At 73.5% G+C, this 54,081-nt stretch carries 54 protein-coding genes (2 of these 54 running past the window's edge); 21 read left to right on the top strand and 33 right to left on the bottom strand.

The annotated features are described in order from the left end of the window. From rarD to ACLBXP_RS07280, 6 genes are all read right to left on the bottom strand, one after another. Positions 1-554, bottom strand: partial view of an EamA family transporter RarD gene (gene rarD, locus ACLBXP_RS07305; RefSeq protein ID WP_447666927.1) — the 5' portion only. 331 nt of this gene lie to the left of the window's left edge; 554 of the gene's 885 nt are visible here — the first part of the coding sequence; it begins with the start codon at positions 552-554; the stop codon falls past the left edge of the window. A gap of 173 nt (positions 555-727) precedes the next feature. Continuing rightward, positions 728-1,051 carry a hypothetical protein gene (locus tag ACLBXP_RS07300; protein WP_447666926.1) on the bottom strand — a complete coding sequence of 108 codons (324 nt, stop codon included), beginning with the start codon at positions 1,049-1,051 and terminating at the stop codon, positions 728-730. A gap of 128 nt (positions 1,052-1,179) precedes the next feature. Beyond that, positions 1,180-2,217, bottom strand: coding sequence for a PAS domain-containing protein (locus ACLBXP_RS07295; protein ID WP_447666925.1), 1,038 nt, complete (start codon positions 2,215-2,217; stop codon positions 1,180-1,182). A gap of 307 nt (positions 2,218-2,524) precedes the next feature. Beyond that, positions 2,525-3,676 (bottom strand): amino acid ABC transporter permease, encoded by a 1,152-nt coding sequence (locus ACLBXP_RS07290; RefSeq protein WP_447666924.1) that lies wholly within the window; start codon positions 3,674-3,676, stop codon positions 2,525-2,527. Next, on the bottom strand, positions 3,673-4,848 hold the full coding sequence (locus ACLBXP_RS07285; protein WP_447666923.1) for an amino acid ABC transporter permease: 1,176 nt from the start codon (positions 4,846-4,848) through the stop codon (positions 3,673-3,675). Before ACLBXP_RS07285 ends, ACLBXP_RS07290 begins: the two co-directional genes overlap by 4 nt. 14 nt (positions 4,849-4,862) lie before the next feature. Then, positions 4,863-5,921, bottom strand: a complete 1,059-nt coding sequence (locus ACLBXP_RS07280; protein ID WP_447666922.1) for an amino acid ABC transporter substrate-binding protein — start codon at positions 5,919-5,921, stop codon at positions 4,863-4,865. Between the two features lie 159 nt (positions 5,922-6,080). On the opposite strand from ACLBXP_RS07280, the gene ACLBXP_RS07275 reads away from it, so the two are divergent. After that, a complete protein-coding gene (locus tag ACLBXP_RS07275) occupies positions 6,081-6,857 on the top strand; it encodes a DUF1796 family putative cysteine peptidase (RefSeq protein ID WP_447666921.1) in 777 nt (258 codons plus the stop codon). A 100-nt stretch (positions 6,858-6,957) separates the two neighbouring features. Next, positions 6,958-8,154, top strand: a complete 1,197-nt coding sequence (gene metC, locus ACLBXP_RS07270) for a cystathionine beta-lyase (protein ID WP_447666920.1) — start codon at positions 6,958-6,960, stop codon at positions 8,152-8,154. A 27-nt stretch (positions 8,155-8,181) separates the two neighbouring features. On the opposite strand, the gene dcd is transcribed toward metC, so the two are convergent. From dcd to ACLBXP_RS07255, 3 genes are all read right to left on the bottom strand, one after another. Continuing rightward, positions 8,182-8,748: a dCTP deaminase gene (gene dcd, locus ACLBXP_RS07265; protein WP_447666919.1), complete on the bottom strand. Its 567-nt coding sequence runs from the start codon at positions 8,746-8,748 to the stop codon at positions 8,182-8,184. Then, positions 8,745-9,014, bottom strand: coding sequence for a hypothetical protein (locus ACLBXP_RS07260; RefSeq protein WP_447666918.1), 270 nt, complete (start codon positions 9,012-9,014; stop codon positions 8,745-8,747). The genes dcd and ACLBXP_RS07260 overlap by 4 nt, the downstream gene beginning before the upstream one ends. Before the next feature lie 154 nt (positions 9,015-9,168). Beyond that, on the bottom strand, positions 9,169-9,768 hold the full coding sequence (locus ACLBXP_RS07255) for a pyridoxamine 5'-phosphate oxidase family protein (RefSeq protein ID WP_447667114.1): 600 nt from the start codon (positions 9,766-9,768) through the stop codon (positions 9,169-9,171). A 275-nt stretch (positions 9,769-10,043) separates the two neighbouring features. Here ACLBXP_RS07255 and ACLBXP_RS07250 point away from each other — a divergent pair, with 275 nt between their 5' ends. Beyond that, the gene (locus tag ACLBXP_RS07250) at positions 10,044-10,187 is read left to right on the top strand and encodes a hypothetical protein (RefSeq protein ID WP_447666917.1); all 144 of its coding nucleotides are present in this window, start codon (positions 10,044-10,046) and stop codon (positions 10,185-10,187) included. 40 nt (positions 10,188-10,227) lie between these two features. Here the strand turns inward: ACLBXP_RS07250 and ACLBXP_RS07245 are convergent, their stop codons facing one another. Genes ACLBXP_RS07245 through ACLBXP_RS07230 form a run of 4 tightly spaced genes read right to left on the bottom strand, consistent with a single transcriptional unit; the run spans position 10,228 to position 13,382 of the window. Further along, on the bottom strand, positions 10,228-10,473 hold the full coding sequence (locus ACLBXP_RS07245) for a hypothetical protein (protein WP_447666916.1): 246 nt from the start codon (positions 10,471-10,473) through the stop codon (positions 10,228-10,230). A gap of 50 nt (positions 10,474-10,523) precedes the next feature. Further along, positions 10,524-10,871 carry a lipid-A-disaccharide synthase N-terminal domain-containing protein gene (locus tag ACLBXP_RS07240; RefSeq protein WP_447666915.1) on the bottom strand — a complete coding sequence of 116 codons (348 nt, stop codon included), beginning with the start codon at positions 10,869-10,871 and terminating at the stop codon, positions 10,524-10,526. Continuing rightward, positions 10,865-11,602 carry a glycosyltransferase family 2 protein gene (locus tag ACLBXP_RS07235; protein WP_447666914.1) on the bottom strand — a complete coding sequence of 246 codons (738 nt, stop codon included), beginning with the start codon at positions 11,600-11,602 and terminating at the stop codon, positions 10,865-10,867. Before ACLBXP_RS07235 ends, ACLBXP_RS07240 begins: the two co-directional genes overlap by 7 nt. A 55-nt stretch (positions 11,603-11,657) precedes the next feature. Next, complete coding sequence (locus ACLBXP_RS07230; RefSeq protein WP_447667113.1) at positions 11,658-13,382, bottom strand: ArnT family glycosyltransferase; 1,725 nt, start codon at positions 13,380-13,382, stop codon at positions 11,658-11,660. A gap of 543 nt (positions 13,383-13,925) precedes the next feature. On the opposite strand from ACLBXP_RS07230, the gene ACLBXP_RS07225 reads away from it, so the two are divergent. The 3 genes from ACLBXP_RS07225 to ACLBXP_RS07215 all read left to right on the top strand — a co-directional run bounded on the left by ACLBXP_RS07225 (position 13,926) and on the right by ACLBXP_RS07215 (position 16,724). Further along, complete coding sequence (locus ACLBXP_RS07225; protein WP_447666913.1) at positions 13,926-15,581, top strand: acyl-CoA synthetase; 1,656 nt, start codon at positions 13,926-13,928, stop codon at positions 15,579-15,581. Positions 15,582-15,713: 132 nt separating this feature from the next. Further along, positions 15,714-16,157, top strand: coding sequence for a DMT family transporter (locus tag ACLBXP_RS07220; RefSeq protein WP_447666912.1), 444 nt, complete (start codon positions 15,714-15,716; stop codon positions 16,155-16,157). 75 nt (positions 16,158-16,232) lie between these two features. Beyond that, positions 16,233-16,724: a DUF6894 family protein gene (locus tag ACLBXP_RS07215; RefSeq protein ID WP_447666911.1), complete on the top strand. Its 492-nt coding sequence runs from the start codon at positions 16,233-16,235 to the stop codon at positions 16,722-16,724. On the opposite strand, the gene ACLBXP_RS07210 is transcribed toward ACLBXP_RS07215, so the two are convergent. Continuing rightward, complete coding sequence (locus ACLBXP_RS07210) at positions 16,708-18,969, bottom strand: TonB-dependent siderophore receptor (RefSeq protein ID WP_447666910.1); 2,262 nt, start codon at positions 18,967-18,969, stop codon at positions 16,708-16,710. The genes ACLBXP_RS07215 and ACLBXP_RS07210 overlap by 17 nt on opposite strands. 655 nt (positions 18,970-19,624) lie before the next feature. On the opposite strand from ACLBXP_RS07210, the gene ACLBXP_RS07205 reads away from it, so the two are divergent. Further along, complete coding sequence (locus ACLBXP_RS07205) at positions 19,625-19,864, top strand: hypothetical protein (protein WP_447666909.1); 240 nt, start codon at positions 19,625-19,627, stop codon at positions 19,862-19,864. A gap of 459 nt (positions 19,865-20,323) precedes the next feature. Further along, positions 20,324-21,385 carry a DMT family transporter gene (locus ACLBXP_RS07200; protein ID WP_447666908.1) on the top strand — a complete coding sequence of 354 codons (1,062 nt, stop codon included), beginning with the start codon at positions 20,324-20,326 and terminating at the stop codon, positions 21,383-21,385. 143 nt (positions 21,386-21,528) lie between these two features. On the opposite strand, the gene ACLBXP_RS07195 is transcribed toward ACLBXP_RS07200, so the two are convergent. After that, positions 21,529-21,693, bottom strand: a complete 165-nt coding sequence (locus ACLBXP_RS07195) for a hypothetical protein (RefSeq protein WP_447666907.1) — start codon at positions 21,691-21,693, stop codon at positions 21,529-21,531. Between the two features lie 393 nt (positions 21,694-22,086). Here ACLBXP_RS07195 and motA point away from each other — a divergent pair, with 393 nt between their 5' ends. From motA to ACLBXP_RS07180, 3 genes are read left to right on the top strand one after another with little or no spacing between them, the layout of a single operon-like run. Then, complete coding sequence (motA, locus tag ACLBXP_RS07190) at positions 22,087-22,944, top strand: flagellar motor stator protein MotA (protein WP_447666906.1); 858 nt, start codon at positions 22,087-22,089, stop codon at positions 22,942-22,944. A gap of 40 nt (positions 22,945-22,984) precedes the next feature. Next, the gene (locus tag ACLBXP_RS07185; RefSeq protein ID WP_447667112.1) at positions 22,985-23,833 is read left to right on the top strand and encodes a flagellar motor protein MotB; all 849 of its coding nucleotides are present in this window, start codon (positions 22,985-22,987) and stop codon (positions 23,831-23,833) included. Between the two features lie 57 nt (positions 23,834-23,890). Further along, the gene (locus ACLBXP_RS07180; RefSeq protein ID WP_447666905.1) at positions 23,891-24,151 is read left to right on the top strand and encodes a SemiSWEET transporter; all 261 of its coding nucleotides are present in this window, start codon (positions 23,891-23,893) and stop codon (positions 24,149-24,151) included. A gap of 141 nt (positions 24,152-24,292) precedes the next feature. On the opposite strand, the gene ACLBXP_RS07175 is transcribed toward ACLBXP_RS07180, so the two are convergent. The 4 genes from ACLBXP_RS07175 to ACLBXP_RS07160 form a co-directional block, all read right to left on the bottom strand. Beyond that, positions 24,293-24,751, bottom strand: a complete 459-nt coding sequence (locus tag ACLBXP_RS07175; RefSeq protein ID WP_447666904.1) for a PaaI family thioesterase — start codon at positions 24,749-24,751, stop codon at positions 24,293-24,295. 170 nt (positions 24,752-24,921) lie between these two features. After that, positions 24,922-25,434: an SRPBCC domain-containing protein gene (locus ACLBXP_RS07170; RefSeq protein WP_447667111.1), complete on the bottom strand. Its 513-nt coding sequence runs from the start codon at positions 25,432-25,434 to the stop codon at positions 24,922-24,924. 34 nt (positions 25,435-25,468) lie between these two features. Beyond that, positions 25,469-25,834 carry an ArsR/SmtB family transcription factor gene (locus tag ACLBXP_RS07165; protein WP_447666903.1) on the bottom strand — a complete coding sequence of 122 codons (366 nt, stop codon included), beginning with the start codon at positions 25,832-25,834 and terminating at the stop codon, positions 25,469-25,471. Between the two features lie 92 nt (positions 25,835-25,926). After that, a complete protein-coding gene (locus tag ACLBXP_RS07160; RefSeq protein ID WP_447666902.1) occupies positions 25,927-26,484 on the bottom strand; it encodes a GlcG/HbpS family heme-binding protein in 558 nt (185 codons plus the stop codon). Positions 26,485-26,848: 364 nt separating this feature from the next. Here ACLBXP_RS07160 and ACLBXP_RS07155 point away from each other — a divergent pair, with 364 nt between their 5' ends. Beyond that, positions 26,849-27,550 carry a GAF domain-containing protein gene (locus ACLBXP_RS07155; protein ID WP_447666901.1) on the top strand — a complete coding sequence of 234 codons (702 nt, stop codon included), beginning with the start codon at positions 26,849-26,851 and terminating at the stop codon, positions 27,548-27,550. A 499-nt stretch (positions 27,551-28,049) separates the two neighbouring features. Here the strand turns inward: ACLBXP_RS07155 and ACLBXP_RS07150 are convergent, their stop codons facing one another. Continuing rightward, positions 28,050-28,637, bottom strand: a complete 588-nt coding sequence (locus ACLBXP_RS07150; protein WP_447666900.1) for a winged helix-turn-helix domain-containing protein — start codon at positions 28,635-28,637, stop codon at positions 28,050-28,052. Positions 28,638-28,884: 247 nt separating this feature from the next. Next, positions 28,885-30,060, bottom strand: a complete 1,176-nt coding sequence (locus tag ACLBXP_RS07145) for a replication protein RepA (RefSeq protein WP_447666899.1) — start codon at positions 30,058-30,060, stop codon at positions 28,885-28,887. A 918-nt stretch (positions 30,061-30,978) separates the two neighbouring features. On the opposite strand from ACLBXP_RS07145, the gene mazG reads away from it, so the two are divergent. Beyond that, a complete protein-coding gene (gene mazG / locus ACLBXP_RS07140) occupies positions 30,979-31,869 on the top strand; it encodes a nucleoside triphosphate pyrophosphohydrolase (protein ID WP_447666898.1) in 891 nt (296 codons plus the stop codon). A 9-nt stretch (positions 31,870-31,878) separates the two neighbouring features. Here the strand turns inward: mazG and ACLBXP_RS07135 are convergent, their stop codons facing one another. The 5 genes from ACLBXP_RS07135 to pabB form a co-directional block, all read right to left on the bottom strand. Beyond that, positions 31,879-32,115 carry a hypothetical protein gene (locus tag ACLBXP_RS07135; protein ID WP_447666897.1) on the bottom strand — a complete coding sequence of 79 codons (237 nt, stop codon included), beginning with the start codon at positions 32,113-32,115 and terminating at the stop codon, positions 31,879-31,881. A gap of 195 nt (positions 32,116-32,310) precedes the next feature. Then, on the bottom strand, positions 32,311-32,820 hold the full coding sequence (locus ACLBXP_RS07130; protein ID WP_447666896.1) for a DoxX family protein: 510 nt from the start codon (positions 32,818-32,820) through the stop codon (positions 32,311-32,313). Beyond that, positions 32,817-33,677 (bottom strand): aminotransferase class IV, encoded by an 861-nt coding sequence (locus ACLBXP_RS07125; protein ID WP_447666895.1) that lies wholly within the window; start codon positions 33,675-33,677, stop codon positions 32,817-32,819. The genes ACLBXP_RS07130 and ACLBXP_RS07125 overlap by 4 nt, the downstream gene beginning before the upstream one ends. Beyond that, on the bottom strand, positions 33,664-34,278 hold the full coding sequence (locus ACLBXP_RS07120; protein ID WP_447666894.1) for an anthranilate synthase component II: 615 nt from the start codon (positions 34,276-34,278) through the stop codon (positions 33,664-33,666). The genes ACLBXP_RS07125 and ACLBXP_RS07120 overlap by 14 nt, the downstream gene beginning before the upstream one ends. After that, positions 34,275-35,684, bottom strand: coding sequence for an aminodeoxychorismate synthase component I (gene pabB / locus ACLBXP_RS07115; protein WP_447667110.1), 1,410 nt, complete (start codon positions 35,682-35,684; stop codon positions 34,275-34,277). Before pabB ends, ACLBXP_RS07120 begins: the two co-directional genes overlap by 4 nt. A gap of 324 nt (positions 35,685-36,008) precedes the next feature. Here pabB and rimO point away from each other — a divergent pair, with 324 nt between their 5' ends. Further along, on the top strand, positions 36,009-37,376 hold the full coding sequence (rimO, locus tag ACLBXP_RS07110; protein WP_447666893.1) for a 30S ribosomal protein S12 methylthiotransferase RimO: 1,368 nt from the start codon (positions 36,009-36,011) through the stop codon (positions 37,374-37,376). A 63-nt stretch (positions 37,377-37,439) separates the two neighbouring features. Here rimO and ACLBXP_RS07105 read toward each other — a convergent pair whose 3' ends face one another. The 3 genes from ACLBXP_RS07105 to ACLBXP_RS07095 form a co-directional block, all read right to left on the bottom strand. Continuing rightward, positions 37,440-37,646: a hypothetical protein gene (locus ACLBXP_RS07105; RefSeq protein ID WP_447666892.1), complete on the bottom strand. Its 207-nt coding sequence runs from the start codon at positions 37,644-37,646 to the stop codon at positions 37,440-37,442. A gap of 92 nt (positions 37,647-37,738) precedes the next feature. Continuing rightward, positions 37,739-38,365 (bottom strand): bifunctional nicotinamidase/pyrazinamidase, encoded by a 627-nt coding sequence (gene pncA / locus ACLBXP_RS07100; RefSeq protein WP_447666891.1) that lies wholly within the window; start codon positions 38,363-38,365, stop codon positions 37,739-37,741. Positions 38,366-38,516: 151 nt separating this feature from the next. After that, positions 38,517-39,491 carry a quinone oxidoreductase family protein gene (locus ACLBXP_RS07095; RefSeq protein ID WP_447666890.1) on the bottom strand — a complete coding sequence of 325 codons (975 nt, stop codon included), beginning with the start codon at positions 39,489-39,491 and terminating at the stop codon, positions 38,517-38,519. Positions 39,492-39,636: 145 nt separating this feature from the next. Here ACLBXP_RS07095 and ACLBXP_RS07090 point away from each other — a divergent pair, with 145 nt between their 5' ends. Then, on the top strand, positions 39,637-40,845 hold the full coding sequence (locus ACLBXP_RS07090; protein WP_447666889.1) for an FAD-dependent monooxygenase: 1,209 nt from the start codon (positions 39,637-39,639) through the stop codon (positions 40,843-40,845). 16 nt (positions 40,846-40,861) lie between these two features. Here the strand turns inward: ACLBXP_RS07090 and ACLBXP_RS07085 are convergent, their stop codons facing one another. Beyond that, positions 40,862-42,073, bottom strand: a complete 1,212-nt coding sequence (locus ACLBXP_RS07085; protein ID WP_447666888.1) for a patatin-like phospholipase family protein — start codon at positions 42,071-42,073, stop codon at positions 40,862-40,864. A 236-nt stretch (positions 42,074-42,309) separates the two neighbouring features. On the opposite strand from ACLBXP_RS07085, the gene ACLBXP_RS07080 reads away from it, so the two are divergent. Both ACLBXP_RS07080 and hspQ read left to right on the top strand, forming a co-directional pair. Next, entirely contained in the window at positions 42,310-43,359 is a 1,050-nt protein-coding gene (locus tag ACLBXP_RS07080) for an HpcH/HpaI aldolase/citrate lyase family protein (protein ID WP_447666887.1), read from the top strand. A 58-nt stretch (positions 43,360-43,417) separates the two neighbouring features. Continuing rightward, positions 43,418-43,756: a heat shock protein HspQ gene (gene hspQ, locus ACLBXP_RS07075; protein WP_447666886.1), complete on the top strand. Its 339-nt coding sequence runs from the start codon at positions 43,418-43,420 to the stop codon at positions 43,754-43,756. A gap of 102 nt (positions 43,757-43,858) precedes the next feature. Here hspQ and ACLBXP_RS07070 read toward each other — a convergent pair whose 3' ends face one another. Continuing rightward, positions 43,859-44,662 carry an invasion associated locus B family protein gene (locus tag ACLBXP_RS07070; RefSeq protein ID WP_447666885.1) on the bottom strand — a complete coding sequence of 268 codons (804 nt, stop codon included), beginning with the start codon at positions 44,660-44,662 and terminating at the stop codon, positions 43,859-43,861. Positions 44,663-45,102: 440 nt separating this feature from the next. Here ACLBXP_RS07070 and ACLBXP_RS07065 point away from each other — a divergent pair, with 440 nt between their 5' ends. Both ACLBXP_RS07065 and ACLBXP_RS07060 read left to right on the top strand, forming a co-directional pair. Next, positions 45,103-46,386, top strand: a complete 1,284-nt coding sequence (locus tag ACLBXP_RS07065) for an AMP-binding protein (protein WP_447666884.1) — start codon at positions 45,103-45,105, stop codon at positions 46,384-46,386. A 179-nt stretch (positions 46,387-46,565) separates the two neighbouring features. Beyond that, complete coding sequence (locus ACLBXP_RS07060) at positions 46,566-46,898, top strand: hypothetical protein (RefSeq protein ID WP_447666883.1); 333 nt, start codon at positions 46,566-46,568, stop codon at positions 46,896-46,898. 122 nt (positions 46,899-47,020) lie between these two features. On the opposite strand, the gene mfd is transcribed toward ACLBXP_RS07060, so the two are convergent. Together mfd and ACLBXP_RS07050 are read right to left on the bottom strand one after the other, a co-directional pair. After that, positions 47,021-50,668, bottom strand: a complete 3,648-nt coding sequence (mfd, locus tag ACLBXP_RS07055; protein ID WP_447666882.1) for a transcription-repair coupling factor — start codon at positions 50,666-50,668, stop codon at positions 47,021-47,023. A 143-nt stretch (positions 50,669-50,811) separates the two neighbouring features. Continuing rightward, positions 50,812-51,108, bottom strand: a complete 297-nt coding sequence (locus tag ACLBXP_RS07050; protein WP_447666881.1) for an FAD assembly factor SdhE — start codon at positions 51,106-51,108, stop codon at positions 50,812-50,814. A 243-nt stretch (positions 51,109-51,351) separates the two neighbouring features. Here ACLBXP_RS07050 and recG point away from each other — a divergent pair, with 243 nt between their 5' ends. Then, positions 51,352-53,514, top strand: a complete 2,163-nt coding sequence (gene recG, locus ACLBXP_RS07045; RefSeq protein ID WP_447666880.1) for an ATP-dependent DNA helicase RecG — start codon at positions 51,352-51,354, stop codon at positions 53,512-53,514. Between the two features lie 261 nt (positions 53,515-53,775). Continuing rightward, positions 53,776-54,081 carry the 5' portion of a hypothetical protein gene (locus tag ACLBXP_RS07040; RefSeq protein ID WP_447666879.1) on the top strand. Its footprint extends 24 nt past the window's final position, so the window shows 306 of its 330 coding nt (coding positions 1-306); the start codon lies at positions 53,776-53,778; its stop codon lies off the right edge, out of view.

Genomic DNA, 54,081 nt, shown 5'->3' with positions numbered 1-54,081 from the left:
TAGAGGAGCGCCGGTGGCGTCAGCACCAGGGTCTCGGCCAGGAAGCCGATCACCGGGTCGATGCCCACCACCTTCCGGACGAGGCCGTAGAGGGAGAAGCTCGCGGCGAGCGCCAGCGCCACCCAGGGCAGGCTGCCGGCGAGCGCCACCGCGAGGGCGACGCCGAGCCCCGCGATTCCCACCGCGACGGCCTGCAACGGGCGCAGGCGCTCGCCCAGCACAACGGCCCCGAGCGCCACGCTGACGAGGGGGTTGATGTAGTAGCCGAGGCTCGCGTCGAGGAGGTGGCCGCTGTTCACCGCGCGCAGGTAGAGCAGCCAGTTCACGCCGATGAGCCCGGCGGAGGCGACGAGCAGCGCGTGGGCCGGGCGCAGGGGCAGCGGGCTGGCGAGCCGCCGCCGCCACAGGGCCACGAGGAGGAGCGCGAACAGGCTCGACCACAGGATGCGCTCGGCCAGGATGAAGGCCGGCGAGAAGGCCGCGAGCAGCCGGAAATGCACCGGGACGACGAGGCCCCAGCTCAGGTAGGCGCCGAGCGCGTAGACGAGCCCCATCCGAGCGTCCCCGCTTGCGAGGCCCCCGCCTCCGCCCGGGCCGGGCGGAGGCCCGCGGGGGCCGGCGCGGGTCATAGCCGCCCGGGGCGCGTCCGGTCAGCCCGTCTCGCGCAGGGCCGATCCGCGCGCGGGACCCCGCGGGGACCCTCGGTGCCGACCCGCAGGGCCGGCGCTCAGCGCTTCTGGGGCAGGATCGGGTCGCCGCGCATCAGGGCGTTCAGCCGCTCGGTGTCGAAGCCGTTCGGGATCTGCGCGCGCTTGGCGGCGGCCTTCTCAGCCTTGGAGTCGACCTTGGGGTCGGCCTTCCCGGGCCTGGCCTCCGGCCCGAGGCCGGGCGCCGGGGCGATCGAGCCGGTGGCGGAGGGCTCGGGCGCCGGGCGGGCGGGCCGCGGGCGCTCGGGGACGGCCTGCGTCAGGCGGTCCACGCTGACGAAGCCGATCACGAGGGTGCCGGCGCCGATGGTGGCGCCGAGGAGCAGGGGACGCAGGATACGCAACGGACGACCGATCCCGGATACGCGGACAGGCAGGAGGCCACGATACGGCCCGGTCCGTTAACGATCCGGGCAATGCGGACCGGAACCCGCGCGGCGGGCGCGTCGGCCGGGATCGGCCGGGATCGGGCTCAGCCGAGCTTCGCCACCGCGATGACGTTGCCCTCCACCAGGGAGAAGCCGATGCCGGCCTCGCGCAGGGCCGCGACGGCGACGTGGCGGCTGCGGGCGGCGGGCCCCTCGGCCCCCTCCTCCAGGCGCCGGATCGTCGAGACCGAGAGGCCGCTCGCCTGGGCGAAGTCGGCGAGCGTCCAGTCGAGCAGCGCGCGGCCCGCCCGCAGGTGGGCGCCCTCGATGGCCTGCTCCATGCCGCGCAGCACGTCGCCGGTGGCCTCCGGCACGTCCATCTCGGCCGGCACGATCACCAGGGTCCAGCTCTCGATGGCGCCGTCGGCGCCGCGCAGGGGCACGGCCGTGAAGCTGAAGGCGCGCCGGCCCCCGTCGGCCAGGACCAGCGTCGGGGTGACCCGGAAGGGCTTGCCCGCCCCGTAGAAGCCCGGCATGGCCTCGCGCCACTGCGCCTGCTCCTCGGGCGCGATCGGGGCGGCCCAGTCCGCCTGCAGGTCCTCGCGGCGCAGGCCCGTGAGCGCCAGGAATTCCGGGCCGTACTCGGTGAAGGGCCCGGTCCGCTCGGTGTAGACGAAGACCTGGGCCTGCTCGGCGAGCGCCCGGCGGCGCTGGCTCTCGGCGCGCTGCAGGCGGGCGAGCTGCTCGCGGTCGGAGACGTCGATGAGCACGCCCGAGGCGCCGGTGGGCCGGCCGTCCGGGCCGAAGAAGATCTCGCCGCGGCTGCGCAGGGTGCGCTGCGTGCCGTCCGGCCGGAGCAGCCGGAAGACCTGGTCGCGGATCAGGCCCGCCTGCACGATCTCGGCGGCGCTCGCCATGCTGGGCCGGTCCTCCGGGTGGACGAGGCCGAGGATCAGCTCGTAGTCCGGCCTGACGGTGCCGGCCTCGAGCCCGAGCAGCCGGTAGAGGCCCGGGGACCATTGCTGCTCGCCGGTCGCGAAGGTCCAGCCCCAGGTGCCGCTCAGGCCGAGCGTCTCGATCAGCCGCATGAACTCGCGGGACGAGAAGCGGAGGGTCTGCGCGGTGTCGGACGGGGACATCATGGGGCCGAGGCTTCATGAGGACTGGAACGCGCCCCGTGGAACGCCGGGCGTCTACGCATTCGTCGCCCGCCCCCGAAGGCGTGCCGCCGCCCCGGACAGAACGCACAAGGTTTTCGGACCCGTGCCGGCCGAGATTTCGCGGCGTCCCAGCCGCGAGGAGCCCGCCGAGTGCTGCGGACCGACGCGCGACTTCTACTCAAGGTTGGACGGTCAACAGAAGCTGAGCGACGAATGCAGCGCATTTTAACAAAAGGCAATTCCGCCCGATACCCCCTGCGGTCCGCCTCAGCACTCGCCGGGGCCTGCCTCAGGCGCGGTCGCCGGCGGCGAGGCGGCGCTCGATGAACCCGGCGTAGCGGGCCATGGCGAAGCAGCCCGCGAAGTAGACGAGCGCCGCGAAGGCGTAGGCCGTCACCGGCACGCCGGGCGCCGCCCAGCGCGGGTCCGCCCGGGCCGCCTCGAGCGCCCGGATGAAGTCCGACAGGCCGACGATCGAGACGAGGGTGGTGTCCTTGAACAGGCCGATCAGGGTGTTGACGATGGCGGGCACCACGAGCTTGAGGGCCTGGGGCAGCACGATCAGGCGGGTGATCTGGCCCCGGCTCATCCCCAGCGCCTCGGCGGCCCGCACCTGCCCCTCGGGCACCGCCTGGAGGCCGCCGCGCACCACCTCGGCCATGTAGGCGGAGGCGAACAGGGCGATGCCGACGAGGGGCCGCACCAGCCGGTCGACCGTGAGGTCGGCGGGCAGGACGAGGGGCAGCATCACGTTGGCCATGAACAGCACGGCGATGAGGGGCACGCCGCGCCAGAACTCGATGAAGGCGACGCAGAGGAGGCGCACCACGGGCAGGCGCGAGCGGCGCCCGAGCGCCAGCAGGATCCCGAGCGGCAGCGCGGCGACGATGCCGACGAGGGAGACCAGCACCGTGACGAGGAGGCCGCCCCAGAGGGTGGTGGGCACCGCGGCGAGCCCGAGGCCCGGCATCCCGGCGAGCAGCCCGTAGGCCGCGGCCGGGACCACCCCGAACGCGAACACCGCCCCGAGCCGGCGGGCCGGCGCGCCGGGCCACAGCATCCAGCCGAGCGCCAGGGCGGAGAGCGCGAAGAACAGGTTCGCCCGCCAGCGGCTCCCGGCCGGGTAGGAGCCGTAGGTCAGGTAGGCGATCTTGTCGCCGATGAAGGCCCAGCAGGCCCCGACCGGGCGCCCCGCCACCTCCGGCCGGCAGGCGGCGCCGAAATTGCCCGTCCAGACCGCGTCGATCACCAGGAAGCGGATGACGGGCGGCAGCGCGAGGGCGAGGAGGACCAGGATCACGAGGGTGGTGAGGGCGTTGCCGGGCCCGGAGAGGAAGTTCTCCCGGATCCAGGCGGCGGGCCCGGGCCTGCCCGGCGGGCCATTTTCGCGCGGCGGGCTATTCTTGGGCGGCGGGCCATTCTTGGGCGGCGGCGCGCTCATCGGCGCCAGGCCCCGAGCACGCGGGCATTGTAGAGGTTCATGGCGAGCGCCGTGGCGAGGCTCAGGGCGAGGTAGACGGCGAGCGTCAGGCTCACCGCCTCCACGGCCTGGTTCGTCTGGTTGAGGACCGTGCCCATCATCACGTGGACGAGGTCGGGGTAGCCGATCAGCACGGCGAGCGAGGAGTTCTTGGTGAGGTTGAGGAACTGGCTCGTCAGCGGCGGCACGATCACCCGCAGGGCCTGGGGCAGCACGACGAGGCGCAGCGCCTGCAGCCGCGTGAAGCCCAGGGCCGAAGCGGCCTGCCCCTGCCCCCGCGCCACCCCCGCGATGCCGCCTCGCACGATCTCGGCGATGAAGGCCGCCGTGTAGGTGGAGAGCCCGGCGAGCAGCGCCACGAACTCGGGCTGCAGCGCGAGCCCGCCCTCGATGTCGAAGGGCCCCGGGGCGGGGAATTCCAGGGGGACGGGGCGGCCGGCGAGCGCCAGCCCGCCCCAGGCGAGCGCCGGCAGCCCCAGGGCGAGGGCGAGGCCCGGCAGGAGCACGGGCGGCCCCTCCCCGCCCCGCCGGGCCCGCGCCCGGGCGGTCAGCGCGAGGGCGAGGCCCGCGAGCAGCCCGAGCCCGAGCGCTGCCGGCACCAGGGCGTGGACCCCCGAGAAGTCGGGCCGCGGCACGAACAGGCCGCGCTGGGTGAGGAGCGCGGACCCGAGCACCGCCGGGTCGCGGGGCGGCGGCAGGGCCGCCCGCACGGCGACGTACCAGACGAGGAGCTGCAGGAGCAGCGGCACGTTGCGGAACAGCTCCACGTAGGCGCGGGCGAGGCCGCGCAGGATCAGGTTCGGGGAGAAGCGCGCCGCCCCCACCGAGACCCCGATCAGGCTCGCGAGCCCGATGCCGAGCCCCGAGACCAGGAGCGTGTTGAGGAGCCCGACCAGGAAGGCGTCCGCGTAGGTCGCGCGGGCGGCCGAGTAGGGGATCAGGCTCTGGCTGATGTCGAAGCCCGCCGGCCGCCACAGGAAGCCGAAGCCCGCCACCAGCCCCTGGCGGGCGAGCTTCTCCGCGGCGTTCGTCGCGGCGCCGTAGACGAGGGCCGCGGCCCCGAAAAGGAGGGCAGCCTGGAGGGCGGCCTGGAGCACGAGCCCCCGCCAGGAGGCGCGCCGGGCCTCCCGCATCGGCCCCCTCTCCCTCATCGGATCGGCGGCCCGTACTGCAGGCCGCCCTTCGTCCAGAGCTCGTTGAGGCCGCGGGGGATGTTCAGCGGCGTGCCCGCCCCGAGGTTGCGGGCGTAGACCTCCCCGTAATTGCCCACGTGCCGGACGATCCGGTAGGCCCAGTCGTTCGTGAGCCCGAGCATCTCGCCGTAGCGGCCCTCGACCCCGAGGATGCGGCGCACGTCCGGGCTCGGGGTCTCCCGGCGCAGGGCCTCGACGTTCTCCTGGCGGATGCCGGCCTCCTCGGCGTCGACCATCGCGAAGTGGGTCCAGGCCACGATGTCGCGCCATTGCGGGTCGCCCTGGCGCACGCCCGGCGCGAAGGGCTCCTTCGAGATGGTCTCGGGCAGGACCTCGTAGGCCTCCGGCTGGGCGAGCTGCAGGCGCTCGCCGTAGAGGGAGGACTTGTCGGTGGAGTAGGCGTCGCAGCGCCCCGATTCGAAGGCGCGCCGGGTCTCCTCGGCGGTGGCGTAGGCCACGACCCGGTAGGTCAGGCCGTGGCTGCGGAACCAGTCGGCGAGGTTGAGCTCGGTGGTGGTGCCCTGCTGCAGGCAGATGCTCGCCCGGTCGAGCCCGGCGACGTGGCCGACGCCGCTGTCCCGGCGGACCAGGAAGCCCTGGCCGTCGTAGAAGTTGATGGCCGGGAAATCGAGCTTCGCCCCGGCGTCGCGGGCGAGCGTCCAGGTGGTGTTGCGCACGAGGACGTCGACCTCGCCCGATTGCAGCGCCGTGAACCGGGCGGGGGCGGCGAGCGGCACGAACCGAACCTTCTCGGGATCGTCGAAGACCGCCGCCGCGAGCGCCCGGCAGAAGTCGATGTCGAGCCCCTGCCAGCGCCCCTGCCCGTCCGGCATGCCGAAGCCCGCGACGCCGGGGCTCGACCCGCAGAGGAGGTGCCCGCGGGCCCGGATCTCGGCCAGCAGCCCGTCCGCGCGGGCCGGAAGGGCAAGGGCCGCCGCGAGGGCGAGGCCCGCCGCGAGGGCCGGTGCGGCGCGCCGGCGGGATCGCGAGGGGCGGATCGGCGGAGGAGTCATGCCCCTGCCATGCCGAGGATCCGGCGGCGCGGTCAAGGCGGGGAGGTCAAAGCGGGGCGGTCAAGGCGGGGCGGCCTGCGGCACCGGTCCGCCTTGTTCGGGCATCGCAACCTCTGGTACGGCCGCGCCGGGGGTGGTTGTCTTCGAACGGCGAGGCGCATGACGCACGCAACCCCCGCGAACGCCCCCCTCTCGAGCGGCCCCCGGGAGAGCGACCCCCGGGAGAGCGACCCCGGGGTCATCGTCGCGGGGCTCGGCACGCTCTGCCTGACGAGCCACACCCTCAAGCAGATGGGGCTCAAGGAATCGTCGATGCCGTTCGACTGGATCTTCTCGTCGCCCGGCATGGTGGCGCACGCGATCCGGGACGATTTCGGGGCGTTCCTCGACCGGCGGAACATGCAGGAGGTCCCCGTCGCGGCGCGGCCGGACCCCGGGCTCTATCGGGCCGAGAACCTGTTCTACAAGACGCAGTACGGCGTCCACTACATCTACAATCACCATAACCCCGAGTCGAACGACGCGGACTACGCCTACTTCGTGCGGTGCGTGGACCGCTTCCGGCGCGCGCTCGCGGGCGATCGGACAATCCTTTTCGTCATGCTGCGGCACTGCTTCAGCCGGCCGGACGACGCCGCGTTCGACGACTACGCGGCCATCTCGGAACTCGTGCGCCCCCACGCCCTGCTCTGCGTCGAGACCTACCGGTCCGAGGTGCTCGCCCCGCGCTACGAGGTCGCCGTCCGGGTGGGCAACCTGGAGATCGGGCGCCTCCGCTCCGTCTCGGCCTGCAACGGCCTGTTCTTCGATGAGCCCGGGGACTTCGAGGCCCTCGCCGGCCTGATCCGGGACCGCGCGGACGCGCTCCGGCCAAATGGGTCCCTGCAAAATGGGCCCCTGCCAAGTGCGTCCCTGCCAGGCGCATCAGCGGCTTGACCCCGCCGCCGCGGGCGGGCTTCGTGCGGCACACCACGCGCCTCACGGCCAGCCTCCCATGCGGACTCCCAGGTCGAAGCCCCCGATGCCGAAGCCCCCGATGTCGAAGACCCCCCGCGACCCTTCCGAGACGGCCGAACGGTTCGGGCCCGCCACCCGGCTGGTCCATGCGGGGCGGGACCCGGCCGCGCAGCACGGCTTCGTCAACACGCCGATCTACCGCGGCTCGACGGTGCTCTACCCCACCTACGACGCGATCAAGCACCGGCGGGGCCGCTACAACTACGGCACCTCCGCGACCCCCACCATGGACGCGCTCACCGAGGCCTGGACGGAGCTCTCGGGGGCGGCCGGCAGCGTCGCCACGCCGTCCGGCCTCTCGGCGCTGACGGTGGCCCTGATGGCCGCGGTCTCGGCGGGCGACCACCTCCTCGTCACCGATTCCGCCTACCGCCCCACCCGCCAGTTCTGCGACGGGGTGCTGGCCCGCTACGGCGTCGCGGTCGAGTACTACGACCCGCGCGTCGGGGCGGATATCGCCGGGCTGATGCGCGAGACCACGCGGGCCGTCCTCGTCGAGGCGCCGGGCTCGCAGAGCTTCGAGATGCAGGACGTGCCGGCCATCGCCGCGGCCGCCCACGCCCGGGACGCCGCGGTGATCATGGACAACACCTGGGCGACGCCGCTGCTGTTCCCGCCCCACGCGCGCGGCGTCGACATCGCGGTCGAGGCCGGCACCAAGTACCTCAGCGGCGGCTCGGACCTGCTCCTCGGCCTCGTCTCGGCGAACGCCCGGTACTACCCGGCGGTGCGCCGCACCTTCGACCACTTCGCCCCCTGCGCGGGCCCCGAGGACCTGTTCCTGGCGCTGCGCGGCCTGCGCACCATGGCCCTGCGCCTGCGCGAGCACGGCCGGGCGGGGCTCGAGATGGCGCGCTGGCTGCAGGCGCGGCCCGAGGTGCTGCGGGTGCTCCACCCCGGCCTGCCCGAGGACCCGGGCCACGCCATCTGGACCCGCGACTTCGCGGGCGCCTCGGGCCTGTTCGGGGTGATCCTGAAGCCGGTGCCGGAGGCGGCGGTCGCCGCGATGCTCGACGGGCTGGAGCTGTTCGGGATGGGCTTCTCCTGGGGCGGCTTCGAGAGCCTGGTGATCCCCTTCGACTGCGCCCCCTACCGCAGCGCCACCCGCTGGGCCCCGGGCGGCCCGGCCTTGCGCTTCCACATCGGCCTCGAGGAGGTGGACGACCTCAAGGCGGACCTCGAGGCCGGCTTCGCGCGGCTGCGGGCGGCGGGGTGATCGGCCGGCCCCCATCCGCGTCGCGCCTCAGGCGGGCGCGGGCCCCTGCATCCTGAACTGCCCCTCGTAGGCGTGCTCCGGCATGCCGAGGGTCTGCTCGAAGATGAGCTGGCAGATCCGCATGCCCGTCCGCAGGCGGATCGGCAGGGGGCCGTGGTTGATGATCTCGAGCTGGATCGACGGCGCCTTGAAGCCGCAATGGATGGTGGGGGCCGTCACGTGGACCGCGAGGCCCAGCCGGGCCAGGGAGCTCTTCCCCTCGACCCGGGCGGCGACGCGGCCGTGCTCGTGCAGCTGCACCCGCTCGCGCGTCCAGGCCAGGATCAGCGACCGGCCGCCCAGGACGTAGCCCTCGGCGGGGTCGATCTGGCGCTCCTCGCTGAGGCTGCGGATCACCGCCATCACGTCGAAGCCCGGGATGGCGGGGTCGACCGCCGCGTCGAGGCCGAGGGTGCCGGGCCTGAAGGTTCTGATCGTCTGGGCCAGCGTCAGGTCGACGCTGGTCGAGGAGTAGGATTCCTTGTCGGGCAGCGGCGTGATCGAGATCAGGCCGCTGCCCAGGGAGTGCTTTATCTCACGATCAGTCAGGATCAAGCATACACCCTGGACCTCGTCTCATCGGGCGAGAGGCTCTCCTCCGGGACCCAGACCCGCCAGGCGCCCTGGAAGGTCTCGCGCGGAAGCTCGATGAGATAGAAGTCTCCCTCGCGCTCGACCGGATAGCCGATCCGGAGAGTTTTCCCAAGCAGGGCCTCCCTGTCAACGGCGAGCTTCGCGTCGCCGTCGCGGGTCGCGACGCAGACCACCACCTCCTCCGGGTGAAGACCCAGGCCGACTTCCGTCACCGCGACACGCATCATCCGCTCCTCCCGGGTGCTGTTCGTCCGTTGCGCCGCGAGACTAACGCGGTTCCGGCTCGGGGCCACGCTCGCGCGTCGGGTTCCTCCCGGAACGCACAGGCCGATCGAAAGCTAGAGCTTGGAACATAACAAGAACAAGCTTGATTCGCACGCCTCACGGCGCCAGCCAGCGCCCGGTCCAGGCCCCGTCCGCCTCCCGCGCCCAGGCGGCGCGGCGGTGGCCGGCCCGGGCGAGGTAGAGGGCCTCGAGGCGCTCGGGCCGCAGGAGGAGGACGGCGAAGTGCGGGCGGCCGAGGGTGCGGGCGGCCTCGGCGTCCGGCAGCGCGTAGGCGCCGCCGGCGGGCAGGACCGTGCCGGGACCGGGCTCGGCTCCGTAGCAGACCCGGCTCATCGCCTGCGCCGCGTCCCAGGCCGCGTCCGCCAGCGCGTCGTCCGTGTGCAGGGTGGCGCGCCCCTCCGCGCGCACCTGCAGGGTCGCGTCCGGGTCGTAGGCCTGGAGCGCGAACGCGCCGCTCCCGGCGATCTCCCGGGCCTTGTCGGAGCGGCGGTCGCAATGGACCCGCAGCGTGCCGGCGGCCGCATCGACGGCGCGCAGCACCACCGTGCGGGCCCGGGGCCGGCCGGCGGCGTCGACGGTGGCGAGCGTCGGCACGTGGAAGGCGGAGCGCCGGTCGCGGGCGCCCCGCGCGAGGGCCTCCCACAGGGCCTCCCGGAACAGGACGAGGTCGTCGTAGAAGTCGGGCAGGTCCTTCACGGGCGAGTCCTTCGCGGGCAAGTCCTTCAAGAGCAGGTCCTTCGCGGCTGGGTCCTTCGCGTCGCCCGGCATGAGCCCCCTACCGGTTGTGCACGCGGGACGGGAACTAACGCGCACTAGGTTGTAAATCCTATTGGCGGCGTCCTGTTGCGGGACGGACACGGACAGGAGCCGGTCGGAGGGTGTTAACTGCGCTTAACGCCCCGTTAACCGGCCCACGAACACGGTCGCAACCGGGCGAACCAGCCGATTCCCTTCCCAGCAGCGGACCGACCATGTCCTGGCCCGTGACGATCTTCCTGTGCCTGCCCTGCCTGCTCGGCGCCCTCACCCTGATGGGCGAGCGCGTCGTCGGGCGCCTGCCGCCGAGTCAGGACGACCTCTGGCGCCTGCCCCGCCCCTCGTCGCTGCGGGACTGAGCCCGCCCGCGGGCCGGATCGCGGGACCCGATCACCGGCTTCAGGCCTCCGGCGTCGCCGCGGCCGCCTCCCGGTCCGGGCTCGCGAAGGCGCGGGCCCAGACGGCGTGCGCGGCGCTGCCCGCCGCGTGGGGGTTGGCGCTCGCCGGGTCGCCCCGGTCGCGGGCGTGGCGGCCGGCCTCGGCGATGGCGGCCGGCGACGCGTCGGGCGGCAGCGCGCCGGGGGCCAGGGTGTCGGCGGCGGGGGCGTCGGGCGGCGAGTTCGGGGAACGGTCGGATGCGGACACGGGGCACCTCCTGGGGGGACCGCAGGAGATAGGGCGCCGGGGCCGCCCGTTCAGCCGTTGGGCCCGCGCCGCGCCCGCCGCTCGCGGAAGATCAGGGCCAGGTTGCGCAGGTAGATCCCGGTGGAGAGCCCCTGCCCGATGATGATCACCGGCTCGCGGCGCACGAAGCCGTAGACCAGGGTCATCAGGCCGCCGACGATCGACAGGAACCAGAACGAGAGCGGCATCACGCTCCGGCCCGCCCGCTCGCTCGCCAGCCATTGCAGGATGAAGCGCGAGCCGAACACCACCTGCGCCAGGATGCCGAACACGAGCCAGAAGTCGAACCGCGTCACGAACACGTCGTAGAAGTAGGCCGGCAGGTCGCTGGCGAGGTCCTGCGCGAGCTGGATCAGCATTCGGCGACCTCCGAGACCGCGGGCGTCGTCCGCTTGCGCCGGATCAGCCACCAGACCCCGGCGAGGTCGAGGAGGCCGACGAAGAGGCGGTCGAGCAGGCCGTAGTTGGAGCGGCCGGTGAGGCGGGGCCGGTCGACCACGTCGCGGTGCACGACCGCGAAGCCCTCCCGCGCCACGAGGGCCGGCATGAAGCGGTGGAGCGCGTCGAAGTAGGGCAGCCGCAGGTAGACGTGCCGGCGGAAGACCTTGAGGCCGCAGCCGGTGTCGCGGGTGGAATCCCTGAGGACCCGGCCCCGCACCCCGTTGGCGATGCGCGACTGCAGCATCTTGAAGCGCCCGTCCCGCCGCCCCGTGCGCTGCCCCTGGGCGAGGCCGGCGCCGGGGCCGGCCGCCTCCAGGGCCTCCACCAGCGCCGGGATGAAGGCCGGGTCGTTCTGGCCGTCGCCGTCGAGGGTGGCGATCAGGGGGCTCGTCGCCGCCGCGACGCCGCTGCGCACCGCCGCGCTCTGGCCGGCGCTGCCGGCGTGCCGCAGCACCCGGAGCCAGGGCCGCCCGACCCGGGCCGCGGCCAGCGCCGCCGGGGTCCCGTCGCCGGAGCCGTCGTCCACGTAGATCACCGCGAAGGGCCCGAGCCCCGCGCAGGCGCGCTCGATCTCGGCCAGCAGCGGGGCGATGTTGCCGGCCTCGTTCTTCACCGGCACCACCACGGTGAGGCGGGGCGTCTCGCTCATGCTGCCCTCATCGCGGCCGTCCTAGCCGACACCTTGGACCGTTCCTTGGCCGGCATCATGGCGGCGTCTCCGCCCCCGGCGCGGCCTCCGCGGGGGCGTAGGCCGTGATCGCGACGCGGCGGCCGCCGTTGAGGTTGAAGCCCTCGACGCGGCCGACGACCCGGGGGGCCGGGCCGGGCCCCGCGGTCGCGGCCATGGCCTGCGCGAAGGCCGCCGCGTCGCGGGCCTCGACGAAGAGGAGGCGGCAGCCCCCCGCCCGCAGGAAGGCCGCCGCCTCGCTGGCGGCCGCCGGCGTCGCGAGGTCGGTGCCGACCAGGAAGACGAGGCTCGGCTCGCGGTAGCCGAGGCTCGCGACCCGCGGCTCCGGGCAGCCGAGGCGCTCGCGGAGCGCCGCGAGCTGCGGCGAGACCTTGAGGCTCGGGATGTCCCGCTGCGCGAGGCCCAGCACCGCGGCCGAGGCGAGGCCCCCGGCGAGCACCGCCGCCGCGAGCGCCGCCTCCCCCGCCCCCCGCGCGAAGGCCCGCCAGGCCAGCACCGCGAGGGCGGTGGCGAGGGCGAGGCCCGCGAGGCCGAGGACCGGCACCGCGCGGTCCTGCTGCCAGGTGAAGGCGCAGAGCCCCGCCGCGAGGCCCGCCGGCACCAGGGGGACGAGGAGCGCCAGGACCTTCGAACTGCGGGCGCGCGCCCCGCGGGCCCGCGGGTCGAGGGCGCCGGCCCCGAGCGCCAGCACCGTGAGGATCGCCACGGCCGGCATCAGGGGCAGCACGTAGTGCGGCAGCTTCGTCGGCACCGCCTCGAACAGGAGCCAGGCCGGCACGATCCAGGCGAGGAGGAAGCCGGTGGCGTCGCTGCGCCGGCTCGCCCAGGCGAAGGGCAGGCTCAGGGCCGCGAAGGCGGCGCCCGGCCAGAAGGTGCCGAAGAAGGCGAGCGCGTAGGCGCCCGGCGGCCCCCAGTGCTTCTCCTTGGCGCCGCCGACCTTGGCGAGCATGTCGCCCCCCACCGCCTCGCCGTAGAAGGCGCCCTTCGTCTTCCAGGCGATGGCCAGGAACCAGGGCGCGACGACGAGGAGGGTGAGCGCGAGGCCGAGGCCGGGGCGCAGGGCGAGAAGCCAGCGGCCGGAGCGGGCCCGCACCGCGAGGACGAGGGCGCAGAGCCCGGCGAAGAGCGGCACCATCGGCCCCTTCACCAGGATGCCGAGCGCCATGCCGAGCCAGAAGACGAGCGGGACGGGCCGCGCCAGGGGCGCCCCCCGCCCCAGCCAGGCCCGGGCGAGACCCCCGAGCGCCGCGGTGGTGCAGGCGCAGAGGAGCGCGTCGGTCTTGGCGAGGTGGGCCTCGGCGGCGAGCATCAGGCAGGCGCCGAACAGCCCGGCGGCGAGGAGCGCCCCGCGGGGCGCCAGGAAGGCCAGCGCCGCCCAGTAGGCGAGGAGCACCGCGGCCGTCGCGCCGAGGAGCGAGGGCAGGCGGTAGAGGGCGATCATGGTGCGGGCGCCGGGGATGCCGAGGGCCTCCCCGAGGCGCACGGAGGCCGCCTGCGCCCAGTAGATCCCCACCGGCTTCTTGTGCCGCGCCTCCCCCTGGAAGCGGATGTCCACGAGATCGCCCGTCTCCAGCATCTGCTTCGAGGCCTGGGCGAAGCGGGGCTCGTCCCGGTCCATCGGCTGGAGGGCGGCGAGCCCCGGCAGGAAGCAGAGCAGGCAGAGCCCGAGGAGCAGGCCGCAGGCGCGGGCATGGCTCGCCGCCCCGAAGGCGAGGAGGCGGTCGGCCGCCCTCGCGAGCAGGCGGTCGGGGCGCGGGGCCGGCGCCGCGGACGGGGCATCCGCGTCCCGGCGGAAGGCGGTGACGCTCACGCGGGGTCCCCGCCTGCCCGTCCGGCGGTAGCAGCGCGGCTCGGGGCGGCGGCGGGAGGGGACGGGTTCGGGCGCATCGGAACCGGCAAGGGAGCCAGCGGGGGAACCCGACATGGGAACCGGCCGGCCGTGTCGGTGATCCGGTCCGGAAAGTCAAATGATGCGGGGCTCCGAACCCGGGTCGACGCCGGGCCCCTTCCGCCCCGATCCACCACCACCGTCATTCCGGGTCCGCGCAGCGGAGCCCGGAATCCAGAGCCGCCGACGCCCTCTCGTCCTGCCGCCTCGGCGGCTCTGGATCCCAGGCTCGCCTTCGGCGCCCTGGGATGACGGGGGTGGGGGCGGGGCGCGCTCAGCCGAGGTTGTTCTGCGTTGACCCGCGTTCGGCGCCCCGGGATGACCCGAGCCCCGCCGGGACGCCCGCCGTTTGCCCGCGCGGCGCCGCGCGATATCGTGGCGGCAGGGAGTCACGCCATGTCCACCGACAAGTCCACCGACACGTCCACCGCCAGCATCTACGACCGGGACCTCGACCGGAACCCGGCCAACCACCAGCCGCTCACGCCGCTCGCCTACCTCGACCGGGCGGCGCGGGTCTTCCCGGACCACGTGGCGGTGATCCACGGGCCCCTGCGGCGGAGCTACGCCGAGCTCGATGCGCGCTGCCGCCGCCTCGCCTCGGCGCTGGCGCGGCGGGGCATCGGGCGCGGCGACACCGTGGCGGTGCTGCTCGCCAACACGCCCGCCATGCTGGAGTGCCACTACGGCGTGCCGATGACGGGGGCGGTGCTCAACACCCTCAACACCCGCCTCGACGCGGCGGCGCTGGCCTTCTGCCTCGACCACGGCGAGGCCAAGGTGCTGATCACCGACCGGGAGTTCGCGCGGGCCGCCGGCCCGGCGCTGGCGCAGGCCGGGGTCAGCCCGCTCGTGATCGATTATGACGACCCCGAATACGACGGGCCCGGCGAGCGCCTCGGCAGCCTCGACTACGAGGCGCTCCTCGACGAGGGCGACCCCGGATACGACTGGGCGATGCCCGGCGACGAGTGGGACGCCATCACGCTCAACTACACCTCGGGCACCACCGGCGACCCGAAGGGCGTGGTCTACCACCACCGCGGCGCGGCGCTGCTCGCCCTCGGCAACGTGGTCACCTGCGGGCTCGGGCAGCACCCCGTCTATCTCTGGACGCTGCCGATGTTCCACTGCAACGGCTGGTGCTTCCCCTGGACGCTCTCGATCGTGGCCGGCACCCACGTCTGCCTGCGCCAGGTCCGGGCAGGCGCCATGTACGCCCTGATGGCGGAGCACGGCGTCACGCACCTGTGCGGCGCGCCGATCGTGATGTCGCTCCTCATCAACGCGCCCGAGGCCGAGCGCCGCCCCCTGCCCCGGCGCGTCGCCTTCTTCACGGCCGCCGCCCCGCCCCCCGAGGCGGTGCTGGCCGGGATGGGAGCCGCGGGCTTCGACGTGACCCACCTCTACGGGCTGACCGAGACCTACGGCCCCGCCGTGGTGAACGCCTGGCACGCCGACTGGGACGCCCTCGACCCGGAGGCGCAGGCGGCCAGGAAGGCCCGCCAGGGCGTGCGCTACCCCGTCCTCGAGGCCCTCGACGTGCGCGACCCCGAGACGATGGAATCCGTGCCCGCCGACGGCACCACCCTCGGCGAGGTGATGTTCCGCGGCAACGTGGTGATGCGCGGCTACCTGAAGAACCCGAAATCCACGCAGGCCGCCTTCGCGGGCGGCTGGTTCCACTCGGGCGACCTCGGGGTGAAGCACCCCGACGGCTACATCCAGCTCAAGGACCGCTCGAAGGACATCATCATCTCGGGGGGCGAGAACATCTCCTCGATCGAGGTGGAGGACGCCCTGTTCAAGCACCCGGCGGTGGCCGCCGCCGCGGTCGTCGCCAAGCCCGACGACAGGTGGGGCGAGACCCCCTGCGCCTTCGTGGAGCTGAAGGAGGCCGGCGCGGTCACGGCCGAGGACCTCATCGCCTGGTGCCGCGAGCGGCTCGCCCCCTACAAGCTGCCCCGCCACGTCGTGTTCGGCGAGCTGCCCAAGACCTCCACCGGCAAGGTCCAGAAGTACCTGCTGCGCGAGCGGGCGCGGGAGGCGTGAGGCGAGGCCCCGCCCCGCGGCGCTGCTTCGATCCGCCCGGGGCCCGCCGCGGAACCGCGCCGCGGGACGGCGCGCTGGTGTGCCTGGGGAGGCCGGCGGGCGCGTGAGCCCGGCCGGGACCGGGAGCATGACATGTGGATCCTCTACGCCGCCGTGCTGGTGGCCGGCATCGCCAATGCCATCCAGCCGGGGATGAACGGCACCCTCGCCAAGGCGCTGCCGCAACCCCTCACGGCGGGGCTCGCGGTGGGCTCGACGACGGCCGTCACGATCCTCACCGTCTGCCTCCTGACCGGGCGCCTCGCCTGGCCGAGCGGCGCGGAGCTCGCGCGGGTGCCCTGGTGGGCCTGGGGCGGGGGCGTCCTCGGCGGCGGCATCGTGGCGGCCCAGCTCCTCGTCGCCCGGCAGATCGGGGCCGCGCCGTTCCTCGGCATCCTCGTGACGGCGGGCGTCGTCACCTCGATCGTCCTCGACCATTTCGGCTGGGTCGGCTTCGAGGCCCACCCGGCGAGCCTCTGGCGCCTCCTCGGCGGCGCCCTGATGATCGCCGGCGTCGCCCTGGTGGCGCTGACCTGAGGCGCTCGCCCCGACTTTGTGTGAACTAATGGACCGTTCCCGGGGTTTCACGGGTCCGTGCGCGGAGCGCGACCCATGCCGCTGTTCTACTTCCACCTGAGATCCGGCCGCAGTCTCAACCTGGATGAGTTCGGGCTGGAGCTCGACGGGCTGGAAGCGGCCTACCTGGAGGCCTGCCGGGCGATCCCCGACATGGCGCGCGAGTGCGTCCAGGCGAACGCCCGGCGCCCCAGCGCCTTCGAGATCACCGATGCGGGCGGACGCCTGCTCATGGAGGTGCCGTTCTCGGAGATCCTCGACCGGCACCCGGCCCGGCCCGGCCCGCCGGCCCTGCAGCGCCGCGCGCAGGCCGAGGTGGCGCGCTCCCGGCGCCTGCGCGCGGCCCTCGACCTGCAGCTCGCGGCCCTGCAGGAGACGCTGCACACCACCAAGGCGCTGGTCGCCCGCGCCCAGGCGGCCTGCCTGCCGGCGGCGGCCCCGGCGGTGGTGCCGCCCCCGGGGCCCGCCCCTTGGCCGATCAGCGGGCCGATCAGCGGGCCGACCCGCGGGCCTACCAGCGGTAGCTGAGGCTCGCGATCACCCGCCGGGCATCCCCGTAGAAGCACGAGAAGGCCGACTGGCAGGAGGCCACGAAGCGCCGGTCGGCGAGGTTCGTGGCGTTCACGGCGATGCGCCAGTTCTCGAAGTTGTAGTGCACCTGCGCGTCGAACAGCACGTAGTCCGAGACCCGGAGCGTGTTGGCCACGTCCGCGTAGGAGCGCCCGACGTAGCGCACGCCCCCGCCGAAGCCGAAGCCGCGCAGTTCGCCCGCCGGGATCGTGTAGTCGAGGAACAGCGAGGTGAAGGTCTCGGGGATGTTGACCGGCGTGCGGCCCACCTGGTCCGGGCTGCCCTTGATGGTGGTGAGGTCGTAGCTCGTGAAGGCCGCGACCGCGTTGAGGCCGTCCGCGAGGCTCGCGGTGAGCTGCGCCTCGAAGCCGGTGGAGCGCACCTCGCCGATCTGGGCCTGGAACTGCGTGTTGGCCGGGTTCGCGGTGAGCACGTTGGAGCGGTGGATGTCGAAGCCCGCGAGCGTCAGGAAGTAGCCGGCGCCCGGCGGCTCGAACTTCACGCCGCCCTCGATCTGGTCGCCGGTCTCGGGCGCGAAGGTGCGGTTGTTGATGTCCGTGCCGATCAGCGGCTGGAACGAGGTCGAGTAGCTGACGTAGGGCGCGAGCCCGAAGTCGGTGTTGTAGATCAGCGCCGCCCGGTAGGTGAAGGCGTCGTCGCTGCGGCTGCTGTTGGTGGCGTTGAACAGGAGGTCGCGGACGCGGTTCTGGGCGAAGTCCTGCCGGCCGCCCAGCACGAGGGTCAGGCGGTCGGTGAGCTTGATCTGGTCCTGCACGTAGAGGCCGAGCTGCTGGAACGAGTCGGCGTTGACGAGGTAGGGCGCGGGCCGGCCGGTGGCGGGGCCGTAGACCGGGTTCAGGATGCTTATGTCGGGCACCGAGTAGCCGGCGGAGAAGTTCGTGCCCTGGTTGTCGTGGAGCTGGAAGTTCTTGTAGTCGAGGCCGAGGAGCAGGTCGTGGCGGAAGAACCCGTCCGAGAAGCGCGCCTCGGCCTGGTTGTCGACCTGGAACAGGCCGATCTTGCTCGAGGTCAGGAACTGGTAGCGGGCGAGCCGGGTCTGGGCGGCGTCGCTGTAGCCGAGCTGGCCGATGTCGGAGTTCTGGAAGCTCTCGCTGAAGGCGTAGCGGAGGTTCTGGCGCACCGTCCAGGTCTCGTTGATGGCGTGCTCGAACTCGTAGCCCACGAAGGCCTGGTCGCGCCGGTAGGTGTTGAAGCCGGCATCCCCCAGGTTGAGCGAGCGCGGGATGCGGAGCCCCGAGAGGTTCGGCCGCACGGTGCCGAGGTAGGGCAGGAAGTTCGCCGTCACCGCCGTGTTGTCGTGCTGGTAGCTCGACAGGAACGTGAAGGTGGTGGCGCCGTCCGGCTTGTAGGTGAAGCTCGGCGCGATGTAGACGCGGTCGTCCGGCGCCCCGTCGACCTGGGTGCCGCCCTGCCGGCCGAGGCCGGTCAGGCGGTAGTACCAGTGGCCCTCGGCGTCGGCCGGGCCGCCGATGTCGAAGGCGGCGTATTTCTGCCCGAAGGAGCCGCCGCCGACCTCGACGTACCTGAGCGGCTCGAAGGGCGGGCGCTTCGAGACCTGGTTGATGATGCCGCCGGGCGTGCCGGCGCCGAACAGCACGGCGGCCGGCCCGCGCAGCACCTCGATGCGCTCCATCCCGAAGGTTTCGACCTTGAAGGCGCCGAAGCCGTAGTTGAGGAGCTGCAGCCCGTCCCGGTAGAGGCCGTAATCGCTCGCCACGAAGCCGCGCAGCGTGAAGTAGTCGATCCGGGTGTCGGCCCCGAAGGTGCCCGAGTAGACGCCCGCCACGTACTGCGTGGCCTGGGTCAGGGTCTGGGCCTTCTGAGCGTCGATCTGCTCGCGGCCGACCACGCTGATCGATTGCGGCGTCTCGACGAGGGGGGTGTTGGTCTTGGTCGCGGTGGCCGAGCGGGTCGCCACGAAGCCCCGCACGGGGCCCGTGGGGCTCTCGACGAAGCGGGCCGGCGCCCCCGCCCCGGCGCTGCCGCCGGCCACGCCCGTGCCCCCGGAGGGCCCGGAGCCGGGGCTGCCCTGCCCCTCGACGCTGATCTCGTTGAGCTGCACCCGCGCCTGCTGCGCCTGCGCGCCGCCGGCGAGCGCCAGCGACAGGGCGGCCAGGGAGAAGCCCGCCGCGGCCCCCCGACCCGTGCTCTTCGCCGTCCCCTTCACCCCGAACCCCGACATGACCCTCGACCCCCGGATTCCCGCCCGTTCGCGGGTGCGGCCATCCGCACCGGACGCCACTTTGGAATTATGCTAAACTGATGTAATATTTGCGCTTTTCACGCTTTCTCTCGTCGGTAGGGCCGCCCGCGGCCCCGCGCAAGGCTCCGCTTGGGTCCGGAGGCGTGCGGACCGGCGGGTGTGGCGGCGCGGTCACGGGGCGGGCCCCCCTCCCCCGGCACCGTCGCCCGCCCGGGTGATTCCCGCGGCGGCCGGGGGGCACGCGCCCGCCGAGCCACGCGACGGTTCGCGTCGCCCGCCGGCCGTGGGGGCTAAGCTTGGCTGAAAGCTTCTTTTGATCAGAAATCGCCCAACGACGTGCAATATTGGCGTGTTATTTATTTCAAACGAGCATTCCTTGCTCTTGATTCGACTACTCAACCAGCGGTAACTTTCCGGTCGAAAGGAACGACCCGTGATTAGCACGCCGATCTTGCCGGACTCGAACGATCCGACCCGCCGACATGCGATGCGCCCGAACCCGTCCCACCGAAGCCCCGCGGGGGCCGGCGGGCCGGCCGCCCGACCGGGGCCGGCGCCGGACCAAGGCGCCGGTGAGGCCGCCGGTGAGGCCGCCGCGAGGGGCGGCGCGGATCCGGCCGAGAACCCCGCGCTGGTGTGGAACCTGCTGGCCGGCGCCCTGGCGGACGACCCGGACCTGCGCGACGCGGTGCTCGCCCGCTACGCCGCGGCCGAGCCCGCCTCGGACGACCCGTTCTTCGGCCTCCTGGGTCTCGCCCTGATCGCGGGCTCGGACGACCTGGTGGCCCGGATCTCCGCCGCCGCCGACCGCCTGGCGGCGCAGATCGCGGACGGGACAGGGATGGCGACCCGGAGCTCCTCCCGGGCCGCCTGAGGCCGGCCTCGCGGGACCCGGCCGGGGGGCGGGATCCTGCGAGGCCGGGGCGGGGGCCGGATCGCCCGGGCGTTTCGCCCGGGCGAGACCCGGCCGCCCCGCGCGGGGGGCGGCGCCCGGCCCGTCAGGGCCCGGCTCCGCGGACCTCCGTAGGAATTTCGGCCGGGATTTCGGCGCGCGCGCGGCGAGGTCGCGCTGGAACCGGTCGTCCGCGCAGCAGGGCCTCGGCGATGACCGCGGCGGCGATCCGCCCCGCCTCCCGGTCGGGCGGGAAGCGGGTACCGGCCTCGGGGCGGCGCCGGCCGTACCGGGCGGCGCGCGCGGTCCCCGGCGGTTGCCTTCGGGACCAAGACGCGATCGGCCCAACGGTGCGGCCGGCCGGCGTGAGCGGGCGGCGGCCGTCTCAGCTCGGCAAGAGCTCGGGTCGGCGAACAGGGTTCCGCCTGATAGGCTCGCGGCATGAAGCCCTCGCAGTCCCACCTGTGGCCGGGCGTGCCGCTGGCCCTCCTCTCCGCCCTGCTGTTCGGAGCCTCGGCCCCGTTCGCCAAGCTCCTCCTCGGCAGCGCTCCTCCGCAGCTCCTCGCCGGGCTCCTCTATCTCGGCGCGGGCCTCGGGCTGGCCGTGGTGCAGGGCGGCCGGGCGGCGCTCGGCATCCCGGCCCCGGAGGCCCCGCTGCGCCGCCACGACCTGCCCTGGCTGGCGGCCGTGGTGCTGTTCGGGGGTCTGGCCGGGCCTCTCCTGCTGATGCTCGGGCTGGCGCGCACCTCGGCCGCCTCCGGCTCCCTGCTGCTCAACCTCGAAGGCCTCGCGACCCTGCTCATCGCCTGGGTGGCGTTCCGGGAGAACGTCGATCGGCGGCTGATGCTGGGCGCGTTCGCCATCCTCGCGGGGGCGGTCGTGCTGTCGTGGCACGGCGAAGGTGTGCGCCTCGATCTCGGTACGGTCCTGATCGCCGCCGCCTGTCTCGCGTGGGGCATCGACAACAACCTGACGCGCAAGCTCTCCTCCGCCGACCCGGTGGCCACGGCCACCATCAAGGGGCTGGCGGCGGGCAGCGTGAACGTGGTGCTGGCGCTGCTGCTGGGCGCGGCCGTGCCGCCCCCGGTGACGATCGGAGCGGCGGCCGCGGTGGGCTTCCTCGGCGTCGGGGTGAGCCTCGTCCTCTTCATGCTGGCGCTGCGGCACCTCGGGGCCGCCCGCACCGGGGCCTACTTCTCCCTCGCGCCGTTCATCGGCGCGGTGATCGCCGTCGCGGTGCTGCGCGAGCCGGCGACCCTCGCGCTCGTCGTGGCCGGCCTGCTGATGGGCGCGGGCCTGTGGCTGCACCTCACGGAGCGACACGCGCACGAGCACGTCCACGAGGCGATGGAGCACGAGCACGTCCACGTCCACGACGAGCACCACCAGCATCACCACGACGGGCCGGTGACGGAGCCCCACGCGCACCCGCACCGGCACGCGCCGCTGCGGCACACCCATCCGCACTACCCCGACCTGCACCACCGGCACGGCCACGGCTAGACGACCGGCCGCCGCTTCCGGACGGCCGCGTCAGGTGGGTTTCGGCGCGCCGGCTTTCGGGCGTCGGATTCGGGAACGGCGGTTCGACGTTCGGCAGGATCCGGCCGGGGCTGCGTGGGGGCCGACCCTGAGTGGGGCCGAGGTCAGGGCCAGGGGATCTTCCATTGGGTCCGGGTCGCGGCCGCGCCGGCCGCGAACCCATGCTTGTAGCCGGCCTTGTAGATGCCGGCCAGGATCGCGGCGATGCAGGCCCCGACCACGAGCTGGTCGAGAAGCGACAGGGAGTCGAACCAGGCCCACAACAGCATGCCGCTACACCCCGAACCCTGTCTCGCCGCGACGCGTGAACCGGAGCGTCATCCGGTGGACGTCCTCTGCCCATGCCCGGGTCCGGCGCCGGCGGGCGACGATCGCCCGACCCGGCAACGCGCGGGGCTCCCGGTGGCCAGGGCGGTGACCGTCTCTCGACGCCGCGACCATACCGCGCCCGGCGCAGGACGGCCATCGTCTCCACCCTCGCGCCCCGGGCGGATCCCCGCTCAGGGGGCCCTGCGCGACGCGCCGCGGGATCGCGTCGCGGACGGGCCGGAATGGGTGCCCGGCCACACCCCTAAACCCGCCCTTAACCTTATTCGGTAACTTGTCGGAGCGTTCGTGGCATCGGGCGATCCGTCCCTGCCGCCGCGCAAGGATGGCAAACCATGCGGCTGATCGTCGGCGCACTGATCGTCTTCGCCTGCGTCTTTGGCAGCTACGCGGCGATGGGTGGCCACCTGGAAGTCCTCTGGCAGCCCTACGAGTTCGTCATCATCCTCGGTGCGGCGATCGGTGCCTTCGTCATCGGCAACACCGGGCCGGTGCTCAAGGCCGTGCCCGCCATGCTGGGCACCCTCGTGAAGGGCCCGAAATACAATCAGCAATCCTATGTCGAGCTGCTCGGCATGCAGTACTCCCTGTACAAGCTCGCGAAGCAGAAGGGTCTGATGGCCCTCGAACCGCACATCGAGGATCCGGGCGAGTCGACGCTGTTCAACGCCTTCCCGACCTTCGCGGCGAACCATCACGCGGTCGAGTTCGTCTGCGACTACATGCGCATGGTGACGCTGGGCGCCACCAACGTCCACGAGATCGACGCGCTCATGGACGAGGAGCTCGAGACGCACCACCAGGAGCAGGAGCGCATCGTCTCGGCCATGCAGTCGCTCGCCGACGGAACGCCGGCGCTCGGCATCGTCGCCGCCGTGCTCGGCGTGATCAAGACGATGGGGGCGATCAAGGAGCCGCCGGAGGTGCTCGGACACCTGATCGGCGGCGCGCTCGTGGGCACCTTCTTCGGCGTCTTCGTCGCCTACGGCTTCTTCGGGCCCATGGCGCAGTCGCTGAAGAGCCTCTTCGAGGCCGAATCCAAGTACTACCTGTCCCTGAAGGCGGGTCTCCTCGCCCACATCGCCGGCCAGCCGCCGGTGATGGCGGTGGAATTCGCCCGCAAGGCCCTGATGAGCGACGTCCGCCCGACCTTCAACGAAGTGGAAGCGGCGACCGCCGCCCTGCCCGCCTAGACCCGACCCAATCCCCAGCAGGGCTTCGCCGACGATGGCCATCCAGCCGATCATCATCAAGAAGGTCAAGAAGGCCGCGCACGCGCACCACGGCGGGGCCTGGAAGATCGCCTATGCGGACTTCGTGACCGCCATGATGGCGTTCTTCCTGCTGATGTGGCTGATCAGCATGACGACGCAGGAGCAGAAGATCGGCCTGGCGGAATACTTCGCGCCGGCTTCCCTGAGCCCGGCGACCAGCGGCTCCGGCGGGCTGCTGTACGGCACCGCCCTCGACACGGCAGGAAACAAGCCGACGACCCCCCGCGAGGCGGAGATGGGCGCGGCCGGGCAGGAGGGCGGAGCGCGCCCGGCCAACCCGGTCCGCGCCAGCGATCGCGAGGCCAGCCGCCCGCCCGCCGACTACAGCGCCGTGGCGAGCCTCCGGCAGGCGCTCCAGAAGATACCCGAGATTGCCGAGATGTCGCGCAACATCGTCATCGAGGTGACCAAGGAGGGCGTGAACGTCTCCCTCGTGGACGAGGACGGCCGCTCCATGTTCCGCGAGGGCTCCGTCGACCCCTACGAGCGCACCCGTCGCGTGCTGGAGGCGCTCGCGCCCACCCTGAGCCGGCTGCCCAATCGCCTCTCCATCACCGGCCACACGGCCGCCGCGCGCCCGGGCACGGCGCGGACCGCCGAACCCTGGAACCTCACCGCCGGGCGCGCCCTCGCCGTGCGCGAGATCCTGTCGGGCGCCGGGGTGCCCAACGACAACTTCGCGTCCGTGGTGGGACGCGCCGACACCGAGCCGGTCTTCCCCGACAATCCCTACATCGCGCCGAACCGCCGGGTGACGATCACGCTGCTCAACGCGAGCCCGCCGGTGCCCCCGAACCTCCTTCGCTGACGCCGCGACGCCCCACCACCGATCGAACGTGACATCCGCAGGAAGGCCCGTGACCGAATGGACCTGTCGCTCGCGTCCGCGTTCGGGCTCGGTGCCGTGATCTGCACGACGCTCGCCTACGTGCCTCAGGTGCTCAAGGCCTGGAGGACCCGTTCGACGGGCGATGTTTCGCTGGGCATGTTCCTGTTCATGGTCGTCGGCATGGCCTGCTGGCTCGTCTACGGCCTGCTGATCGGCGACCTTCCCCTGACGGTCGCCAACGCGATCACGCTCTCGCTCGCGAGCGTCATCCTCGTGCTGAAGCTCCGCCACGGCTAGGATCGGCGCTTCGTCCCTCGCAGGCATCGACCGATCGCCGGGGGATGTCGGTTTGGGGTGGGTTTCGGCTGGTCCGTTTCCGGACGGCAGTTGCACCCAAGCGGACGCAGCCACGGAGCCGCACACGACCCATCGAAAGCATCAGGACTTGAGTTCGATGGCCAGCATCTCACCACGAGCGCAGTCGACGCCCCCGGCCGAAAGCGAGAGCGACACCCGCGCCTTCCGACCGTCCAGAGACATGAGCGTGCCTGTGACGAGAAGTTCCTCACCGAGCGGCGTCGGCTTGAGAAAGTCCACCTGAAGGGACGCGGTTACGAACCGGATGGGTGGACCATCATCACCCATCACCCGCCCGCGATCACGGTGGGCGAATGCTGCCGCTGAAGCGGTCCCGTGGCAGTCGAGCAGCGAGGCGATCATCCCACCGTAGACGTTGGCCGGGACGCCCCCGGTGTAGACGTTGTCGGGGGTGAAACGGGCCTCAGTCCTGTCGTCCAGCAGGTAGCTTTTCAGATGATGGCCATGAGGATTTGCCGGACCGCAGCCGTAGCAGTGCGCGAAGGTCGGCGGGTAGTGGTCTTGGATCGCCTTCGTCATCGTCCTTCCTCCCCCGATGCCGCCGATGATGGCGCAGGCGGGAAGGTCTGCAAACTATCCCTGGCCGAAGTCGCTGGACATGTGCAGCACGACCGCTTTGGGGCAGCGTCCGCAGCGGTCCCGGCGGCCGTGTTGGGTCGAAGCCAGCCCCGCGCCGAGCCGACCGGGCCCTAGCCGGCCGGCGGGGCCGCCGAGCCGAAGCCCGGGTCCGCGAGCGCGGCGTCGAGCTGCGCGAACTGCTCGCTCCACCCGCTGGTGCTGCCCGAGGCCAGGGCGGCGTCGAGGGCCTCCTTGGAGGGATAGAGCTCGTGCACGACGACCTGCGTCGCGCCGTCCCGCTCCGCGAAGGTCACGGTGGTGACGGCTCCGTCCGCGCCGGCCTCGTCGTTGGTCCAGACGAGGCGGGTCGGCGGCGTCACCGCGAGGTAGCGCCCGAAGAACGCCAGGGGCTCGGCCGAGGACGGGTGGCCCATCACCAGGCGGTAGGTGCCGCCCGTGCGCATGTCGGCCTCGAAGGAGATCAGGGTGAGGCCGGAGGATTTCGGCACCCACCATTGCCGGAACAGCGCCGGGTCGGCCCAGGCCTGGAACACGAGGCGCGCGGGCCCCGCGACGGTCCGGGTCACGACGAGCTCCCGGTCCGAGACCCGCTCGACCGTCGTGCCGGCCATCGCGCCGGCCATCGTGCCGGTCTTGCCGGCCTTGCCGGCGGGGGGATCACTCGGTCTGCCTGCATCCATCGGACGTCTCCCTGGCCCTCAGTTCCGCGACAACCGCGTCCAGCCCCTCGAACCGCGCCTCCCAGAGCCGGCGGTAGGCCGCGATCCAGGCCGCCTCCTCGGCGAGCCGGTCGAGGCCGAGCGTGCAGGTCCGCACCCGCCCGAGCTTGCGCGTCGTCACGAGCCCCGCCTGCTCCAGGATGCCGACGTGCTTGCCCATGCCCGTGAGGGTCATGTGGAACGCCGCCGCGAGCTCCGTGATCGAGGCGTCCGCGTGCCCGAGGCGCTCCAGCACGCCCCGCCGTGTGGCGTCCGAGAGCGCCGCGAAGGCGGTGTCGAGGCGGGCCGTCGAAGACTGAACCATGCGGTTCAGTATCTACCCCGCCGACCGCCGCCGCGCAAGGGCGGAACCGGGCGACCGGCGCGGGCCCTGGGACGGTCCCGTCGCGCGGCGACCTACCTGATCGTGTCGGCTCCGACCTTGCAGACGACGGCGTCCTGATCGCCCGTGTCGCCGCTGCAGCCGATCGCGCCGATGAGCTTGCCGTCCTCGATCAGCGGGAAGCCGCCGGGCGAGGCGGCGAGAAGCGGGTCCAGCGTCGCGATGTAGGGATGGCCGGTCTCGAAGGCGTTGTAGAAGACGCGGCTCTCGCGGCGCCAGCGCGCCGAGGTGCGGGCCTTGTTCTGCGAGATCGTGACCGAGGCGAGCTGCGCGCCGTCCATGCGCACGAAGTGCAGGAGATCGCCGTTCGGGTCGACCACCGCGATGTTCATTTTCCAGTTGCGCTTCTTCGCCTCGGCTTCGGCCGCGGCCAGGACCGCCTTCGCGCGCTCGAGGGGAATGGGCGCGCCGTACGGGATGTCGAAGGGCATCTTCTCGGGGGTGCCCCCGGAGGAGGGCTGGGCCGCGGGGGCCGGGCCGCCGGCCGGAGCAGGCGGGGATGGCTGCGCGCCGACCGGGTGGATGGACGCGACAAGCAGGGCGGACGCGGCCGCACAGGTCAGGATGCGCATGGGATCCTCCCTCAGGCCGCGGCTTCATGAGCGAACCGGCTGACCTTCGCCTCGTGAAGCTATGGCAGCCTGTGGGCCGACGCCAGCGCCGCGGCGAACTTGCCGGCGCCGCGGCGAACTTGCCAGCGCCGCGGCGAACCTGCCGGCGCCGCGGCGAACTTGCCGGCGCCGCGCCGAGCACGACGGCATCGGGATGCCGGCAAGAATCCGCGATGCAGGCAAGAATCCGCGATGCCGGCAAGAATTCTGGCCGTCCCCGCGGACCGCGCGTGCGGTCCCTGCCCGGGTAGTTACAACCCTTGAATTCAATCAAAAGTTGAGTCACCTGCGTCCCTCAGATCCGTTCACGCAGCAAGGTAGCTTCATGGGTACCCCTCCGTGGTCCGTCATCCTGGACCCGCGTCGGCTCAGCGACCTGCGAGACCTGAAGATTCTCGATACTCAGCCGGAGCAGTCGTACGACGATCTCGCCGAACTCGCCCGCATGATCTGCGACACGCCGGTCGCCAACGTGACGCTGGTCGACACCGATCGGCAGTGGTTCAAATCCCGCATCGGAAGCGATGTCGAGCAAACGCCGGTCGAGCAATCCGTCTGCGCTCATGCGATCGCCGAGCCGCATCCCCTGATCATCAACGACCTGACCCGGGATCCCCGGACGAGCGACAATCCGCTGGTCACCGGTGAGGCATCGTTGCGGTTCTATGCCGGGGTTCCGCTTCACCTGGAGGCGAGCTTCGGGGTGGGAACCCTCTGCGTCCTCGATACGAAGCCTCACCACAAGGGGCTCACCGCCGCACAGGTCAAGGCTCTCGACGCCCTCGGGCGGCAAGCCACGATCCTCCTGCACATGCGACGGTTCCTGGCATCCCACGCGAACGCCGCCGACGGCCACTCGAACATGGACGAGGCGCTCCTCGCGATAGCCGAGAAACTCATGGATGCGTACAACATGAACAGGACATACGACGACCGGACCATCGAGAGACTGCTTTCGAGCAGTCTCCTGCACGTCGCCAAGCGCATAGCCGACGGCGAAAAGCGACCGAAGACCCACATCCACTGACGATCGCAGAATGCAGGACGCCGCGACAGTCCAACGAGCCTCCCGGCCACGCCGAGGCTGTGCCATCCTTTCAGCTGGAGCCCGCAGTGAACCCCCACGACGACAAACCAGCTCAGATCCTTCGGCAAATCGCCAGAGTCCTGGATACTGACGTCGCTGCTTTCTACGACCACCCCGGCAGGTCGAACCACGTCGCGGACAGGCTCGAGCTCCTGGAGGCTTTTCAATGCCTGGACCAGGCCGACGACCGCCGCACCTGTATCGCGTTCGTCAAATCCGTCGTGACCCGACGGCAGGCGCCGTAAGCCGGTGGGTCCGTGCGCGGGCCTGGCTCCTGCGCCCCGCACCGCGGGCCGACGCCCCGGAGCCGTGCCCGTCGCAGACGAGATCGAAGCTGCGCCCGCCGTCCCGGATGTCCCGCCGGCGCGGCGTGAACCGGTCGCCCCTCCTCGGCCGACGTCGGCTCTGTCCCTCGGCCAGATCTATCCCTCAGCCAGATCTATCCCTCGGCCAAGGCGTAGACCGCCTCGCCGAGACGGCGGAGGGGGCCGCCGGGGCCGGAGCGCTTCCAGAGGCGGGTGTTGAGGCCCGCCACCGGGTCCTGGCCCGGCAGGGTGAAGCCCCGGGCCGCCAGCGCCGCCAGGATCTCGCTCGCGTGCATCGGGGCGCCGGTCTCGGCCAGCACCTCCAGCGCCGCCGCGATCACCGCGCGGCCGTAGCGGCGGGCCGCCACCGGGTCCTCCTCGAAGGCCGCCGGCGGCACCGGCGGCCCGGCCGGGTTCGCGGGCGCGACGTCGGTGGGCACGAAATCCGTGGGCGGGGAGGCTGCGGCGGACGGCCCGGGCCAGGCGGCAGGCTGGGCCCCGGGCCGAGCCCCGGGCCAAGTCTCGGGCCGAGCCTCGGGTCCCTGGGCGCCGTCGCGCCGGGGCTCCGGCCGGTCGGCGGGCTCCGCGGCCGGCGGGGCTCCGGCGAGGCGGCGGCCGAGCTCGAGGTAGAGCAGGTGGTCGGCGATGGCGCGGTCGATGGCCTCGCGCTCGCGCCGGAGCGCGGCTAGCCGGCGCTCGATCTCGGCCTCGCTCGGTCCCATGCCGGCCCCGCTTCCGTCCATTCCCTATGCTGGGAATGGGTGTGTTCTATCGCGTCCGGAACATTCTGTCCATGGAACAGATGTCGTTCCGTCAACGGACAGTAGGGAATATTCCGTTGCGCCGCGCCGGACACGGGCCGGACACCGGGTGGATGCCCGCAGGACGGTGCGCCCTGTCCGACGGGCTCCGCGCAGACGGAATATCAGGGATCGCGCGCTGTTCCGTTTGCCGTTCCGTGGGCAGCCGTCAGGCCGCGGCGGGTGCCTTCCCGTCGCCTCGGCCTGCGGGTCCTTCATTGCCTCGGCCGGCGGGCTTGTCATCGCCTCGGCCGGCGGACCTTTCATCGCCTCGGCCGGCGGGCTTGCCGCCCCGGCGCGGCGGCACCAGCAGCGCGCCGGGATCGGCCGGGTGCAGGGTGAGGCCGTTGTCGTCGAGGGCGACCGGCAGGCGCGGAAACACCTCGGCGAGGTGGGCGAGGTCGGCCCGGAAGGCCTGGCGGAAGCTGCGGATGTTGGCGTTCTCGGCCCCGAACTGCGCGTGCAGGTTGTCCCAGGTGAGCCGCAGGGGCCGGGTGAGGGCGCGCAGCCGGTAGCCCACCCAGAACAGCAGGTCGAGCTTGCGCGCCGAGCCCGAGAAGGCCCGGGCCGCCCGGATGTCCACCGGCAGGGCGTGCCGGATCAGGTTGTCGTAGAAGTCCTGGTGGAACCGCACGGTGCGGGACCAGGCGGCGCCCTCCCCGCGCTCGCGCCACAGCTCCAGGCTGCGGAAGGGCGGCATGGTGAGCGTGGTGGCGCGGTCGCCCCCGTCCCAGAGGCCGATCTGCATCGTGCAGGCGGCGAGCCGGTTCAGCTGCTCCTTGAACTGGCGGATGGTGCCGCGCTCGCCCCCCGTCACCGCGAAGCCCATCTCGCGCATGAAGCCCGAGAGCGACTCCGCCACCGCGATCTCGGGGCTGCGCTGGCGCACCGCCTCGGTGCAGAGGTGCAGCAGCACGAGGCGCGCCTTGGGGCCGTAGGGCAGCCCCTGGGGCTCCATCTCGCCCGTCACCGGGCTCTTCAGGCGGCCGGCCACCAGGCTCAGGCTGTTGCGGCCGTACGCGCGGGAGAACTCCCGCAGGGCGCCGGGGTCGCGGTAGGGCAGGCCGCACAGCGCCAGCACCGAGTGGATGTGCTGCAGGTTCTCGGGGCCGGCGGGCTTCGTCTCGATCACCTCGCGCACCGCGTCGCGGCGGCGGGCGTCGCGCCCGAGGCCCGCCCGCTTCTCGGCGAGCGCCCCCCGGGCCGCGGCCTCCGCGTCCCGCGCCCGCTGCCGGTGCAGGATGTGCTCGACGATCTGCGCGAACAGGAAGCCGCCGCGCGCCGCCTCGACCTCCGCCAGGAGGTCGGCGTCCCGGATGGCGCTGAGCTTCTCCTCGATCCCCATGCGGTCCTCTTCGTGGCCCCCTTCGTGGTCCCCTTGGCGGTCCCCTTCGCCGACCCTCGCGCCGGTCCGCCCGGCCCGTCCTGCCCGGCCGGATGCAACGCCCCGTTGCGAGCCGAGGCCGGACCAGGCGCGGGCCAGCCTGAGCCTTGGCACGATTCGGGGGCGAGGAGTCCCGCCGCCCCGGCCGGGCCCGCGGTTTTCCCGGCAATCCCCGCAGTGCGGCGGGGCCCGGGACGGCCCCGGGAGGCCCCCAGGACGGGCAGAGGCGCCCCTGGGGGGCTTCGGGGGCCGGGAAGCTCCCTCGGGCCTCGGCAGCGCCCGGCGGGGCTCCAGAGCCGTCCTGGCGGCCTTCGGGGAGCCGGGCCGCCCGGGGAGGGCGGGGCCGGCGGATCGGCGCGGTCCCGCCCCCCGCAGAGTTCGATGCGGGGGCGCGGGCACCGGCCGGCGCCGCGCAGAGTTCGATACGCCCCCCGGCCCCGCACTTGTCCCCGTTCTCAACCGCCCTCCCCCGGAATCCGCGCAGACTCCCATGCGGTCCCGCGCAGAATCCGATGCCGCACCCGGGCGATTCCGCGCAGACTCCCATGCGGGCCCGCGCAGAGTTCGATGCGCCCCCGCGCAGAGTCCGATGCGCGAAGGCGCCCCAACCCCCTGCGGGACTTGAGCTTTCCGCCCTCCCCTATAACCTTCAGAACTGACTCTCTGAGAATCCTTCCTGATAGTTTTCCCAAGGCCGGGTTGGCTCGTTCGGTCTCGCGAACGACCGGCCACCCTCAGGTTTTCCAATGGGAATGAAGGGAATTCGGCGGGTTGTCCCCAAAACCCGCCCCCGATTCCAGGGTGCGCCGCGCCGCTCGCCGCTCTATGCCGGGACCCGCCGGCCCCGCCTCCCGGGGGCCCGATCCGGAGCCCCAGCGGATGACCGAGACCCCGATCGCGACGCTCCTGCGCCTGATGGCCAGCCTGCGCGACCCCGTCCGCGGCTGCCCCTGGGACCTGGAGCAGACCTTCGCGAGCATCGCGCCCTACACGCTGGAGGAGGCCTACGAGGTGGCCGATGCGATCGCCCGCGGCGACCTCGACGACCTGCGCGACGAGCTCGGCGACCTGCTGCTCCAGGTTGTGTTCCACGCCCGCATGGCGGAGGAGGCCGGCGCCTTCGCGTTCGACGACGTGGCCCGGGGTATCGTCGCCAAGCTGGTGCGGCGCCACCCCCACGTGTTCGACGCCGCGGGCGCGCTGCTGCCCGAGGGCGCCCGCCGCGACCCCGCCGAGGTCGAGCGGACCTGGGCGGCGATCAAGGCCGCGGAGCGCCGCGCCAAGGCGGAGGAAGCCATGGGCGCGGGCGCCGAAACGCAGGGGGCAGGGTCACAGGGGGCAGGGGCGGTCGTCGACCCCCTGGGCGGCGTCGCCCTGGCGCTGCCCGCCCTCACCCGGGCGGAGAAGATCTCGCGCCGCGCCGCCGCCTGCGGCTTCGACTGGCCGAACGCCGCCGAGGTCGTCGCCAAGGTGCGGGAGGAGACCGACGAGGTGGCGGAGGCCCTCGCCGCCGGGGTGCCGGCGGCCCTCGCGGAGGAGATCGGCGACCTGCTGTTCTCGGTGGCGAACCTCGCCCGCCACGCCGGCGTGGACCCGGAGGCGGCGCTGCGGGCCGGCACCGCCAAGTTCGAGCGCCGGTTCGGCGCCATGGCGGCCCGCCTCGCCGCGCAGGGGCCCGGCCTCGCGGGCAGCGACCTTTTCGCGATGGAGGCGGCCTGGGCCGCCGTGAAGCAGGGCGAGGCGGCCGGCCCGGACCCGGACGAGGCCTGAGCGCCGGCCCTACTCGTCCGGCGTCCCGGCGCCCGCGACCTTGCGGGCCTGGCCCCGGCCGGCCTGTCGCCCGGCGGCCTTCGCGGGCGCCGGCTTGTCGGCACCCGGCTTGGCCGGCGCAACCCTGGGGCGCAGGCGCTCCAGCACGTCCGCGATGGCGCGCTCGACATCGGCCTGCGCGGGCGGGGGCCCGGCATCCGGTGCGAGGTGCGGCTGAGATCGGCGCGGTGCGCGGCTCTTCGGCATGACCGGGAGCCTAGCAACATTTTCGCGAAACTGCGAAGTGGCCCCGCGAAAAAAGGTTAAACCGGCCCGGCGCAGGCTGCTGGCCTGATTTATCGCTGCCCGATCCGAGGAACAGCCGTACGCGGCGGCGTCGGTTCCTGTGACGTTCCGGCGGCGCCGGCGGCCTGATCGCATCGGCTGCACGGCATTATTGATTCAACGCTCGCGTGCGCTCTGTCCGCGCAGATTCCGAGCCTGTTCCGTAGGGGGCACCCTGCTCCCGACCCCCTCTGGCGGCCTCAGCCCCCTGCGCCCCAGCGGCCAGTCGACCAGGCCTCCGGCGTAGAGCGCCGCCCAGACCAGCACCGGCTGAAACGCCAGGCGCGGGCCGTGGTACCACCACGTGTCGGGCAGCCCCGGCACCGCGATCCCCGCGAAGGCATGCTTGAGGTTCGCCGGGTAGACGCAGACGGCGTAGAGGGCGAGGCCGACCCCCGCGGCGGCGCGGAGCCGCCGGGTGAGGAGGCCCAGCGCCCCGGCGATCTCGCACAGGCCCGTGAGCGCGATGACGAGGCGGGGCTCCGGCACGAAGTCCGGCATGATCGGCATCAGCTTGTCCGGCGCCGCGAGGTGGACGAGCCCGATGCCGCCGTAGAGGAGGGCGAGGCCCCGGCGGAGCCAGATCCGGTCGTCCCGCGCCCCGTCCCCGTCCCCCGCGCCCCTCACGCCACGGCCTCGGGCGCGATCCCGCAGGCGGCGGCGAGGTCGGCCCGCAGCGCCGAAGCGAGGCGCAGCACGGCCGGGTGGCGCTCGCTCGGGAAGGCCGCCTCCGCGATCGCCGTCACGGGGGCGAGGAGGCGCAGGGAATTGGTCACGAAGACCGCGTCCGCCCCGCCCAGGGCCTCGGGCGACAGGCTGGTCTCCTCCGGCGCGAGCCCGCAGCCCGGGGCGAGCGCGAGGATGCGGTCGCGGATGATGCCGGCCAGGACCCCGTCGGCCACGGGCGGCGTGACGAGGCGCTCCCCGAACACCCCGAACAGGTTCCCGGTGCCGGCGCAGGCCACCGCCCCGCGGGCGTTGCGGAACAGGGCCTCGTCCAGGCCGGCCTCGGCGGCCTCCCGCGCGGCCAGCACCGCGTCGAGGTAGCCGAGCGTCTTGAGGCGGGCGGCGGGCGACGTCTCGTTGCGGCGGATCGCGGTCGGCCACAGGCGCAGGGGCGCGAAGGCGAGGGCGGCCGCGGCCGGGGCGGCGCTCGCGAACAGGGCGGGCCGGGGCTCGGCCGGCGGCCGCAGCCCGCGGGGGCCGGCTCCCCGGGTGGCGGTCGTGCGGATCGCCAGGCGGGCGCCGGCGCCCCCCTCCCCCGCCAGGGCCCGCATCGCCGCCGTCACCGCCGCCGGGTCGAGGCCGAAGCCCAGCGCGGCGGCGCCCGCCACGAGCCGGTCGCGGTGCTGGGCCTCGTAGGCGACCCGGCCGTTCAGGGCGAGGCAGGTGTCGAACACCCCGTCGCCCAGCGTGAGGCCGCGGTCGGCGAGATCGAAGGGGGCGACCGTGCCGGCCTGGATCCGGCCGTCACGCCACAGCATCGGCCGGCGTCCGGTGATCGGCGCGCCAGGCGCGGGCCAGTCCCAGGAAGTTGTCGAACACCGCGTGGCCGTTCTCGGTCAGCACGGATTCCGGATGGAACTGCACGCCCCAGGTCGGATGGCGGCGATGGGAGAGGGCCATGATCTCGCCCTCGGGCGAGCGCGCGTCGACGGCGAGCTCGGCCTCCATCCCGGGCTGCGGCGCCACGATGAGGGAATGGTAGCGCCCGACCTGCATCGGGGCCGGAAGCCCCGCGAACAGGCCGCGACGCTCGTGGGAGACCGGCGTCGCCTGCCCGTGCAGCGGCCGGCGCGCCCGCTCGACCCGTCCGCCGAAGGCCTGCCCGATCGCCTGATGGCCGAGGCAGACGCCGAGGATCGGCACGCTGCCGGACAGTTCCCGGATCGCCGGCAGCGAGACCCCGGCCTCGGCGGGCGTGCAGGGCCCCGGCGAGATCACGACGGCGTCGGGGGCGAGCGCCCGGATGGCCGCCACGTCGGTCGCGTCGTTGCGGACAACGCGGACGCTCTCGCCCAATTCCTCCAGGTAGCGGACGACGTTGAAGACGAAGGAATCGTAGTTGTCGACGACGAGGATCATGGCGCGGGCTCGAAGGCCCGAGACCCGGGCGTCTGCCCGAACGCCTCGAAGACGCGGGCGGCCTTGGTGAGCGTCTCCTCGTATTCGGGGCCGGGCTCGGAGAGCAGCGTCACGCCGCCGCCCGCCTGCAGCACGGCGGTCCGGGCATCCATGAACACGGTGCGGATGGCGATCGAGGTGTCCAGCGAGCCGTCGAAGCCGATCCGGCCGATCGCCCCGCAATACAGCTCCCGCGCGTCGCCCTCGATCTCGGTGATGATGTCCATGGCCCTCAGCTTCGGCGCGCCCGTGATGGAGCCGCCCGGAAAGGTGCCGGCGATGAGGTCGAGGGCGTCCATGCCCGCCCGCAGGGTTCCGGTGACCACCGAGACGAGATGGTGGACCGAGGCGTAGGATTCCAGCCCGCAGAGGGTCGGCACCCGCACGCTGTGGGGCTCGCAGATCCGCGAGAGGTCGTTGCGCAGGAGATCCACGATCATGATGTTCTCGGCCCGCTCCTTCGGGTTCGCCTGGAGCGCCGCGCCGAGGGCCCGGTCGGCTTCCGGGTCGGCGACGCGGCGCACCGTGCCCTTGATCGGCCGGGTCTCGACGCTGCGGCCCTCGAGCTTCAGGAACCGCTCCGGGCTGCTGGAGGCGATCGTGAGGCCCTCGTGGGCCAGGTAGGCTCCGAAGGTCGCGGGGTTGGTTTCCCGCAGGGCGCGGTAGAGGGCGAAGGGATCGAAGCCCGGCGGCAGCGCCGCGGTGAAGCGCTGGGCGATGTTCGCCTGGTAGATGTCGCCGGCCCGGATGTAGGCGCGCACCCGCTCCACCGCCGCCTCGTAGGCGCTCCGGGAGAAGTTCGAGCGCCAGGCGAGCGCCGTCGGCACGGGGGGCTGCGGCCGGGTGACGATCGGGGCCGCGAGGCGCTCGGCGAAGGCCGAGAGCCGCGCCTCCGCGCGGGCCGCGCGGGCGCCGGGGTCCTGCTCGGGAAAGCCCGTGGCGACGAGCCGGCAGGTGCCCGCCTCGTGGTCGACGACGAGCGCCGTGTCGTGCAGGTCGAAGGCGATGTCCTCGGTCAGGCCGGCCCGGCGGGCGGGCGGGGTCACCCGCTCCAGGGACGCGCCGAGGTCGTAGGCGAAGTATCCGATGGCCCCGCCGGAAAAGCCCGTGGCGTCGGGCTCCGTCCGGTAGGGGGCGAGGCAGGCGCGAAGCGCCGCCAGGGGGGGCCCGGGGAGCGGCCGGCCGTCGAGGGTGGCCGGCTCGCCCCGCCGGTAGCGGAAGCGTCCGAACGGGTCGGCCGCCACGATCGAGCGGCGACCGAGGGTGTGGTGGTGCATCGCGCTGTCGAGGAAGGCGAGCCCGGGCAGGGCCGCAAGCCGGGCCGCCGCCTCGACGGGATCGATGTACGGGATCTCGCGGGTCCACATGGGCGGGTCGGGCTTCACGGTCTCGCGGCGCGGCGTCTCGGCCAACGAGTCGCACAGCCGCCGCCGCGGGAAAAGCCGCCTCGCCGCCGCGCGGCGCGGGCAGGGCCCGCGGGGCGCACATGTCTGCCGCGACCCTGCTCCCGCGACCCTGGCCCCCGCCACCCTGCCCCCGGGCGCGCCCGTGCCCCGCGCGCCGCGAGGCTCGCGCGCCGCGCCGGATGCGGCTATAAGGCCCGCCAACCCTCGATCCTCTCCCGGACCAGCTGCCCGGCGCCTTCCCAAGGCCCGGCCCGCCGCGCCGCACGAGCCGCCCCGCGCCCCGACATGACCGCAACCCCCTCCCCCCTGCCCGGCCCCCCGCCCGGCCCGAAGGCCGCCAAGGATGCCGCGCCCCGCATCTCCTTCGTGTCGCTCGGCTGCCCGAAGGCGCTCGTCGATTCCGAGCGCATCCTCACGCACCTGCGGGCGGAGGGCTACGAACTGGCGCGCCGGCACGACGGGGCGGACGTCGTCATCGTCAACACCTGCGGCTTCCTCGACTCGGCCAAGGCCGAGTCGCTCCAGGCGATCGGCGACGCCATGGCCGAGAACGGCCGCGTCATCGTCACCGGCTGCATGGGCGCGCAGCCGGAGGAGATCCGGGAGAAGTATCCGAACCTCCTCGCCGTGACGGGACCGCAGGCCTACGAGTCGGTCCTCGCCGCCGTGCACGAGGCAGTGCCGCCGGCCCACGACCCGTTCCTCGACCTCATTCCCCCGCAGGGGGTGAAGCTCACGCCGCGGCACTACGCCTACCTGAAGATTTCCGAGGGCTGCAACAACCGCTGCACCTTCTGCATCATCCCGTCCCTGCGCGGCGACCTTGTCAGCCGCCCCGCCGGCGACGTGCTGCGCGAGGCCGAGAAGCTGGTGCGGGCCGGCGTGAAGGAGCTCCTCGTCGTCTCGCAGGATACCAGCGCCTACGGGGTCGACACCCGCTACGCGGAGAGCCCCTGGCGCGACCGCCAGGTGCGGGCCCGCTTCTACGATCTCGCCCGGGAGCTGGGTGACCTCGGCGCCTGGGTGCGCCTGCACTACGTCTATCCCTACCCGCACGTGGACGAGGTCATCCCGCTGATGGCCGAGGGGAAGGTCCTGCCCTACCTCGACATGCCGCTCCAGCACGCGAGCCCGAGCGTGCTCAAGCGCATGCGCCGCCCCGGCAACCAGGAGCGGCAGCTCGAGCGCATCCGCCGCTGGCGCGAGACCTGCCCGGACCTCGCCATCCGCTCCACCTTCATCGTCGGATTCCCGGGGGAGACCGAGGCCGAGTTCGAGGAGCTGCTGGCCTGGATCCGCGAGGCGCGGCTCGATCGGGTCGGCTGCTTCGAGTACGAGCCGGTGCGGGGCGCGCCCGCCAACGACCTCGGCGCGGCGGTGCCGCCCGAGGTCAAGGCCGAGCGCAAGCGCCGGTTCATGGAGACCCAGGCCGTGGTCTCGGCGCGCCTCCAGAAGGCGAAGGTCGGCCGGCGGCTGCCCGTGATCATCGACGCGGCCGGGCCGGCCGGCGCCCGCGGCCGGACGAAGGCGGACGCCCCCGAGATCGACGGGGCCGTCCACGTCACGTCCCGCCGGCCCGTTCGGGTCGGCGACATCGTCACGGTGAAGATCGAGGCGGCCGACGCCTACGACCTGCGCGGCACGGTGGTCTGAGGCGCCCGTCCCGGCATCCCGGCGCCGGGACCGTCCACGGTGCTCGGCCCCGGGCGGGCCTCCTCAGGCGTTCTTGCGCGGACGGTGGTTCGGGTCGATCCCGCCCTCCCGGGTCGTCTCGTTCTCGACGTCGCCCTCGAAGGTCGAGTCCGCCTCGAGGTCTTCCGGATCGCCGCCTGACCGGGTCATCCCCTTCGAGGTGCCGATGCCCGGATTGCCCTTGAGGTCGGCATCGGACGGGACGTCCGTCTTGGCGTGCTTCGTCGACATGCAGGCTCCTCGTTGCGCGTGGCGTGTGGGGCCAACGCGGGGGAGCCCGATCGGTCCCGGGCGCCGCTGCGGCGGTTCGCCTCCCGGTCGGGTCAGGCCAGGGCCGCGCTCGTGGTGCGCGCGACGCCCGCCCGGTCCATCGACGTCCAGGCGCGGGCGAGCGACCCATCGAGGTCGATGCCCCTGACCGCGTCCTCCACGACGACGGCCCGGAAGCCCGCGGCGCGGGCGTCCAGCGCGCTCCAGGCCACGCAGAAGTCGGTGGCGAGCCCGCACAGGAAGACCCGCGACAGGTCCCGCTCGCGCAGGTAGCCGGCGAGGCCCGTGCGGGTGGTGCGGTCGGCCTCCAGGAAGGCGGAGTAGCTGTCGACGCCGGGGGCGTGCCCCTTGCGGATCACGAGCTCGGCCCGCTCGGCATCGAGGCCCGGGGCGAGCGCCGCCCCCGGGGTGCCGCGCACGCAGTGCTCCGGCCACAGCACCTGCGGCCCGTAGGGCAGCGCCACCGTCTCGAAGGGGGAGCGGCCCGGGTGGCTGGTGGCGAAGGAGGCGTGGCCGGGCGCGTGCCAGTCCTGCGTCACCACGACGTGCGGGAAGCGGGCGATCAGCCGGTTGATCGGCCCGACCACCGCGTCGCCCTCCGGCACCGCGAGCGCGCCGCCGGGCAGGAAGTCGACCTGCACGTCGATGACGAGGAGGACGTCGCCGGGTTCGAGGATCATGTGCCCTCCGAGAAGTCGACCGCCCGGCAGATCCGGTGTCGGGCGGCGCTAGACCCCGCCGCCCTCAGGATCCTGTTCTTCCGGGATCCTGTCATGCCGGGAGGGTGGGATGCCGGGATCCGCGGATCACGGCATCCCGTTGCGCTCGGGTTCAGGGCACCATCACCGTCGAGCCGGTGGTCTCGCGGCCGGCGAGGTCGCGATGCACCTGCTGCGCCTCGGCCAGCGGGTAGCGGGCGTTGACCGGGATCTTCACGGCGCCCTGCGTCACCACCCCGAACAGGTTCTCGGCCATGGCGTCCAGGACCGGGCGCTGGCTCGCGTAGGTGAACAGGGTCGGGCGGGTCGCGAAGAGCGAGCCCTTCTGGGCGAGGATCCCGATGTCGAAGGCGTCGATCGGGCCCGAGGCCGCACCGAAGCTCACGAAGGTCCCGGTCGGCGCGAGGCAGTCGAGGGAGGCCGGGAAGGTCGCCTTGCCGACGCCGTCGTAGACCACCGGCACGCCCTTGCCGCCCGTGATCTCCCGCACGCGGGCGGCGAAATCCTCGTCGCGGTAGAGGATGACGTGGTCGCAGCCGTGGGCCCTGGCGAGCTCGGCCTTCTCCTGCGTGCCCACCGTGCCGATGACCGTGGCGCCGAGGTGCTTCGCCCACTGGCAGGCGATGAGGCCGACGCCGCCGGCCGCGGCGTGGAACAGGATCGTGTCGCCGGCCTTCACCTTGAAGGTCCGGTGCAGGAGGTATTCGGCGGTGAGGCCCTTGAGCATCATGCCGGCCGCGGTGGCGTCGTCCACCCCGTCCGGCACGTGCACGGCGGCGGCGGCCTGGATCACCGGCTCCTCCGCGTAGGTCCCCTCTCCCGAGCCGTAGGCGACCCGGTCGCCGACCTTGAAGTCGGTGACGCCCGAGCCCACCGCCGTGACGGTGCCGGCGCCCTCCTTGCCGGGGGTGAACGGCAGCTGCGCCGCCTTGTAGGCGCCGGTGCGGAAGTAGATGTCGATGAAGTTGACGCCGATCGCGCCCTGGCGCACCCGGATCTGGCCTGGGCCCGGCTCGGCCAGGGGCACGTCCTCGTAGGCCATCACCTCGGGGCCGCCGTACTCGTGAACCCGGATCGCCTTCGGCATCGTGGACTCCTTGCGTGTCGATAGGGTCCCCGGACATAGGCGTCCGCGCCTGCGGCGCAAAGACGCCTTCGGGACGGCCGGGCCGGGGCGCACTACATCTCCGAGGCGCCGACAACCCCCGAGCCGTCAGCAAGGACCCCTGCCCGTGCCCGATGCCCCCCTGCCCCGCTTCGAGGTCGCCGTGGTCGGCGCGGGCGCGGCCGGGCTCGCGGCCGCCCTCGCGGCGGCGCGGGCGGGCGTGCCCACCGCCCTCGTCGGGCGCCATGCGCCGGTCGCGGACGGGCGCACCGTGGCGCTCCTCGACGGCTCCGTGCGCTTCCTGGCGGCGCTCGGGGCCTGGGACCGGATCCTGCCGCACGCGGCGCCGCTTGCCGAGCTGCACATCGTCGACGACACCGGCAGCCTGTTCCGCCCGCCGCCTGCCCGGTTCCGCGCCGGCGAGATCGGGCTCGACTCCTTCGGCTGGAACGTCGAGAGCGCCCGCCTCGTCGGATCCCTGCGGGCCGTGAGCCGGGAGGAGCCGAACCTCACCCTGATCGAGCGGGACGCCACCGGCTTCTTGGCCGGCGAGACCGAGGCGGCCGTGACGCTCGACGGCGGATCGATCACCGCCCGCCTCGTGGTCGGGGCCGATGGCGGCCGCTCTCCCACGCGCGCGGCCGCGGGCATCGCGACCCGGGACTGGTCCTATCCGCAGGCCGCCCTCACCACGATCCTCGCCCACGCGCGGCCGCACCGGGACGTCTCGACGGAGTTCCACACCCGGGAGGGCCCCTTCACCCTGGTTCCCCTGCCGGGCGGCCACCGCTCGAGCCTCGTCTGGGTGATGGCGCGGGCGCGGGCGGCCGGCCTCGCGGAGGCCTCCGAGGCCGAACTTGCGGCGGCGGTCGAGGCGCGGGCGCAGCATCTTCTCGGAGCCATGCGGATCGACGGTCCCCGGGGCCTCGTGCCGATGCGCGGGCTCTCGGTCGCGAGCCCGGTCGGCCACCGCCTCGCCCTCATCGGCGAGGCCGCCCACGTCTTCCCGCCGATCGGCGCACAGGGGCTGAACCTCGGCCTGCGGGATGCCGCGGCCCTCCGCGACGTGGTGGCGGAGGCCGCCCGCCACGGCCGCGATCCGGGCGGCCGCGGGACGCTGTCCGGCTTCGCCCGTTCGCGGCGCACGGACGCGATGCTGCGCACCGCCGCGGTCGATCTCCTCAACCGCAGCCTGCTCACCGGCCTCCTGCCGGTCGATGCGCTCCGCGGGGCCGGCCTCCTCGCCATGCAGGCGCTCGGGCCCCTGCGACGCGCCGTGATGCGCGAGGGCGTGCTGCCGCGCCTCGGCACCCCGGAGCTGATGCGGGCCCGCTGAGCGGGCCGCCACGCCGTCAGCGGCCCGCCACCGCGCGCGGCGCGGGGCCGGCCGAGGCCGTGGCGAGGTCGAGCCCGTCCTGCGGGCGCCGGCTCTGCCAGGCGGTGCCGCTCCGGCCGAGACCTTCGGCGTGGGCGTAGAGGGCCTGCATATAGCGCTGGTCGAAGGGGGCGTCCGAGGTCTGGGGGAAGCGCCCGTCGATCTCGGCGACCTTCAGGTCGAGGCCGGTGCGGGCCGCGAAGCCCTGGGCGAGGGCCAAAGTGTCCTGCGTCTGGGCCTTGATCGCCGCCGACAGGGCCCGCCCGAGGACGCTCAGCGTGGTGCGGGTCGCCATCTGGAAGTACGGGGTCAGCTTGTTGTTGACCACGAGGTAGACGGTCCGGGCCGGGATCCGGAGCGCGCTGGCACCGGTCAGGGCGGCCTTGGGAGCGAGGTAGAACGGCGCCGTGGTGCCGCCGTCGGCGTGCATCTCCTGGAACTGCTTGTCCCCCGCCACCGCGCCGATCATCACCGGCGGGAAGATGCCCGGCACCGCCGAGGAGGCGAGCACGATCTCCCGGAACAGGGCGAGCGCCTTGGGGCCGCCCTTCTGCGCGATGGCGCCCATGTCCCACAGGACCGGCCGCTCGGTGTCCAGCTCGGTCGTCGCCACGAGAAGGCGGCGGCCCTTCGCGTTCTCGGCCGCCACGGCGCGCAGGAGGGCCGGCGTCACCGCCTTCTCGATGCGCTTCTTGAGCGGCCAGGTGTCGGTGAGGGCCTCGTCGGTGGCGCCGAACTCGAACACATCGGCCGCCGAGATGGTCGTGTAGGCCTCGCGCAGGGGCCCGTCCCCGGCCCGGCCGACGAAGGCGAAGGGGGCGATGAGCGCCCCCGTCGAGACGCCGGTGACGACGCCGAAGCTCGGCCGGTCCCCGGCCGCGCTCCAGCCCGCGAGCAGGCCGGCCGCGTAGGCTCCGTTCTCGCCGCCGCCCGAGATCACGAGCCAGGGGTCGCCGGCGGCCGGCGCACGGTCGATCAGCGACTGGAAGGCGGCGACGTCGTCGCCCGCGATGCGAAGCGGTCCCGCGAGGCCCTCGGGTCGAGCATCCGCCGCCTCGCCGGGCGTGAAGGCGACGCGTTGCGCCGGCTCGCCGCGGGCCCGCTCCGGTGCGGCGGAAGCCGCCTGCGGCAGGCCGATCAACAGGGCTGCGACGCCTGCGAGGAGGTGCCGGTGAATCGATCCGGACATGGCTCTCGTCCTTGGCTGATTCTGGTCGTGTCCCGCCCGCCTTGCGTGGAGAACGTGGGCTCGATTCGCCAGTTCCCCCTTCGGCGGGCTTGACAGTGGACCCAGGGTCACGCCTGTGCGGCAGCGCACAACGCTGCGTGTCGCCTTTACGCTGGCCTGCGCCGCGCTTAAGCGGGGCCGCGAGGGGCCGTCCGCGATGCGGCCCGCGCCGACCTGACCCGAGGGGACGCCACGCCATGAAACTGCCGCGCCGATTCTTCCAGCCGCTCGCCACCGGCGCGCCCGCCCCGTTCCGCGAGCTGCCGGTGCGCCTCGAGCGGATGATCCACTTCGTGCCGCCCCACAACGAGAAGGTCCGCGCCCGCGTCGGCGAGCTCGCCCGGACTGTCGACGTGGTGCTCGGCAACCTCGAGGACGCGGTGCCGATGGACCAGAAGGAGGCGGCCCGGAAGGGCTTCGTCCGGATGGCGCAGGAGACCGACTTCGCCGCCTCCGGCACGGGCCTCTGGACCCGCATCAACGCCCTCAACTCGCCCTGGATTCTGGACGACCTGTTCGAGATCGTGGGCGCCGTGGGCAGCAAGCTCGACGTCGTGATGGTCCCGAAGGTCGAGGGGCCGTGGGACATCCACTACATCGACCAGCTGCTCGCCCAGCTCGAGGCCCGCCACGGCGTCGAGAAGCCGATCCTCGTCCACGCGATCCTCGAGACCGCCGAGGGCGTCGCCAACGTCGATGCCATCGCGGCCGCCTCCCCGCGGATGCACGGCATGAGCCTCGGGCCCGCGGACCTCGCGGCCTCGCGCGGCATGAAGACCACCCGGGTCGGCGGCGGCCATCCGGACTACCGCGTCATCGCCGACCCGGCCGGGGACGCCCCCCGCGCCTCGGCCCAGCAGGACCTCTGGCACTACACCATCGCCCGGATGGTCGACGCCTGCATGGCGAACGGCATCAAGGCGTTCTACGGGCCCTTCGGGGACTTCTCGGACGGGGCCGCCTGCGAGGCCCAGTTCCGCAACGCCTTCCTGATGGGCTGCGCCGGCGCCTGGACGCTGCACCCGAACCAGGTCGCCATCGCCAAGACCGTCTTCGCGCCGGACCCCGCCGAGGTCGCCTTCGCGGTGCGCATCGTCGAGGCGATGCCGGACGGAACCGGCGCCGTGATGCTCGACGGCAAGATGCAGGACGACGCCACCTGGAAGCAGGCCAAGGTCATCGTCGACCTCGCGCGCCTCGTCGCCGCCAAGGATCCGGATCTCGCCAAGGTGTACAACCTCGGCTGACCGCCCTGCTCCGCCCGGCGATGACAAGTCGCCGGGCGGCGCCTAAGTGTGGCGCATCATGAGCGAAGACCGCGTGAGAACAGCGAAGTTTGGCCTCGGCGCCGTGGTGCGCCACCGGATCTACCCGTTCCGGGGGATCGTCTTCGACGTGGATCCCGTCTTCGACAACACCGAGGAGTGGTGGCTCGCCATCCCCGAGGAGATGCGGCCCTCCAAGGACCAGCCCTTCTACCACCTGCTCGCCGAGAACGCCGAGACCGAGTACGTCGCCTACGTCTCCGAGCAGAACCTGCTGCCCGACACCTCCGGCGAGGCCTTGCGCCACGCCGGCATCCCGGACGTGTTCGAGCGCGACGCCAGCGGCACCTACCGGATGCGCGACCGCACCGCGAACTGAGGGCCGAGGGAGCCGAGGGCCCGCCCGTTCCCCCGAAACGACGAGAGGCCGGACCTTTCGGTCCGGCCTCGTTTCCTAGACAGTCAGCGCCCGAGGGGCGCCTTACGGCTTCGGCGCCGCCGTCGCGCCGGCCGCCGGAGCCGCGGCGCCCTGGCCCTGCTCCAGCTTCTTGCGCATGTCCTCGCTGCGCTTCTCGAGCTCGGACTGGAGCTTCTTCTGCTGTTCCTCGAGCACCTTCGGGTCGACGGCCGGCCCGTCGAAGGCCTTGCCGAAGCCCGCGAGCGGCACCGCGAAGGTGACCTCGCGCTGGGTCTGGTTCTGCACCGAGACGTTAAGGGTGCTGCCCTTCTTCATGGCCGCGACCACGCCCGCGTCCACGCCGCCCGCCTCTGCGAAGCAGCCGTTGGGGAAGCAGACCGCGAACTTGCCGGCGGTGGGCTGCTGGCCGTCCACGGTGAAGCGGATGCCCGGCTGCAGGAGCAGGCCGAGCGGCAGCAGGTAGCGCACCACGCGCACCTCCTGCTTCGTCTGGGCGTTCTTCATCTCGTAGACGGCGACCGCGAGGACCGGCTGGCCCTGGTCGGAGACGAAGTCGCGGGTGGTGTAGCAGACGTCGGTGTTGGTGTTCTGGTCCTTGCCGCAGACCTTGGTCCAGTCGGCCTGGCTCGGCTCGGACTTGACGGTGACGATCTGCGGACCGTTGCCGGCCTGGGCCGCCGGGGCGGCGGGCGCCGCCTGCTGCTGGGCGGGGGCGGCCGGAGCCGGAGCCGGGGCCGCGGGAGCGGGCTTCTTCGGCTGCGCGAGGGCGGGGCCGGCCGCCAGGACGGCGAGAAGGGCGGCCGACGCGAGGCGCGCCCCGGTGGCGCGCGCAGCCTGCGGTCGCGCTGAGTGGTTGGCGAGGAACATCGGCTCAGACCCCTTGGGAAGTGCGTTGGAATCACGAAGGACGAGACGCGGATTCGAGGCGCGCCCTGCCGGGACGGACCGTCCGCGGGAGTCTCGGCCGACGCGCTGCGGAGCGGCCGCCGACCCTCTGAGGACCCGGCCACCCACCCGCGGCGCGCATGGATGGCGCGGCGCCCCTCGATTCCGCTCGAACGATCGGGCGTGCTGCTTTCCCCGGGAATGAGGCGAAGACATGACACCGGCACCGTGCGGAGCGCTTCCCGGACGATCGGCCGATTAGGACTCGGTTAACCTTGAGCGGCCATCCCTGAGGAATCCCTGCCTCGGCGGGCCCTTCGGAGTCGCGCAAGGTGTCGGCGCTCGCTTCCCTGACCCCCCTCGCCGCCGATCCCGCGCGCCGCGGCCGGCCCGTTCTCGAACGGACCGTTGCGGACGCAACCTTGGCCGGAACGGAGCCGGAACCGGCGCCCGAGCCCGAGCTGCCGCTGCGCCGCACCGGCCTCTGCGCGCTGCTGGCGGCCACCGCGCGGCGCCACCCCGAGCGGATCGCCCTCCTGGACGCCGCCGACAAGCCGGCCTGGAGCGGCCGGCCCGCCATGACCTGGACCTACGCGGCGGCCGCCGAGGTCGTCTCCCGCCTCGCCTGCGGCCTGCGCGACTGGCGCCTGGCGCCCGGCAGCCGCATCGGCCTGCACCTGCCCGGCAGCACCGAGGGCCTCGTGGCGCACCTCGCCGTCGAGGCCGCCGGGCACGTGCCCTGCCCCCTGCCGCTGACCTGGGACGAGGCGCAGCTCGCCGCGGGCATCGAGGCGGCCGGGATCGCCGCCGTCCTCACCCAGGCCCGCCTCGGCGAGGTCCGCCCGGCGGAGCGGCTCTGCCGCGTGGCCGTCAGCACCTTCCGCCTCCGCTTCATCGCCGCCTTCGGGCCCGACGTGCCGGACGGCGTGATCAACCTCGACGCCATGGCGCTCGACCGGCGCGGCGGCGCGCCGGCCTCCGACACCGGCGGCGGCCTCGTCAGCTTCGCCGGGGGCGACCCGGGCCGGCCGATGCACCGGCCCGGCGACGCGCTCCTCGCGGCGGTGGCGGTCCACCTCATCGCGGCGCGGATCGGGCCCGGCGAGCGCCTGCTGAGCCTGGTGCCGCCCGCGAGCTTGCCCGGCCTCGTCACCGGTCTCGGTGCAGCCCTCGTCGCGGGGGCGAGCCTCGAGACCCTGCCGGTCTTCGAGGCGTCCGCCTTCGCCGCCGCCCTCGCCCGCCCGGGGACGGCCCACCTCGTCGCACCGGCCTTCCTGGAGGGGAGCCTCGCGGCGGCGTCGCATCCCGGCGCCCCGGGCCTGCCGGAGGGCCTGCGCACGGTCAGCCTCGTCCATCGGGCGCCGGCCCGGCTGACCGAGCGGACCCTGCGGGCGCCCCTGCCCGGCGGGCCGCCGCGCCCCCTGCCCGTCGACGTGCTGGCCCTCGGCGAGGCCGCGGTGCTCAGCGCGGCCCGGGGCGCCACCGATCTCGCCCTCGTGCTGGCGTCTCCGGAGACCGCGCCCCTGCCGCCGGGCCTGATGCAGCTGCGCCGCGAGGCGGACGGATGCCTCGCGTTGCGCGGCCAGGCCTGCAAGGCGGCGCCGTTGCAGCGCAACGAGAGCGCCCCCGATCCGGCGGCCTGGCAGCCGACGCGCTTCCGCCCCACCCTCTTCGCCGGCACCGCCTCCGGCATCGCCGAAGCCTGACGCCGCGAGGGCATAGTCCAGGGGCTCGGCGGACGCCGCGCCGCCCCGCGGTTCATCCCCCGCTCAGCCGCCGTCCCGCATCTGTGCACTGCAATCTCGCCGGCGAACCAAACGCCGCGTCGCAGGTTATTGCATCGGTCCCTTCCCAGGGGACGCTCGATGGGGTACCGCTCAAGCTTATGAGTGCGCTGCAACAGGTTCTCGTTGTCGACGACGGCTTCCGGGCCGTCGACAACTCCCTCGCCGCCGAGCTCGCGGAGCTCGGTTACGCGAGCGTCACCGCCTCGGTCGAGGCTGCCGACGACGTGCTGGCGGTCATCGCCCGGCCCGCGGCGATCCTGCTCCAGACGCCGGCCCGCGGCAGCGACGCGTTCGAGCGCCTCGCCGGCCGCATGCGCGAGGCCGGCATCCCGGTCATCATCGTCGACGAGGCCCTGCGCGGCCGCCACGGCGCCCGCATCGACCTCGAGAGCCGCATCGGACCCTACGTCCTGAACGAGCCGGATCGCTGAGGGCGGGCGGCCTGCCCGCACGGCGCCGTCGCGGGCCGACGCTCGCAACGGGCTGACCCTTCGGATCTTCGAGACACCGCATTCTCGCCCCCGAGCCCGCCCCGCGGGCGTCGTCGCGTACCTCAGGCCGCCCGGGTCTTTCCCTCTCCTTTGGTCTTGCCCTCCCCTTTCCCGCCGGCCTTCGCGGCAATCCGCGCGAGGGCGCGCAGCACCTCGGTCGTGACCTTCAGGCGCTCGGGGATGGTGTCGAGCTCGCGGATGAAGACGATGCTCATGTCGGGCCGCACCTTGGCGAAGGAGCCCTGCTCGGCCACGAGGCTCACGAGGCCGGTGGGGTTGGCGAAGGACCGGTCGCGGAAGTGGACGACGACGCCCTTCGGGCCGGCCTCCACCTTCTCGACGTTCGTCGAGAGGCACAGGATCTTGATCGTGACGATCTTGAGGAGCTGCTCCACCTCCGGCGGCAGCGGCCCGAAGCGGTCGATCAGCTCGGCGCCGAAGCTCTCGAGGTCGCCGTCGCTCTCCAGCGTCGAGAGGCGCCGGTAGAGGCCGAGGCGCACGGTGAGGTCCTCGACGTAGTCCTCCGGGATCGTGACGGGGGCGCCGAGGGCGATGGTCGGCGACCAGGCTTCCTCGGTGGGCTCGGCGATGCCGGCCTTGAGGGCGGTCACGGCGTCCTCCAGCATCTGCTGGTAGAGCTCGTAGCCTACCTCCTTGATGTGGCCGGACTGGGCGTCGCCGAGGAGGTTGCCGGCGCCGCGGATGTCGAGGTCGTGGGAGGCGAGCTGGAAGCCGGCGCCCAGGGTGTCGAGGGATTGCAGCACCTTGAGGCGCTGCTCGGCCTGCACCGTGAGCTGGCGGTTGGCGGGCGTCGTGAACAGGGCGTAGGCCCGGGCCTTCGAGCGGCCGACGCGGCCGCGGAGCTGGTAGAGCGCGGCGAGCCCGAACATGTCGGCCCGGTGCACGATCAGCGTGTTGGCGGTCGGGATGTCGAGGCCCGATTCCACGATCGTGGTGGAGAGCAGCACGTCGTACTTGCCCTCGTAGAAGGCCGTCATCACGTCCTCGAGCTGGCCCGCCGCCATCTGCCCGTGGGCCACCGCCACCTTGGTCTCGGGCATCTCCGTGTCGAGGAAGCGCTTCACCTCGGCGAGGTCCTCGATGCGCGGCACCACGTAGAAGGACTGGCCGCCGCGGTAGCGCTCGCGCAGCAGCGCCTCGCGCACCAGGAGCGGGTCGAACGGCATCACGAAGGTGCGCACCGCCAGCCGGTCCACGGGCGGCGTCGCGATGATCGAGAGCTCGCGCACCCCCGTCATGGCGAGCTGCAGCGTGCGCGGAATCGGCGTCGCCGAGAGGGTGAGCACGTGCACGTCCGCCTGCAGCGCCTTCAGCCGCTCCTTGTGGCTCACCCCGAAATGCTGCTCCTCGTCGACGATGATCAGGCCGAGGTCCTTGAAGGCGATGTTCTTGGCCAGCAGCGCGTGGGTGCCGATCACGATGTCGACCGTGCCGTCGGCGAGCCCCGCCCGCACCCGCTTCACCTCGCCCGCGGAGACGAAGCGCGAGAGCTGCGCCACCTCGACGGGCAGCCCTTTGAAGCGCTCCGCGAAGGTGCGGTAGTGCTGGCGGGCGAGCAGCGTCGTCGGCACCACCACGGCCACCTGGCGGCCCGAGATCGCGGCCGCGAAGGCGGCGCGCAGGGCCACCTCGGTCTTGCCGAAGCCGACGTCGCCGCAGACGAGCCGGTCCATCGGGCGGCCCGCGTTGAGGTCGGAGAGCACCGCGTCGATGGCGTTGGCCTGATCCTCGGTCTCCTCGAAGGGGAAGCGGGCGGCGAACTCGCCGTAGAGGCCCTCGGGGGGCGCGAGCCGGGGCGCGGGCTTCACGAAGCGCTCGGCCGCGACCCGGATCAGGGCGCCGGCCATCTCGAGGATGCGGCGCTTCATCTTGGCCTTGCGGGCCTGCCAGGCGCCGCCGCCGAGGCGGTCGAGGGCGACCTCCGAATCCTCCGAGCCGTAGCGGGTCAGGAGCTCGATGTTCTCCACTGGCAGCAGCAGCAGGCCGCCGGCGTATTGCAGCTCCAGGCAGTCGTGCGGGGCGCCCGCCGCGTGGATCGTCTTGAGCCCGACGAAGCGGCCGATGCCGTGGTCGGCATGCACCACGAGGTCGCCGGGCTGGAGGGCCTGCACCTCCAGGATCAGGTCCTGCGGGCGCTTGGCCTTTCGCTTCTGGCGCACCAGCCGGTCGCCGAGGATGTCGCCCTCGGAGACCACCGCGAGCTGGCCCGCCGTGAAGCCGGCCTCGAGCCCCCAGACCGCCACGGCCGCGTCGGTGCCGCGCTTCAGCGCGTAGACGTCCGAGAGCCGGGTGATCGCCACGGGCTTCCTGAGGCCGTGGTCGGTGAGCACGCCGCAGAGCCGGTCGCGGGACCCGTCGGACCAGGATCCCAGGATCACGTGATGACCGGATCCCTGCAGCTCGCGGATATGGGCCACCGCCGCGTCGAAGACGCTCGCGGCCTCGTCCGCCCGCTCGGGGGCGAAGCTGCGGCCCTGCCGGCCCTCGCAGTCGATCACGAGGCGGCCCGCACCCTCCGGCTCCGCGAAGGGGCTGAGGCGGACGACCGTCGCGGCCGCCACCCGCTCGCGCCACTCGTTCGGGGTGAGGTAGAGGGCGCGCGGCGGCAGCGGCTTGTAGGGCGCGATGCCGCTCTGCGGCGTCTTGAGGGCGTCCGCGCGGGCCTGGAAATAGTCCTGGATCAGGGCGATGCGCTCGTCGGCGGCGTCGCCGACCTGCGCGTCGAACACCATCGGCACGCCGGCGACGTAGTCGAACAGGGTGTCGAGGCGCTCGTAGAACAGCGGCATCCAGTGCTCGAGGCCGCCGTAGCGCCGGCCCTCGCTCACCGTCTCGTAGAGGCGGTCGTCGCGGGTCGCGGCGCCGAAGTTCTGGATGTAGCCCTGGCGGAAGCGCCGGATCGTCTCCGTGGTGAGCTGCACCTCGCTCATCGGCACGAGGTCGAGGGAGCGCAGGCTGCCCACCGTGCGCTGCGTCTCCGGGTCGAAGGCGCGGATCGATTCGAGGGTGTCGCCGAAGAAGTCGAGGCGGATCGGGTTCGGGAGGCCCGGGGGCGACAGGTCCAGGATGCCGCCCCGCACGGCGTACTCGCCGGTGTCGCGCACGGTGCCCGTGCGCAGGAAGCCGTTGGCCTCGACCCAGGCCGTCACCGTGTCCATCGAGACGACGTTGCCGATGGCCGCCGAGAAGGTCTCGACCGCGATGCGGTCCCGCGGCGGCACCCGCTGCACCAGGGCGTTGACGGTGGTGCAGAGGATGCGCGGCGCCTCCTCCGAGGAGCGCGAGCGGGCGAGCCGGGAGAGCGCCGTCATCCGCTGCGCGGCGATGGCGGCGTTCGGCGAGACCCGGTCGTAGGGCTGGCAGTCCCAGGCCGGCACGCTCAGCACCTCGATCTCGGGCGCGACGAAGCGGAGCGCGGTCTGGAAGGCGTTGGAGCGCCCGGAATCGCGCGCGACGTGGACGAGCACCGCCGGCCCCTCGAACGCCTTCTCGCCGACCCCCTGTGCGAGCACGCGGGCGAGGTCGGCCACCACCAGGGCGTCGAACCCGTCCGGCACGCTGGCCAGCGTCGCGTCCTCGCCCCGGCGCAGGGCTTCGACGGCCCGGGCGAGGGGGCCGGATCGCGGCAGGGCGAAGCGGGCGGTCTGCGGCTTCGGGGCGGTCGGGGGCTTGGGTGCGGGCTTGGCCATCGGGTCGAGTTCGTTCGTGATCCGTCGCGACGTCGGCTTGGCTGAGGGCGGGTCTGCCCGCGCCGCGTCCCGTGGGGAGCGGAACGGGAGCCCGCGCGGGCGGGCGCCCCGGTCTCAGGCGCGGGGCGGCAGGCGTGCGCGCCTCACCCGTGGATCGGCGCGTCGTGGTGGTGGAACGCCTTGAGGCGGCGGAAGAGGGGCGTGTCGTAGTTCTCCGGGGTCGGGTCCTCGCCGGTGAGCCAGCGGAACAGGTCGCGGTCCGGCACCTCGATCAGGCCCTCGAAGGTGGTCAGCTCCGCCTCCGAGAGGCCGCCGATCTCCGCATCGGCGAAGCGGCCCATGATCAGGTCCATCTCGCGGATGCCCCGGTGCCAGGCCCGGTAGAGGGTGCGGCGGCGGCGCGGATCGAGATCCGCGCTGGTGCGGGTGGTGCCGGACATGGGGCCAAACCTGTGATGCGATGATCCGGGCATCCCCTGATCCTCGGAGCGGGGGATTGCAAGGGGCCGTGCGCGGCGCGGGCGCCGGTCCCATATAGGCGGCCGCCCCGCGCGGCCGCCCAGCGGCAGATCGTCCCCGGTTCTTCGCGGAGTCCTTCGTGGGCGGGCGCGCGTGCGATATGCCGGTGCGCAAGGCCCCTCCCGGCCGGCCGCGTCCCGCGGGCCCGGCACCCTTCCGCTCGCATGACCGATTCGTCGACGCCCTCCCCCGCCGATGCCCCCCCGCTCCGCCCGAGCATCCTCGACGCCCTGTTCGCGCCCGCCCGCGCGCTGCCGGGCGTCGGGCCGAAGATGGCGCCGCTGATCGAGCGGCTGCTCGGCACGCCCGAGCAGCCGGCCCGCATCGTCGACCTGCTGTTCCACCTGCCGCAAGGCGGCGTGGCCCGCCAGCTCAAGGGCTCGATCGCCGAGGCGCCGCCGGGCGAGCCCGTCACGGTCGGCGTCACGGTGGTGGCGCACCGGCCGCCCCAGCCCGGGGCCGGGCGGCGCCCGCACCGGGTGCTCGTGGAGGATGCCACCGGCGACATCAGCCTGGTGTTCTTCGGGATGCCCCGCGCGCGCATCGAGAAGATGCTGCCGCTGGGCAGCCACCGCTACGTCTCCGGCCGCATCGACCTCTGGGACGGGCACCGGCAGATGGTGCACCCGGCCCGGGTGGTCGATGCCGAGGGCCTCGCGGCGCTGCCCGCCGTCGAGCCGATCTACGGCGCCACCGAGGGCCTGACCTCGCGGGCGATCGGCAAGCTCGCGCTCGCCGCCCTCGACCGGCTGCCGGTGCTGCCCGAATGGGGCGACTCGGCCTTCCTCGAGCGCAGCGGCTGGCCGCCCTTCGCGGACGCGCTCCGGGCCGAGCACCGCCCCTCGGAGGCGCCGCCCCCGCCGCCGGAGCCGGGCGCCGCGCCCCCGCCCCCCGCCCCGTCCCGGCGCCGGCTCGCCTACGACGAGCTCCTCGCCTCGCAGCTCGCCCTGGCCCTGCTGCGCGCCCGGCAGCGCCGCAAGGCCGGCCGGGTCAATGCGGGGGACGGGAGCCTCGTCGCCCGCATCGAGGCCGCCCTGCCCTTCGGGCTGACGGGCGCGCAGGCCCGCGCCGTCGCCGACATCCGGGCCGACCTCGCGGCGGAGAAGCGGATGCTGCGCCTCCTGCAGGGCGATGTCGGCTCCGGCAAGACCGCGGTGGCCCTGCTCGCCATGGCCTCGAGCGTCGAGGCCGGGCGGCAGGCGGCGCTGATGGCCCCCACCGAGATCCTGGCCCGCCAGCACTTCGAGCGCCTCGGCCCCCTCGCCGGGGGCCTGCGGCTGCGCCTGATCACCGGCCGCGACCGCGCCTCCGAGCGCCGCGCGACGCTCGCGGCGCTAGCCGCCGGCGAGATCGACATCCTGGTCGGCACCCACGCGCTGTTCCAGGAGAGCGTGGTGTTCCGCGACCTCGGCCTCGCGGTGGTGGACGAGCAGCACCGCTTCGGCGTGCACCAGCGCCTGGCGCTCGGCGCCAAGGGCGAGGCGGTGGACTTCCTCGTCATGACCGCGACGCCGATCCCCCGCACCCTCGCGCTCACCTTCTTCGGCGACATGGACGTCTCGGTGCTCGACGAGAAGCCGGCCGGCCGCCAGCCGATCCGCACCGTGCAGATCTCCGCCGAGCGGATCGACGAGGTGGTGGCGGGGCTCGCCCGGGCCCTCGAGCGGGGCGAGCAGGTGTACTGGATCTGCCCCCTCGTGGCCGAGTCGGAGTTCATCGACCTCGCCGCGGCCGAGGAGCGCTTCGCCGATCTCAAGGCGCATTTCGGCGAGGCCGTGGGGCTGATCCACGGCAAGATGCCGGGCCCCGACAAGGACGCCGCGATGGAGCGCTTCGCGGGCGGCGCCACCCGCATCCTGGTCTCGACCACCGTGGTCGAGGTCGGCGTCGACGTGCCGAACGCCACCATCATGGTGATCGAGCACGCCGAGCGCTTCGGCCTCGCCCAGCTCCACCAGCTGCGCGGCCGGGTCGGCCGGGGCACGAAGGGCTCCAGCTGCCTCCTGCTCTACCGCGGGCCGCTGGGCCAGGTCGCCCGGGCGCGGCTCGAGATGATGCGCGACAGCGAGGACGGCTTCCGGATCGCGGAGGCCGATCTCCGCCTGCGCGGCGAGGGCGAGGTGCTGGGCACCCGCCAGTCGGGGCTCGCCGCCTTCCGCCTCGCGCGGCTCGAGAGCGACGGCGACCTCCTGGAGATCGCCCGGGACGACGCCCGCCTGGTCGTGGAGCGCGACCCCGGCCTCAGGAGCGCCCGCGGCCGGGCGCTGCGGGTGCTGCTCTACCTGTTCGAGCGCGAGGCCGCGATCCGCCTGATCGAGGCGGGCTAGGCGCGCGGGCCGCTAACCAAGCCTTAACCCAACCGGCAGCCTCATCGGGATCGGCGGCGCCGGCCGGCGCGGCCCTGTCCGTACCACGTGTGGACCACAGTGCCGCCACACCCCTCGTTCATCTGGCGTACAGATTCGGGCTTGTGCCCGGGGCGGTTGAGCGGCATGATCCCTTGCAGCCGTCGTGCTCCGACCTTAACTGAACATGAACGGAAGCCTGAACGAAACGGGCATCCGAGCCGAAATGTGGAGGGCAAGCCGATGCTGACCGGACCGTTCCAACGTCTCCCCGGCGCTTCCGAAGGCTGGGCCTCGCACGAAGCCCTCGCCCACGAGCCCTGGCTCCTGCCGATCACCGATGGCGCGGCGCACGTCGATTCCGCCTCCGACGCGGTGGCCGAGGCCGTGGCGCGCGCGAGCCGCAAGCTCTGGCTCGTGGCGAACGCCTTCTGCCTGGCGCTGGCGCTGCTGATCGCCGCCGAGTCCAGCACCGGCTACATGCTCGGCACCCATACGGCTGGCCCGGTCGCCAACGCCCCGGCCCAGGCGCCCGTCCTGACGGCCCCC

The sequence above is a fragment of the Methylobacterium sp. A54F genome, assembly GCF_053346035.1.
The sequence above is the reverse complement of the archived record's forward strand: the minus strand, read 5'-3'. Positions and strand labels throughout refer to the sequence as shown.

What these genes read in the sequence shown, in the direction of transcription:
- ACLBXP_RS07235 (WP_447666914.1), bottom strand. Translation starts at nt 11,602, where the DNA reads ATGAGCGAGACGCCCCGCCTCACCGTGGTGGTGCCGGTGAAGAACGAG.
- ACLBXP_RS07280 (WP_447666922.1), bottom strand. Translation starts at nt 5,921, where the DNA reads ATGACTCCTCCGCCGATCCGCCCCTCGCGATCCCGCCGGCGCGCCGCA.
- ACLBXP_RS07200 (WP_447666908.1), top strand. Translation starts at nt 20,324, where the DNA reads ATGAAGCCCTCGCAGTCCCACCTGTGGCCGGGCGTGCCGCTGGCCCTC.
- ACLBXP_RS07135 (WP_447666897.1), bottom strand. Translation starts at nt 32,115, where the DNA reads ATGCCGAAGAGCCGCGCACCGCGCCGATCTCAGCCGCACCTCGCACCG.
- ACLBXP_RS07085 (WP_447666888.1), bottom strand. Translation starts at nt 42,073, where the DNA reads ATGTCCGGATCGATTCACCGGCACCTCCTCGCAGGCGTCGCAGCCCTG.
- ACLBXP_RS07070 (WP_447666885.1), bottom strand. Translation starts at nt 44,662, where the DNA reads ATGTTCCTCGCCAACCACTCAGCGCGACCGCAGGCTGCGCGCGCCACC.
- ACLBXP_RS07060 (WP_447666883.1), top strand. Translation starts at nt 46,566, where the DNA reads ATGAGTGCGCTGCAACAGGTTCTCGTTGTCGACGACGGCTTCCGGGCC.
- ACLBXP_RS07210 (WP_447666910.1), bottom strand. Translation starts at nt 18,969, where the DNA reads ATGTCGGGGTTCGGGGTGAAGGGGACGGCGAAGAGCACGGGTCGGGGG.
- ACLBXP_RS07105 (WP_447666892.1), bottom strand. Translation starts at nt 37,646, where the DNA reads ATGTCGACGAAGCACGCCAAGACGGACGTCCCGTCCGATGCCGACCTC.
- ACLBXP_RS07225 (WP_447666913.1), top strand. Translation starts at nt 13,926, where the DNA reads ATGTCCACCGACAAGTCCACCGACACGTCCACCGCCAGCATCTACGAC.
- ACLBXP_RS07250 (WP_447666917.1), top strand. Translation starts at nt 10,044, where the DNA reads ATGTCCTGGCCCGTGACGATCTTCCTGTGCCTGCCCTGCCTGCTCGGC.
- ACLBXP_RS07120 (WP_447666894.1), bottom strand. Translation starts at nt 34,278, where the DNA reads ATGATCCTCGTCGTCGACAACTACGATTCCTTCGTCTTCAACGTCGTC.
- ACLBXP_RS07165 (WP_447666903.1), bottom strand. Translation starts at nt 25,834, where the DNA reads ATGGTTCAGTCTTCGACGGCCCGCCTCGACACCGCCTTCGCGGCGCTC.
- ACLBXP_RS07290 (WP_447666924.1), bottom strand. Translation starts at nt 3,676, where the DNA reads ATGAGCGCGCCGCCGCCCAAGAATGGCCCGCCGCCCAAGAATAGCCCG.
- hspQ (WP_447666886.1), top strand. Translation starts at nt 43,418, where the DNA reads ATGAGCGAAGACCGCGTGAGAACAGCGAAGTTTGGCCTCGGCGCCGTG.
- ACLBXP_RS07150 (WP_447666900.1), bottom strand. Translation starts at nt 28,637, where the DNA reads ATGGGACCGAGCGAGGCCGAGATCGAGCGCCGGCTAGCCGCGCTCCGG.
- mfd (WP_447666882.1), bottom strand. Translation starts at nt 50,668, where the DNA reads ATGGCCAAGCCCGCACCCAAGCCCCCGACCGCCCCGAAGCCGCAGACC.
- ACLBXP_RS07080 (WP_447666887.1), top strand. Translation starts at nt 42,310, where the DNA reads ATGAAACTGCCGCGCCGATTCTTCCAGCCGCTCGCCACCGGCGCGCCC.
- pabB (WP_447667110.1), bottom strand. Translation starts at nt 35,684, where the DNA reads ATGTGGACCCGCGAGATCCCGTACATCGATCCCGTCGAGGCGGCGGCC.
- ACLBXP_RS07095 (WP_447666890.1), bottom strand. Translation starts at nt 39,491, where the DNA reads ATGCCGAAGGCGATCCGGGTTCACGAGTACGGCGGCCCCGAGGTGATG.
- ACLBXP_RS07195 (WP_447666907.1), bottom strand. Translation starts at nt 21,693, where the DNA reads ATGCTGTTGTGGGCCTGGTTCGACTCCCTGTCGCTTCTCGACCAGCTC.
- ACLBXP_RS07145 (WP_447666899.1), bottom strand. Translation starts at nt 30,060, where the DNA reads ATGGGGATCGAGGAGAAGCTCAGCGCCATCCGGGACGCCGACCTCCTG.
- ACLBXP_RS07275 (WP_447666921.1), top strand. Translation starts at nt 6,081, where the DNA reads ATGACGCACGCAACCCCCGCGAACGCCCCCCTCTCGAGCGGCCCCCGG.
- ACLBXP_RS07295 (WP_447666925.1), bottom strand. Translation starts at nt 2,217, where the DNA reads ATGATGTCCCCGTCCGACACCGCGCAGACCCTCCGCTTCTCGTCCCGC.
- mazG (WP_447666898.1), top strand. Translation starts at nt 30,979, where the DNA reads ATGACCGAGACCCCGATCGCGACGCTCCTGCGCCTGATGGCCAGCCTG.
- ACLBXP_RS07260 (WP_447666918.1), bottom strand. Translation starts at nt 9,014, where the DNA reads ATGATGCGTGTCGCGGTGACGGAAGTCGGCCTGGGTCTTCACCCGGAG.
- ACLBXP_RS07215 (WP_447666911.1), top strand. Translation starts at nt 16,233, where the DNA reads ATGCCGCTGTTCTACTTCCACCTGAGATCCGGCCGCAGTCTCAACCTG.
- ACLBXP_RS07170 (WP_447667111.1), bottom strand. Translation starts at nt 25,434, where the DNA reads ATGGCCGGCGCGATGGCCGGCACGACGGTCGAGCGGGTCTCGGACCGG.
- ACLBXP_RS07125 (WP_447666895.1), bottom strand. Translation starts at nt 33,677, where the DNA reads ATGCTGTGGCGTGACGGCCGGATCCAGGCCGGCACGGTCGCCCCCTTC.
- ACLBXP_RS07285 (WP_447666923.1), bottom strand. Translation starts at nt 4,848, where the DNA reads ATGCGGGAGGCCCGGCGCGCCTCCTGGCGGGGGCTCGTGCTCCAGGCC.
- recG (WP_447666880.1), top strand. Translation starts at nt 51,352, where the DNA reads ATGACCGATTCGTCGACGCCCTCCCCCGCCGATGCCCCCCCGCTCCGC.
- ACLBXP_RS07155 (WP_447666901.1), top strand. Translation starts at nt 26,849, where the DNA reads ATGGGTACCCCTCCGTGGTCCGTCATCCTGGACCCGCGTCGGCTCAGC.
- pncA (WP_447666891.1), bottom strand. Translation starts at nt 38,365, where the DNA reads ATGATCCTCGAACCCGGCGACGTCCTCCTCGTCATCGACGTGCAGGTC.
- ACLBXP_RS07050 (WP_447666881.1), bottom strand. Translation starts at nt 51,108, where the DNA reads ATGTCCGGCACCACCCGCACCAGCGCGGATCTCGATCCGCGCCGCCGC.
- motA (WP_447666906.1), top strand. Translation starts at nt 22,087, where the DNA reads ATGCGGCTGATCGTCGGCGCACTGATCGTCTTCGCCTGCGTCTTTGGC.
- rimO (WP_447666893.1), top strand. Translation starts at nt 36,009, where the DNA reads ATGACCGCAACCCCCTCCCCCCTGCCCGGCCCCCCGCCCGGCCCGAAG.
- ACLBXP_RS07180 (WP_447666905.1), top strand. Translation starts at nt 23,891, where the DNA reads ATGGACCTGTCGCTCGCGTCCGCGTTCGGGCTCGGTGCCGTGATCTGC.
- ACLBXP_RS07160 (WP_447666902.1), bottom strand. Translation starts at nt 26,484, where the DNA reads ATGCGCATCCTGACCTGTGCGGCCGCGTCCGCCCTGCTTGTCGCGTCC.
- metC (WP_447666920.1), top strand. Translation starts at nt 6,958, where the DNA reads ATGTCGAAGACCCCCCGCGACCCTTCCGAGACGGCCGAACGGTTCGGG.
- ACLBXP_RS07175 (WP_447666904.1), bottom strand. Translation starts at nt 24,751, where the DNA reads ATGACGAAGGCGATCCAAGACCACTACCCGCCGACCTTCGCGCACTGC.
- ACLBXP_RS07240 (WP_447666915.1), bottom strand. Translation starts at nt 10,871, where the DNA reads ATGCTGATCCAGCTCGCGCAGGACCTCGCCAGCGACCTGCCGGCCTAC.
- ACLBXP_RS07220 (WP_447666912.1), top strand. Translation starts at nt 15,714, where the DNA reads ATGTGGATCCTCTACGCCGCCGTGCTGGTGGCCGGCATCGCCAATGCC.